The sequence below is a fragment of the Streptomyces sp. NPDC046977 genome (assembly GCF_040644455.1).
Taxonomy (GTDB): domain Bacteria; phylum Actinomycetota; class Actinomycetes; order Streptomycetales; family Streptomycetaceae; genus Actinacidiphila.
In genome coordinates, this window is sequence record NZ_JBEYWO010000002.1 from 447,260 (window position 1) to 498,571 (window position 51,312).

The following is a 51,312-nucleotide window of genomic DNA, read 5'->3' on the forward strand; positions in this document are numbered from 1 at the left end:
TGCACTGGGAGTTACAGACATGACCGGACCCGAGCACTACAGCGAGGCCGAACGCCTGGCAGGCCGTGCGCACCACTACACCTACGGCGACGGAGCCGACCCTGCTGTGGGCCTCGCCCTGGCGGCCGAGGCGCAGGTACACGCCACGCTCGCCGTCGCTGCCGCGGTTGCACTCACGCAGCCCGTCGTCGGCCAGCGGAGCGCCGGCCACGACAGCCCGGCGGCCCGCGAGGAGTGGGTCAAGGCCGCGGGCCGCGACAGCGGCTGATCAAGCCCCGGATCCTCCGGCCGGGCCGACTCCGCGGCCCCGCCCCCCTTCCAACTCCTGGAGCAGCGCATGACCCTCACCGACCGCCGCGTCTACCTCGACTGCGAGTTCGACCCGAAGAACCTCACGACCACAGGCCTGATCTCCATCGCCGTGACCGACCAGCACGGCGAGAGCTACTACGCCATCAACGCGGCCGCCGACCTGCAGGCGCTCCTGGAGCGGCCGTTCATCATCGCCCACGTCCTGCCGTGGCTCCCGATCCGCGTCACCTACGACGCCCAGGACAAACCCGTCGGCATCGCCTGGGACCTCGACCACCCCGACGCCTGCCGCATCCTCGACCCGGAGCGCATCGCGGACGACCTCGCGGACTTCTTCGCCGCGCCCGCCATCCCGACCGGCAACACCCAGCTGTACGCGTACTACGGCGCGCAGGACCTCAACCGGCTCCACCAGCTGTGGGGTGGCGACTGGAACCAGATGCCGGACGTGATCCCCAGGTGGTTCACCGACCTCAAGGCCATCGCGGTCTCCCTCGGCGACCCGGAGCTGCCCGAGCAGTCCCACCGCGAGCACGACGCCCTGGCCGACGCGCGCCACGACCGCGTGCTGCACGACTTCCTGCTCACGCTCGCCGGCACCGCCGCGGCCGGCCCGAACATCGTCAGCGACGAGGGCAGCTTCCTGGTCCGCTACTGGAAGCCCGGCGGCCGCCGCACGACGTGGCAGACCGTGCAGACCCCGTTCGACACCTCGACGGCCGCGGTCACCGCCGCGGAGCGCCTGGCCGGCATGGACGGCGTCCGCCGTGCCCAGGCCCTCCAGGCCCGCACCGTCACCACGATCATCCGCGACATCCCCGGAGTCACCCGATGACGACGACCGCCCCCACCGGCGAAGCCCAGCACGCCCCGCGGCCCGTTGACTGGACCGCCCACCCGTACGACCTGCTCCCGAAGGAGCAGCGCCACATCGTCGAGGCCTACGAGTTCGGCGTCGCCGGCCCCCGCGACGCCTGCGCCGTGACCGCTGATGACCTACGAGACGTCGCTGTCGCGGCGCTCGAGGACGGCCTGAGCGCCGCCGCTCACGTGGACGCGCGCGTCCAGCTACATCTCGCCGCCCTCGAACGCTGGTATGAGCGTCTCGACACTCTCGACCACGACCTCCGCGACAGCCGCGGCCAGCACACCGCCACGACCCGCGAGATCGTCTCCGTCGAGGCCAGCCAGATGCAGGACGCCGTCCAGGCGCTGCACCGCGCCGTCATCGCCTACCACCACGCTGCAACCGGCCCCGTTCCTGCCCGGGCCTACGGCGGCGCCTACGAGTTCTTCAGCGGCACCGTCCATCCCGCAGCGAGCTCAGGCGCCATCGCAGCGATCTCGCCTGCCGGCCGCGAGCGGCAGGCCCGCGTCGCCCACGTCCTCCGCGCCAAGGCCGCTGAGATCATGGCGCTCGGCGAAGCCAACGACTGGTCGATCTGGGCCGCCCAGTACCTCCACCCCGACGTCGAGTTCGTCAACACCGGGGAACAGAGCGGGGAGTCTCTGGCCGCCGCGGTGAAGCGCCAGCACCGCAGCGAGGCACTCCACGACGCAATCGAAGCCGTCGCCGCCCTGATCCGCTCCTCGCGTGCCGACGACCCCACTCGGGACAGCTGGTGCGCCGGCGTCGCTGCCGCCCTCGAGCTGCTCTGGGAGAAGGCGAACGGGGCCCCCAGCGCGTCCAGCCCAGACCCGGTAACGACGGCGCTGCACTGGGGCCAGGGCACGGACGCCGTCGTCACCGTCGACGAGCAGTCGGCCCGCGGCCACTACCTCGGCGTGCACGTCGAACCCGGCGGAGCCCCCGACGCCCGAATCCTCAACATCCGCGTCCTCGTCTGCCGCCCCGGCACCTGCCCCGACGACACCCCCGACGGCGGTGAGCAGCCGTGACCGCCAGCGAACCTCTCAGCCCCGAGCAGCGGCAGCAGATCACCGCACTGATCGGCGACGCCCAGCCCACGACGAACGCCCTCCTCGTCCGCATCGCCGAGTCCGTACGCGACCGCCGCGAGCACGACCACACCTCACAGCGCGAGGACTGGTACTGCCTCAACCTCGTCGGCTTCATGGGCGAACGGATGGCCCCGGTCCTCCGCCGCCTACTGGACGCGGAAGCCCGAATTGCCGAGCTGGAGACCGATGCCGTGCGCCTCCAGCAGATCGCCGACCGCGAGCACAAGGCGTTCCTCGACACGCACAACGCCCTCAACCTCGTGGTCCAAGACGCCCAGCGCCTCGTCGCGGAGAAGGGCGTCGAGGACCTGGTCGCCGAGCGGGACAAGCTGCGCGAGCAGGTCGCGAGGGAACAGCGCCGCGTGCGTCTGTGCCGCGACAAGCAGAAGGAACTACGGGCGCAGATCGCTGAACAGAAGACGTTGGCGGCCCCGGCCGCCGAACGCGACTGCCTGGCCATGGCCGTCCTCTTCGCGCTCCAGTGGACGCCGGACGCGCCCATGACGCTTCGCGAGGGCATCGAGGAGATCCTCAGCACGATGCCGCAGGCCCCGGCAGCGAGCAGCGCCGCGGCTCCCCGCCCGGCCGTCCCGCCGCTCGGCGCGACCTGCGCAGCGTGCGGCCACGCCGCGAACTGGCACAACGCAATTTGCACCGCCGGCAAAAAGCCCTGCGGCTGCCCACAGTTCGTCACGGCCGACGCCACCAGCGAAGGAGCGGGGCTGCCGCGGTTCTGCGGCGCCGACCTCGCCCGTACCCAATGGCCGTTCACGTGCTACCGCCCCATCGGCCACGGCGGCCTCTGCGCGCCACCGGACCCCGACAGCGACGTCACGTTCTACCGCGCCGCGTGCAACACCGAGATCGCCCCCCTCGGCTGGTACACCACCGAGGCTGAAGCCCGGAAGCACTGCGAGGACGAAGCCCGCGCGCACCACGGCCCCGACGCCCCGCTCACCTTCTCCTGGCCCGACCCCGACCCGGACGACCCCGACGCCCCCCAGGACCTCACCGTCCACCTCCGCGGCCGCGTCCAACCCGTCGAGTACACGGTCCACCCCGTCACCGCGGCGCGCCGCTTCGACCCGGACGCCGACCGATGAGCGCCCGCGCGGTCGCGCCACTCGTCGAGCTCCTACAGATCCACGCCAGTGCCGTCACCCGGGCACGCCCGTGCCTGCTGGTCCGGCACGCCCGCCGGGACGGCCTGATCGTCCCCACCGGCCGCAACGCCGGCCGATTCGTCGGCGGCTTCGGCCGCGCCACGGTCACCGAGGCAGAACTCGCCGACCTGGTCGTTGTCGGCACCACCCTGCGCGGCGTGCCCGAGTACGAGTGCGACGACTCCGAGTTCTGGCGATGGCGGCGCGGTACCCGCGGTTACGCCATCGCCCTCGGCCGCAAAGCCCTCAAGCCCGAACTCGAACCGGAGATCACGCCATGACGAAAGCCACGCCCAGCAGCGACCACAGCACGGCCATGACGGCCCGGAAAGCGTGGAACGGGGGCATGGTCGGCCCGACCCCGCTCGAGCGCCTCACCACCCCCAGCCCGTTCAAGCGGGAGTGCACCGTCGACGTCTGCGGCAGCACCGAAGGCGCCGCCCCCGCCACCGGCATGGTGTTCGTCCACGTCAAGGGCTCCCGCGAGCCCGGCCGCTGGTACTGCGCCGGCCCCTGCGCCGGATACGGCCAGGCCTACGCCGACGTCCGCAGCCTCCCCGAGACCATCCACGGCCCGAGGAAGCCGACCCGCACCAGCCCCGCGAGCAGCCGCTGATGCCCGGTCACGTCCCGCGCGAGCGGATCGAGCAGCTGCTCCGCGAGACCGGCGACACCCTCAGCAGCAGCGCCATCGCCCGCCACCTGGGCGCCGACAGGCACCGCGTCACGAGCATCCGGCGCGACCTCGGCATCCCGGACGTGCCCCATCAGCCGCTCACGCTCCAGCAGAAGTGGGAGCAGCGCACACGCCCGGTCGACGGCGGCCACCTGGACTGGACAGGGGAACGGAACAGCAAGACCGGCACCCCCCTCCTCCGGTACTGGCCAGACACGTACACCGCGGCCGCCGTCGCCTTCGAGATCAAGTACGGACGCAAGCCCGAAGGCCAGGTCATCGGCGAGTGCGACTTCCACCAGTGCGTTGCACCCGATCACGTCCAGGACCAGCCCGGCCGCCTGCGCCTGCGCGAGCAACTCCACTTCATCAGCGGCGGCGGGCCACTGCCGGCCACCTGCCGCCCCCGCCAGCACGACCAATCCGTGCACCGGGCCTTCTGGCCCGACGGCACCCCCTACTGCGCCGCCTGCCCCAAGGCGCGCCGCACCACCACATCGGAGACCACATGAAGCACAGCATCACGCCCACGCCCCGGGACATCGACCTCATCGCCGCCGCCATCAACGCAGCCCGCAACGCGGGCATCTACCTGCCCATCGGCCCCAACCCGCACGTCGCCTGGTCACCGCTCGAACAACTCACCGTCCCCGCCTACGACGTCCGCCCCTCCCCGGACGACGACGTCGAGCGTGCTAGCTGGGAAGGCGGCCACGCCCTGATCGTCGAACTCGGCGACTGCGAGCTCCACGGCCGCTGCCAATGCGGCACTCAGCTCGGCACGGTCCGCGTCGACAAGCCCCTCGACGACCTCGCCTGCAGCTGGGAGCGGCACGTCATGGTCGATGTCCCCGCCGAAGCGCGGAAGGCATCGCGCTCGTGACGCCTGGGTCAGCCGCGACACCCGGTTCTTTCGTTGATCAGGGTGAGGCCGGTCGCCGGGAGCTCCTTCTCCCGGCGACCACCGCCTCAGCCCCGAGTCGCTACGCCTCGCGCTGGTGGAACTGGGCCCTCGTCGTCGCTGGCATCGCCGCCGTAGGCCTCCTGGCCGCCGCCCTCACCTGACACGGAGCCACACCCCATGACCGACACCGCCTCCCTCGGGCAAGCCCCCGCGGCCATCAGCGCCGCCGAATGGCAGGCCGCAAGCCGCAAGTTCGCCATGGACGCCTGGGGGAGCGCCTACGGCCGCGCCAACACGACCCAGGCCACCGTCGACCGGATCGTCCGCGTCCTGGTTCGCTGGGGAACCCGCGACCTTCACCGCGACGCCGCGCAGCTCCTCAACGAGCTCCTGGCCGCCCTCGGTCCGGATGCCCAGGTCCCGGTGCCCGACCCCCGCGACACCACCGCGGGCGACCTCCGCGACGCCGTCCTCCGCGCCACCAGCTTCCTCACCGAGCCACAGCGCAGCGAGTGGCCGGCCGAGCAGGTCCACGGCTGGAACCTCGCCATGCAGTCTGTCCGCGACATGGTGGGCGAACTCGCACCAGGCGGCGCCGCGGTCGTCCAGCCGCCGGTTCCGCCGCAGGCCACCGCCCCGGCCCCGGTGGACGACAACGCTGAGCCGGACGTCACGCCCGCCCAGGACCTGCGCACCGAGCGCGCCGAACTCCTCGGCCTCCTCTGCGCCAGCCTCCCGCTCCGGGACTCCGTGATCTGCCAGCCCCCGTGGGCCACTGACTGGTACCTCCTGGTCGCCACGGTCCTCGGCGAGCGGCTGCACTTCTTCGTCACCGAGGACGACATGCCGTACCTGGTCGACGTCCGCTGGGTGCTGCCCGACGACCCGTCTGTCCACGTCGCCCCTCTCAGCGCGGAGCAGCGCCAGGATCGCGTGCGACGGCTGATCGGCGATCACGTGCTCGTACGGGATGCCCGCCCCGGCTGGGCGCAGGCGACCACGCCCCCCGTGACCGAAGCCGGGGCCACCGCCATCGGTAGCGGTGTCCTCACCCTCAACCCGCCCACCACCAGCACCACAGGACTCCACCGTGCGTAGCGCCCGCTTCCTCACCACCGCCCTCCTCGCCCTCACCGCCGCGTGCACCACTGTCCACGCCCACGACCCAGCACCGGTCGCGCACGGCCGCATCACCGCCCTGGACCACCTCCTCGAGCGGTCCCACACCGTCCGCGTCGACCGGCCGATGACGCTCTGCTCCACCGACCGCACGACCGGCAAGAGGAAGTGCAAGCCGGTCTCCACCGGCCAGTTCACGACCCGCAAGGTCATCGACCAGCGCGAGTGCTGGCAGGTCACGTTGTCCACCGGCCACCGGATCTGCACCACCTCGGCCCGCTGGTACGGCGCCCGCATCGGAGCCCGCTGGTGATCGACCCCACGCCCTCCGCAGCCACGGCCGCCGACCGCATCCACCAGGCCCTCGCCCCGAACCCCGCGGCGCCAGCCGTCACGGGATTCACCGAGGCCATGAAGCGCATGAGCGAGGCCTTCGCCGAACTCTCCCGCCGCCTCCGCAAGTCCCTCGCCGCGCTCCGCGCCTGCCCCTGCGAGCCCTCACCACGCCCCCGGGACCGCCCAGCGTGGCGTACCCCGTACGGACCTGCCCACCTGCAAAGGAGCATCACCCATGGCCAAGGCCCAGTTCACCGACCGTGCCGGCGCCCGGCAGCGCGCCGCCGGGCTGTACAACGCTGGCGCCTCCGTCCGTAGCGTCGCGGCCGAACTCGGCTGCTCGTACGGCGCCGCCCACCGCCTCCTGAGCGAGGCCCAGGTCAAGTTCCGCTCCCGCGGAGGCAACAACCATGGCTGACAACCCAGATGACCTGCCGCCGCGGGAACTGCTCAGGCAGGCCATCGAGAAGCTCCGCGGCCGCCTCGATGCACTCGACGACTGCCGCGGCCCCTGGCGCATCGTCAACGAGGACCAGCGCCCCTACCCGCAGACGATCAGCAACATCGGCGTGCCCTACGTCGTCGCCAACACGCACACAGACCCGAGCCACCCGCCGGACATCGCCCAGTACATCTGCCTGATGCACCCCGGCGTCGGCCGCGGCGTCCTGGCCTGGCTGGAGAGCTGGACCGGCATCGACCTCCGCGAGGACGCGGCGCTCCCCGAGGACGCCCGCCACGCGATCGCTGTCGCCGGCCTGCTCCTCAAGGCCCGCTGATGCCCTGCCGTCGACCGGGCACCCGGCTCACCGACCAGGACCTTGCTGCCGTCGCGGAGTTCAAGGCCTACCTCGCCGACCGCCAGGAGCAGCAGCAGGGGCCCTCGCTTGCTGGCGAGGGCCCCCAGGTGCTGTCCAGGCTCGGCGAAGGAGCCGACCCCACCGTACCGAAGGAGACCGACGCATGACCCGCACGGCCGCCGACGCCATGCGAGCAGCCGCCGCCGAGCTGCGCTCCTGTCCCGAAGGACACGACCCCGCAGTCCCCGGCGGCACCATCCCCTTCGCCATCGCGGAAACGATCGCGGAGTGGCTCGTCGTCTGTTCCCGCTACGCCGCGAAGTGGCACGAGCAGGCGCCGGTCTCCCCGTTCCAGGCCGCCGGCCTCGACGTGGCGCTCGCCATCCTCGGGGAACAGAGCGAGATCACCATCCGATTCGGCGGCGGCCCCACCGTCCGCCTCCGCAGCTGGTCGCTCGTCACCTCCGACGCCGAGCTGCGCGTCACCGGCACCGTCTCCCACAACGACTGGTTCTGCGTAGGCCCCCGTGTCCCGATCGCGGAGCTCCACATCCCCGGCCTTCAGGCCCTCACCGAGCTCACGGCCGATGCGACCACGCTGTCGCGCGATGACGAGTTCGTTCACCTGCAGCTGATCTGTACCGCGGGGGAGGGCAGTGACGATGCCTGACCAGCCTCCCGGCCAGGACCCTGAATTCCAGGCGTTTCGTCGATTCATGGCGCAGTACCTGCAGATCCCGCCCGTGCGTCGACCGCGCCCCCTGTCCCACTACCGCCGACTCACCGCACAGGAGCAGCGCGCACTCGCCTCCCGCGTCGACACCGATGGCGGTGACAGCCCCTTCGGCTGGACCGACCCAACCCCCAACCCCTGACCGGGAGACCCCGCCATGCAGAAAATCCCGACCCTGTTCGTCCGTGACCCCGACGATCGCCGTCACGTCACACGCGAGGTCACGCCCGGCTGTGAATGGGTCCTCGCAGGCGAGGGCACCCCGACCCACAAGTACGACGGCACCTGCGTCATGCACGACGACGAAGGCCGCTGGTGGGCACGCCGTGAGGTCAAACCCGACAAGAAGACCCCGCCCGACTACGTCTTGGTCCAGCACGACGAGGTGACCGGCAAGTCCGTCGGCTGGGAGCCGATCGGACAGTCCCCGTTCGCCGCGTTCCACGCCCAGGCACTGGCCAACGCGGCCAAGCCCGAGGTCCACGGCCGGGACGAACCCTGGGCCGCCGGCACGTACGAACTCATCGGCCCAAAGATCAACGGCAATCCGGAGCAGCAGGACCGGCACTGGCTCATCGCCCACGCCAGCGCAGTCCCCCTCGCCGCCGGCGACCGCACCTTCGAAGGCATCCGCACCGCAGTCCTCAACTGGCACCGCGCCGGCGTCGAGGGCCTCGTCTTCCACCACCCCGACGGCCGCATGGCCAAGATCAAGGGCAGGGACTTCGCCTGATGAACCGCACCCGGCGTACGGACGCCTTCCTCGTCGACGAGGCCGCGGTCGCGGCAGCCGAGCCCGCACACATCGGGCGCTCCTGGGCCGGCCACCAGGCCGAAGACCTGTGCCCTTGCCCGCAGGCGCCCTGCGGCCTGGTCCTCACCAGCGCCATCGACCCGACATGCCCCCAGCACGACTTCCGCGCCGGCAGGTCGATCCGCCAGTCCCACCCCGCCGCCGTCTGCCCGGCTGCCGTCGCTGCTGCGCCCGAGCCGCAGCCGAGCACCGCTGGCGTCGGCATGCCCGCGACCCTCCACCTCCACGCCTTCGGCCGCGAGATCAACGACTCCTTCGGCTACATGCCGTACCTCGTCGGCTCCGCCGCCCGCGGCAAGGAGTGGCGCGACGTCGACGTCCGCTTGATCCTCCCCGACAAGGAGTTCGACGCCCTCTTCCCCGGCCACCTCAAGCCCGACCACGCCGACGCCCGCTGGTCCCTGTTGTGCGCGGCGATCAGCGAACTCGGCCGGATGCGCACCGGCCTGCCGATCGACTTCCAGATCCAGCGCACCACCGAAGCGAACGTGGCGTACGGCGGCCCGCGCCACGCCCTCGGCCTGAACCTCGCCTGGCCCGCCTGACCTCCACCGCTCACCCCCCACTACGGAGCCGACATGTCCGACGACATCCCCCCGCCCATGACAGAGCTCGAAGGGGCCGCGGTCACCGCCCACGAGGCCTACACCGCCTACCTGCATGCGGGCTTCACCAAGCCCGAGGCCCTCGAACTCGTCAAAGCCATGCTCATCGCCGGCATCCAGAACGCCCAATGAGCAGCGACGGAGATGGCGTCTACGTCGTCCTGCAGCAGCCGACCCAGCTGTGGTTCGCCGGCTGCTGCGACAACCGCTGTCCGGACGCCATCTCCAACGGCGGCCACCACAACGTCGCCGAGCACGCCACCAAGACGATTGTCGACCGCGCGGCCACCCGGCACCGCCGTCTCCTGCGCACCCTCCCGCCCGAAGAACCGACCCGGCGCACCGACGTCTGCGAGACCTGCGGCCAATCCGCCCGCGCCACCGACGGACTCCGCCGCCTGGTCGCCGAACTCGAAGAACAACTCGCCCAGCACACCCGAACGGACCCCCATGCCTGAGCCCCTGTCCGGTGACGCCGACGAGATCGCCCGCCACCTCGCCGCCACCGACATCACCGACCCGACCGGGAAGACCCTCGTCCTCGGCCACCAGTGGGCCACCGCCGTCGTCAAACGCATCGACAACGTCATCCAGGAACGCGACGACGCCCTCGCCGCCATCGAACGCGCCCGCAGCCTCCACTACAGCGAAAGCGTCGAAGCCAACACCACGGCAATGCAGTGCGCCCACGACGGTGAACCCACGCCGTGCTCAACGATCCGCCTGCTCAGCGACCCCAGCGACTGGCCCCCCGTCGGGACCGTCACCGCCCCGCAGAGCAACACCTTCTTCGGCGTCAAAACCGGCCGGATCTCTCTTCCCCTGTACCCGGCCCACGGCGGATACGACCGCATCGACGCCGTCGTCGTGAGTCGCCCCCTCGACCCCTGGGTCCTCTCCGGAACCCCGGCCCTCGACCCCCGCCCGCCGGAAATCCCCGCCGACCATGAGGTCCTCGCCTGGGTCCGCGTCCACCGCCGCGCAACCGAAATCCAGCCCACAGACATCACCCCCACCGGGGCCGGCCAATGAACGACGTGCCCCCGAACCGGTACCGCGCCAAGCCCGGCGAGGTCGACGCCGTCCACTTCGACGGCAGCCCCGCCAGCGTGGTCGCCGTCATGCGCCTCGTCGACGCCAGCCGCGGCACCACCATCATCGGCATCGAAGCAGGCCCCGACCACGCCAAGCGCCGCATCGAGATCCCCACCCCCGACGCCCCCTGCTGGGCCGACGTCGGCGACTGGATCCTGCGCAACGCCCAAGGCGCCCTCTGGGTACTGGACGCCACCCTCTTCGCAGCGACCTACGAGGCCACCGCCCCCAGCTGACCCGCAGAACGGACCGACGCCATGCCGATCTTCATCGCCGGGCTCATCCTCGGCGCCCTCTCCGGAACCCTCACCGCGATCGCGACCGGCAGCGCAGCCCTCGGAGCCGGGATCGGAGCCATCGCCGCCGTCCTCACCTGGCTCGGCACCGCAACCGTGATCTTCCTCGACGACTGAACGGAGCAGCACCATGGGCCTCTACCGCCTCAAGCCCCGCCCTGTCGACGCCTGGCAGTGGATCCCCGGCGACCTCGCCGCCGCCGGCACCGTCGTCGGCACCCTCCTCGCCACAGACGTCGACTTCCACCACCCCTCCGGCAGCGGCCCGACCACCACGCTCCAGATCGGCACGCAAGTCGCCCAGCCCAACGACTGGATCGTCCGCAGCATGACCGGCGAATGGACCATCGTCCCGGCCGCCGAGTTCGCGCTGGACTACGAGCCCGTACGCCCCCGCCGCGGCACCCCGCTGCAAAGCACCGGCTACACCACAGCACAGCTCCTCGGCGCGAAGCAGGACCAGGCCGACGAGATCAACGAAGCCCTGCAGACCGCCATGGAGCCCCGATGACCGCCCCCGCCCCGAACCGCTACGACGCGCTCCCCCCGGCGGCCAAGCAGCTCCTGGCCGAGTTCGACGCGCTCGACCTCGCTGCCATCGCAGCCCAGAAACGAGCCGACCTCGCCCAGCTCCAGGCCCTCGTCGAGCGCATGCCCACGGTCCACATGCAGTTCTCCGTCCTCGAGCCCGACGGCTCCACGACGCTCCAGCCATGCGCCGACTGGTGCTACGCCTGCCGCATCGAGCAGGCCGAGGGCGCCATCGAGCGCGCTCACCACCTGGCCGACGTCTGGGACGACGCCCCCGACCCCCTCGTACGGACTAGCGCCCGAGACCTCCGCAGCACCCTCGTCGGCAGCCCAGCCCGCCCTCGCACCGCCCAGCCCGGCACATGCGACGCGTCCTGGGAAGGTACCGGCGGCATCGGCAGCGGCTACTTCGGGCCCTGCACCCTCCGCCACCAGCACGACGGCCCGGTCCACCGAGACCGGGCAGGCAGGGAATGGCTCGAGCGCAGCCCGGACCCCACCGTCATCCCGACCGCGGGAACTCCCCTCACCGCGGAACAGAGCGAGGCACTGGAGGCGGTCACGCCCCCGCCCGGCACGTTCGTCACCGCCGGCGTAGTCGACGCCGCGATTCGTTGGCACCAAGCCGCGCCCGACGAACTCTCCTGCGCCTGCGGTCAGCACCTGCGACAGGCCGCCGACGGCGCCTGGATTCACAAGCCGCCGTACACCTGCGCCTGGTCCCGGCCGCGCTGCCCCCACTGCGCCATGCCGCACGACCTCACCCCCGGCAGCCTCCCCATGGCCTTCTGCGAGAGCACCCGAACGCCGATCACCGCGGCGGACGACGAGCACCAGCCGGGCACGACCGCAGAGCAGGCCATGTCAGCTCAGGACATGGAACGCGCCATCGACCCTCTCGGCGCCCCCGCGGCGCTGGCAGCCAACGGCTGGGGCTTCGAAGCCGACTGCGAGAACCCGGCGCCGATCACCCTGCTGCGGCATCTCAACCGGCGCGACGTGAACTGCTACGACCGCAACCGGCTCACCGCAGACCAGGCGAGAACGTACGGCGCCGCGCTGCTCCAGGCCGCCGACCTCCTCGGCCCCTCGTCGCCCACGCCCGACGGGGAGCGGGACCGCCGCGCCGCGATCCTCGACGCCGCCCAGGCGCGCGCCGACCGCGCCACCGTGACCCGGGTCCGGGAGTTCCTCGAGCGCCACGGTCACCGCGTCGCCGTGGCGCCGACCGTCGTCCTCTCGCTCCTCGACGAGACAGCGCTGACCCCTGCCACCGAGGAGCAGCCCCGTGCTTAGAGCGATCCTCGCCGGCCTCATCACCGCCGCCCTCGGCCTCGCCGCCGTCCTGGCGCTCATGGCCCTCGCAGGCCTCGACGCCTACCGCGCCCACACCACCGCCGTACCGTCCCCGAGCCCCAACGCGGCGCCGCAGCCATGAGCGCCCGCATCACCCTGCACTGCAACCAGACCTCGACGTACAGCACCTGCGCCGCGCAGCACTTCACCGACGCCGTCACGATCGACGGCGCCCGAGCAGAGGCCGAGGCCGCCGGCTGGCGCTGCCACCCGGACGGCAACGACTACTGCCCCGGCTGCTCCGGCCACCGCGCCACCATCAACGCTGCCGCGCTCAAGCTGCTGCGCAACTACCCGACGCCGCGCCCACCCCTATACCTCGCCCCGCCGCCCATCACCGATCCCGGAGACCAGCCATGACCGCCCGGCTCGTTATCTACCGCTACGTCTGCCCCTGGTGCGAAGAGGGCGACATGGGCCCTGACCAAGGCCGCTGCCTCCACTGCGCGGGCGCCGGCCTCACCAACGACATCTCCGGCTGGGAGGCCGAGGAGGTCACCCCCGCGCCGCGGCCGCCGGGCGTCATGCCCCGGGCCTGCATCGACTGCGCATTCCGCCCCGGCTCACCCGAGCTCGAAGGCCTCGCCCCCGGCCCGGTCGACGACGGCCCGTTCTACTGCCACCAGGGCCTCCGCACCGGCTTCGACGGCGAATACCGGCCCGTCGCCACGTACCGGCCCGCCGGCGCCGAGAAGGACCTCCCGGTCGGCGCGATGGTCTGCGCCGGCTGGTGGGCCGCACAGACCGGCGCACCCGCACCGGCCGAACCCTTCCGAGAGGTCAAGGAGCGCCGATGCCAACCGGACTGCTGAACCCGATGCTGTGGACCGACACGGTGGAGGACATCGCAGGCTGGATCGTGGAGCAGGAGGGCGCCGAGTTCTTCGGTCTGCAGGCCGCCAAGGCGACCGGCTACGGGCACAGCACCACTTACCTCGTCCTGCGCCGCATGGCCCACGCCGGCTGGCTCACCTCCCGCCCCGAGGAGCGCGACGAACGCCAGGGATTCGGCCGCCTGCCCCGGATCTACTACCGCCTCACCCCCCAGGCCGCGGCCGAGGTGACGCGCCTCCTCGCCCAGATCGAGGCCCGCCGGCGGGGCACCGCGGTCAACGACGTCGAGGACTGCCGATGACCATGACCGAGCCCTACTTCGCCGACTGCTGGTTCGTGGTCGGCGACGAGTATTGCGGCCTCGAGCGCGACCACTCCGGCCCGCATGTGCCGTTCGTCCCCGGCTACTACCTCCGCCCGCCGGACCTCCACCCCCTCGCCCTCATCCGGCTCCGCTTCCACGGCCGCTGCCCCGTCTGCAGCGGCCCTGTCGCGCGCTGGACCGCGAACCACACCGGCCCGGAGCGGCACATCCACGTCGACCGGTACGGCGGCCAGGAGGTCAAGCTCTACGGCCCCGCCTGGGAGTGGCAGTTCGGCCCCTGTGGCTGCTCCGGCCGGCAGCCCATCCCTCGTACTGCGGACACTTACAGCGCCCCCGCTTGGCTGCTGTCTCAACGGCCGCAGCATCGGTGAGGTGGACCCCCGCGGAAGGGGCGGTTGGGCCGTTGTGCGAGAGTCCTGCGTCACTCTCTTGCTCGGCAATGAGACCTGATGGACATGCAAAAGTCCAGGTCAGAACGTTAGTTGCATGCTAACATCGATACATGATGCCTGATCAAATTCGTCCGCGATCACGATGGACGCGGGGTGAAAACAGGGGTATAAATTTTCCTCATGGGATCACCCCTCCTCCTGCGAAGGCTCGCCGACGTCTACAGGCGCGAGTTCACGTTGCTGCATGGGATGCTCGACGCCTCCGTGCAGAAGGTCTCCGCCATGACGGCCTCGGCGGTCAAGGCTCCGAACGGGCCGGCGATGTCGGCCCTTGCCCGGACGGAGCTTCTTGGCTTTGCTTCCAGCTCCCTGGCCGTCCGAAGGTCGCGCCTTCGCCTGATCGGGGCCGGAGACGAGTGGGTGCGGGTCGGGCTCACTGGCTCCGAAGTCAGGCCACGCCTGAGGATGAGGCCACCTACTGCGGAGCTGGTCGACCCCTTCCTCTTCGACGAGGCAACGCTGCGTGGTCCTGCCGGGTCGATCGTTGTCATGTGGGACTGGGACGAGAACCTCGGCACTCTGCGCTCGTTGTCCTTGACACGTGTGGAGTCAATGCAGCGATGGGGGATCAAGTGCCCCATGCTGGAGGAAATCCCCATCGCGGCACCCGCGGTCGGGTCTGTCGACGATCCCTTCCGCCATTCGGTGCCGATTGGGGCCGCCAACGACGACGACGACCTCGCTGGGGTCGTTGGAGTCTGGGACGAGGAAGAGGAAGCTCAGTCGGAGCAGCAGCTCTCCGGCGACCGCAGCGAGGACGGCCGTGATGACGACGAAGGCGATTCCGCTGTGGGGGGACTCCGCTGAAGTCGAGGTCTTCGGTGAGCGCTTGCGCGACGCACGCCTGATCCAACGTCTGAAGTCAGGCGACGTCGCGCAGCGTGCCGGGGTCTCGCAGTCCTGGTACTCCAAGCTGGAGCACGCTGACTCGACCGCTGTGGAACTAACACGCGGCCGGCAGCTGGCCTCCGCCTTGGAGTTCCCGCTCGAGTTTTTGACCTCGGCACCCGTCACTCCCGTCCAGCGCGGCAGTCTCCTGTTCAGAGCGAAGAAGAACCTTTCCAGGTCAGAAGAGGACCAGCTCGTGTCATGGGCTCGGCTCGTCGGGGACCTCGTGCACGCTGCGGAACCCAAGCTGCGGCTGCCATACATGCGAGTTCCGCGTATTCCGGCGGCGATGTCCCCACCGGAGGCCGCCCAAGAGACTCGCAGAGTGCTGGGCGTCGACGCCGAGGAGCCTGTTCCTCACCTGATCCGCACCCTCGAGCGCGGGGGCGTGTACGTCGCAACGCTGCATTTCGACACAGACCTGCATGCGCGTAACCATGATGCGTTCTCCACGTGGATTGGCCCCATGTTGGATCGTCCACTCGTAGGCGTGCGAGCGACGGACTCTTGGGAGAGGACACGCATGTCGGTGGCGCATGAGCTGGGACATCTGGCTATGCACCAGATGCGCCGCGAAGGAGACTTGGAACGAGAAGCCTACGAATTTGCCGCAGAATTCTTGCTGCCGCATGAAGTCCTCAAACGCGAGTGGCCGCACGCAGTTACTCTGATGGCTCTCATGCCGCTAAAGCGGATTTACGGAATGTCGTTGGCATCGCTAATTGAGCATGGATTCCGGAACGGCCTTCTAGGTGCCGCGCAACGGACCAGCCTGTATAAGCAGATGTCTAATCGGCGCGACCAGGCAACTGGTGAACGACTCAGAGTGCGTGAGCCGGGCTGGAGAGACCGTGAAGTGGAACGCCCCAAGCTTGTTGCGAAAGTCGCAGAGGCGGCTTTTGGTCGCTCGGCGACTCTAGAAGCCATTGAAGGCCAGGTCTTTTCCTGGCGCGGCGATTACCTGCAGAAACTGCTGGAAGGCCAAGTTACTGCTTGGGCTCGTGAAGTGACGGCCGCTGAAGAGCCTGAGGCCGCGGACCTTGCCCCGGTAGTGCGACTCTCTGACCGCTTCCGTGCGCGATGACCGATCGCGCTGAAGTGCCGCAGGCGTACACGATTCGGAAGAGCGGGACGGGCAGCGAACGGAAGACCGCTGCCCTTCTCAACGCATCAGCCAAGAAGGCAAAATCCGCTCGCCAGCGCGCAGAAACCGGCCTGCAAGAGATCGTGGATTCCGGGGATGCAGTTACGTTCGCATCGGTTGCTCGAGCCGCAGGTGTCTCTGCAAATTACCTGCGGCGACAGCAGGACCTCGCGCTCAAGATCGTAAAGCTTAGGGCTCAACAGCGTGGCCAGACGCATAGCGATGGCCGCCACTGTTTCTCATCTGCGCCTGTCGATGCATGCTCGTATCTACTGGAGCAGCAAGCAAATTTTGCTGTCGAACTGGAGGAGCTAAGGCGGTTGAATAATGACCTCAGAGGGCAGTTGGAATCCGCTAAGGCTGAAATAGAGGAACTGCGCCGCAGGAGCCGTCACGGCTAATCGTGCCGCGCTGCCCGGATGCTGGCCTCTAACGCGGCCATCAAGTCCACGGCTGGCACCGGCTCGGCCGGCTCCTCCACCCCGCCGCCGCTCATTTTCGCGACCACCAGCTGCTCCAGCGCCGCGGCGTACTCGTCGTGCAACTCCGCGATCTCGACGCCCGCCAGCGAGTCCATGAGGAGCTCGAGCTCGAGCTCCCGCTCCGTCACCGGGGCCGAGCTCGACAGGTCGTCCGGCTCCCGGATCTCCTCCGGCCAGAGCAGCGTGTGAAGCACGAGCATCCCGTGCCGCGGCCGCAGCACCGCCAGGCGCTCCCTGGTCCGCAGCGTCACCTTCGCCACGGCGACCGTGCCGTGCCGCGCGAGGGCCTCGACGAGCAGCGCGTACGGCCGCTGCCCCTGCTCACCGGCCGCCCCGACCCAGTACGGCTTCGCGTAGAGCACCGGGTCGACGTCCGTCTGGTCGACGAAACCGAGCACGTCGACGGTCCGCTTCGTCGGCAGCGGAAGGGCGGCCAGGTCCTCGTCGAGGATCACCACGGTCCGGCCGTCCGGCCGCTCCCACCCACGCGCGATCTCCGACTGCGACACCTCCACGTCCTCGCTCGCGCAGAACCGCCGATGCTTGATCCTGGACCCGTCGGCCGCGTGGACCTGGTGGAAGCCCGCCCCGTGCTCCTCGGTCGCGGCGAATAGCTGCACAGGCACCGTGACCAGGCCGAAGCTGATGTAGCCGCTCTAGATCGCGCGCATACGCACACCATGCAACCCGGGGCGCCCTGGCGCACGGCAGCTTGCTCCGGCCTAGTGATCACAACTCGACCTTCGGCTGGCGAAATCAGTTCCGCGATCGGGGACGGCTTGGAACACTTACCCGATGAACGAAGGCGATCACACCGATATGGAGTTGTACGCACTCCTTGGCCTGATGGTTCGCACCGCGGCCGAGCTGGAGCTACGACTCCAGATAGTCGCGCGCGACCTCTGCGAAAGCCCCTACACCGCGTTCTGGATCAACGGCGAGAACACCAGCAAGGTGAGGAACCTGATCGAGGGCGTGGCCCGGGTCCGAGCTGATGTGACCCCGCAAGAGCTCGATGTACTCAAAGACCTCATGAAACGCTGCTCAGCTGCCTTTGACCGGCGCAACGCTTATGTCCACGGCGCGTGGCTTATGGACGCGAGCGATCCCGACGCGTCGGCAAAGCAGACTCTGCGCTTCACGCGTGGCAACGAGGCACCGCGGTTCGCACCGCTCTCAATCAGCGATCTCAACGACCTGGTCCAAGATCTCTCTGCGGTAATGACAGACCTCATGGGCTGGTGGGAACCTCGCCTGACCCGGAGCCATGAGAAGTCAACGGCATCGCCATGAGCGGGGCCAGCCGTTAGACCGCGCGGACGTGCACCTTCGCCCCGGAGTGGAAGCGCAGCGTCAGCCCGTGATGCCCTGCTTTCGGCCGCTGTAGCTGGACCAGAGCGCGCATGCCGGCGGCGCACACCCCAGGCAGTCAGGACGGCGCAGGGGCGGTCGGGGGCCGGTGGCCGCCGTGCGCATGACGGTGCCCGCGGTTAGGCTCCGGGAAGCCCGGCGCGTGTCCAGCACCACAGGAGCACTGATCATGCCGAAGACCCGTCTCAAGTGCCGTACGGCCGCCTCAGCCGCAGCTGTTGTTGTCGCCGGCACCGGTCCTGGCGACGAGCGGCACTGGGTTCGGCAGGATGGCCGCCACGTCGTGATCGCCTACAAGGACACCGGCTGGCCCTTCGACGTCGCTGAGTGGGCCGCGCTCGAGGGCCACGCAAGTGACAAGGCCGCAGTCCGCTTGATGGCCAATCTGAGCACCTGAGTCCAGCGGTCCGCGTTGATCGGATCCAGATCCGGCGCCGAATCAGGATGCACGCGGCTGGGCGAGCACGCACCCTTGAGGAGCAGCCCCGCTCGTACACCGCGCACGCACCTCGGGCGGGGCTGCTCACGCCCAGGATTCGGGGCCGCCCTCGCGCCAGTCGACGAGCTCCGGGTCGGTGACGTCGACCGTGTCGGTGTCGAGACCGGCGCGGCGCAGGAACTCCAGCAGATCGGCCGAGTTGAAGGCGACGCCGAGGATCTTTTCATCCACGCGTACCTGCCGGCCGCCGCTCGGCGATACGGGCATCACGATCACGCGGGGGTCCATTCGCTCAGGATGACCCGGGGCGAATGGGGGCGCATCCTGGAAATGTGGTCCTGCCCACGTGTCGGCAGCCTCGGCGCTCTTGGGGCAGGGCCGTCCGGGAAGAGGTCCGGCGCGGCCCCTGATCCTCCACATGGGGGCCGCGCCGGATACCGTGCGTCACCCATTGAGCGCCCTTCGCGTGCGCCTGTAATCGAGACCGGGCAGACTCGGGGGTGCGAGCCCGAGGGCCACGGTCCGGAACCCGCCAGGCACTCGCGCCATTGGGAACGGCCCCCGCCACAACGATGTGGCGGGGGCCGTCGCGTGTCAGACCGCGCGGACGTACACCTTCGCTCCGGAGTGGAACCGCAGCGTCAGCCCGTGATGCCCCTCCTTGGCCTCCTCGCGCTTCGACCACTCCTTCACCGACGCCAGCTCCCTCGAGCCGGCCGCCGAGAGCAGCTGCGCGAGCCAGGCCTCCCCTGATGCCCTGTCCGGCCGCCCCGCCAGGTCGGCCCCGACGAGGGGCGCGATCGGCGCTTCGCCCTCGACCGGCACCTCGGCCTGGTCGTACTTGTCGCCCGGCGCCGACTCGCCGATGACCTGCCAGCGCAGCGCCGTGCCGGTCGTGAACGCGACCTCGAGGCCAAACGGCTGGTTGCCGCCGGCCTCCTTGAGCGTGAGGACCTTGCTGACCAGCGGGTGCCCGGCCTGCCGGACCGTGTCGATGGCGAACGTCTCGAACCGAGTGGGGCGCATGGGGGACCTCCTGGCGGCGCTGGTGGGGCGCCAGCCAGTCTACGAACGAGGGACTGACTCGCAGCGCGGCGACCAACGAAAGAGGGCCCTGCCTTCTCGACAGGGCCCTCCGTGCGTCCATGCGAAGCGACGCGGGTATGGCAAGCAGCCTACCCAGACTGCCTCTCCTACGAGCGACCGGCTCCCGGATCTCCTCCGGTCAGAGCGGCGCGAAGGCTTCGCCCAGATCCTGGGTCTTCTCGTTACTCAACATGACGGCCTCCGCCGGATACCACTTTGCTGCAGCGTTCACGACCCCAAGCACGCCTTCGACGACGATGGTGATAGGTCGCCCTGCTTCATCTCCAACGAAGGATCCGTCGGGGACGAAATCTATCTGAGCCTTTATCTTTTCTTCCCATGCCTTGGAGTCCGTTGGGGGGTCGATGGGAGAGATGATCCCTAGTGGCCGCTCCCAAACAAACCATCGGGTCCCACCATTTGGGTAGAGCGCCATTACCGTAAGGGGCTTTCCTGGGGGTGCTTCGGGCCACAGATTTTTATCGACCCACTCACACGCTTCGCGATATTCCGGCCATTTCGCAATCAAGGCGTTGAGTGCATCAACCAGTTCACGGGTGTCGATATCGCTTACAGCGTGGATTCTTCGACACAAATCCCTGAAGAAAGACAACCCTTCAAGAAATGAAAGTGCTGCCAGCTCAAGGGAGGGACCTATGCGGTGTACAGGCTTCCCGTCTACGGGGCGCTGGGTGCCAAGGGTCCCGCCGTAACTTCCGTGTGTGACTTGGGAAAGCAGTCGGTAGGCATCGTATCCGGCGTCAAACCCGCAAAGTTCGGCTCGACTCTTCAGTGTGGTTCCGGCCCAATCGCGCTGGAAGGCATCGCCGTACGCTTCACGTGCTGCGTTGTAGCGAGCGCGATTATCCCTACCCATTCGCCTGAGCCGATGAAGTTCCCTCTTTTGTGCGACCTTCTTGAGGAGCATTGCCCCTCGGCGCATTTTGGAAATCAGGTCAAGCGTTACTGCCTCGTGGGCCAAATAGCGGTCGCGTCCTTCGTCGTGCGCGGCCACCCAACAGTAATTGATGAGGTGCTCGTACAGTGATCGAGCGGCGCGGGCGGCGTTCCGCCCGTCTCCATTCCATAGGAGCGGCAGAAGGGAGTCGAAGTCGTTCACCGCGTGATTGAAGATGATGGAGCAAGCTTCGTTCTCGATGCTTGCCCAGAATCGCCGGGATGTGTAGAAGAGTAGTTTGCTCACTTCTTCGGTGAGCGGCCTCAGCGCTTCTAGTTTGAAGCGCAAGTTCTCTTCAAGCTCTCCCGCGATCGATATGCCAAATCGCTTGGACGGTGCGACGGAAAGGTCTACCCGGCTAAAGATCTCCATGTGCCCCCCTTGCTGTAATCCGAGCCGCGTTCAGTGCTCGCTCTTCTTTGGCCGGTCCTTCCCCGACCGTGAGTAGCCCGCGGCAATGTCCTGCACTGTGGTCGGCGAGACCCCGAGTTCCTTGGCGACCTTGCGGACAGAGGCATCGTCGGGTGCGAGTAGCTCCAACACGGCCTGGCGCCGCACTTCTCGCAGCGCCTTGCTGCGGTCGGGCCATTCCTTCAGCACCCTCGCGACAGCGAGCGCGCGCGTCTTTGGGTCGCTGATCTCGGAGAGACCTGCGAGAGCGTCAAACACGCGCTGCACCTCCTCCTCCATGCCCTGTCCCTTCTTTGGGCAGGCCGCGTTGCCAGTGTACGGGGTATCCCGTACGCTCGACACTGAGCAGCTTGCCCCTGCTCACCAACAAGTCGGCCCTCGTCCCGGCGCCGGCAAGCAATCGGGACGAGGGCCGGTCTCCGCAGACCGTCAAGCACACGGAGATCCAATGCACGAGCGTAATGGCGCCTGCCCCTGGCAGCCCAGCAGTCACGCGGACGACGACAACTGGCGTCCCGGCCCGGTCGTCCCCCGCATCCCCATCCCCGGTCCCCGCAAGCCCACTGGGCGCGCGTCGTGACCGCCGAGCAGCGGCCCGCAACCTCGGTCGCGGAGGACGCGCATGCCACCGCGGCGCAGCTCCTCGGCTCCGTCGCAGTCGACTACGCCGCCGCCCAGCACCCTGACGCCCGACGCGCCTGGGATGAGCTGAGCGTCGAGGCCCACGCGTCGCGAGAGGCCACCGAAGCGCGCGCCGAAATTCGAGGCGACCGCTGGTGAGCGGCACCGGCGCATCCGCCGTCGCCTGACTGCTGCCGCAGGCTGCACGCCCTCATGCCGGCCGTGCCCGCACCTCCGTCGCGGGCACGGCCATCCACCCTCACGCACGACCAGGAGGACCCGGTGCACAGCCCGCTCGGCTGGACCCACGAGCACCCGGTGCGTACAGCCGCCATCCTGCTCGCCGTCACGCTGCTCGTTGGCTTCGTGGACGGCTGGCGCCGGATGCGCCGGGTGCGCGCCCAGGCTGCGCAGTCCGTGCACCCGGATGCGCAGCCGACCGACTCCCGGGACCGCACTCCGGCCGCCATCCTGGTCGCCGCGATGGCGGCCGCCGGGTGCACCGCTTATAGCGGCGACACGAGCTGGCGCTTCGCCGAGGATCACCTCGGAATGCACAGCTTCCGCGAGCGCATCTTCCTGTTCGGCGCTGCCGAGCTCGCGCTGCTCGCCTGCGCACTCATGGCGCAGCGCAACCTGCGCACCCGGGCGACTCCTGGCGCGCCCGGGATCCTGGTCTGGGTCATCACCATGGTCCAGGTCATCCCCGCGTACACCGAGACTACGGACATCTGGGGCGGCACCGTTCGTGCATTCGTCGGCCCGGTCCTCGCCGCAGTGCTCTGCCACCTCGCCCTCGGCCTGGACCTCTGGCACGCCAAGCCCGGCGCCCTGTCGGCCAGCCTCCCCGCGGTCATCCTCCGCGAGCTCCGCGAGCGCCTGCTCTCCCGCCTCGGCCTCGCCGTCCGCGGCCGCGACGCAGAGCAGATCAGCCGCGACCGCGCCACCGCCGCGGCCGTACGGCTCGCCGCCCGCCTCGAGCACACCCGCCGTTTCGCCGGATTCACCCGCCGGCGCCTGGCGGCCGCGGTCGCCCGTGCACAGGTCGGCCAGGACCCGGAGCAGCGCCAGCAGCTGCTCGCGCAGCTCGCCGCCCGCCGCACTGCCGACGAGCTCGCGACCATGCCGGTCACCTCGCCCTGGGCACAGCCCGGCCCCGCCCGGCCCGCCACGGTGCGCGCACTCGCCCACCAGGCCCTGACCCGGATGCAGCCGATAGACGCCGTCCGTACGGTCGCGGCCGCGCACCCGCACGCAAGCCTGGGCGAGGTCGCATCCCTGTGCACCGCAGCCGGAGTCGTCGTGTCCGAGGCGCAGGTGCGCATCGCTCTCGGCCTCGGCAACCCGCCCGCACCCGACCCGGGGGATGCGAGGGAGACGCTCCTCCTCGACCTGGCACCGATGCCCGACCCGCATCCCGCCGTCGTCGCGGCCGCCGTCGCGGCGCCCAGCCGTGCTGCCGCTGTCCACGCCCGCATCCCCGCCACCACGACCGTCGAGGATGCGCAGCCGGATGCACTGGCGGCCGAGACAGGTGCGCAGCCGGATGCGGATGCGCCGGACCCAGATGCGGATGCGCCGGACCCAGATGCGGATGCGTGCCCGGCCAACGAGGACGCCGTCGACGAGACCGACGAGCTACTCGAGGAGGCGCTCCGCCTCGACGACGCCATCCGCGCCGGCGGCGGCCGCAACGCATCCCGCGGCGCGACGCTGCGCATCCTGCAGCGCGAACTCCGCATCGGCCAGGCCCGCGCGCAACGCCTCCAGCGCCTCATCACGAAGGCGAAGGAGCAGCAATGAGCGCGCCCGGCGAGGACGAGCTCGGCATCCGCCGGTGGCTGTGCCGCCGCGGCCTGGGGACGACGCCCACCGCCCCGGCGGAGCAGCCCACCGAGAAGCCGGAGCGGGAGCGGGACTGGTTCGACCGCCTCTACGAGGACGACCAAGCGCCACCGGCCAAGGAGACCGCGGCGCAGGGGGAGGGGCCGGTGCGTTGGTACTCCCTCAACCGCCGCAGCGAGCAGACCGAGGAGCAGCCTGCTGTGCCTACGACCGTGACGATCGACCAGGACGGCCGCGCCTCCCAGATCGTCATCTCCCAACCGGCTGCCCAGCAGCCGGCCGCCCGGCACGACCGGCGCCGAGTGAACCCCATGTGGGCCGCCTACCACGGCTCTTGTGCGTTCGTCGGCTGGTGGCTCGGCCTGGAAGAGGCCATGCGCCACGCGGCCGACGCCCCCGGCCGCGCCGGCCTGGGCACAGCTATCGGCCTCGTCATCGTCACGTTCGTCATCGCCGCGGTCATCCGCGGGATGCGCATCCCCGAGCCGCTGTACCCGGTCGTGAACTGGGTCGCCCGCATTCCCGTGTGCACCGCCGCCCTCGCGCTTGCGCTGCACGGACCCCGCTGAAAGGACCCCTCGTGTACATCGCATCCGGCAGCAATGCCGCCTTCGGCGCACTCGGCGCCGGCGGCCTCGCCCTGTGCATGGCGGTCTTCCTGATCCTCGCCGTCCGCGGGAAGGGCAGGGTCAAGCTCAAGGAAAACCCCGCTCTGATCTTCGGATTCCTGGCGGGGACGGCCTTCAACGCGGCTGGCCAGATGTGGGCCAACCCGCAACGCCTCACGGAGCAGGGCCTCGCAGGGATCGGCGTGGGCGGCGGCCACCACCCTTTCGGCAACGTCACCGTCGCCAGCGCCTCGCTTCTGCTCCTGATCATCATGCTCTGCGCCAAGATGACCCCGCTGTTCGGGGCGATCCTCGGCATCGCCTCCGCCTGCGTCTGGCCCCTCGCCGGGACCGACACCATCTGGAACATCCCCGTCGACCTCGCCGCAGGCGTCCTGATGATGTTCGGGAGCGGCTGATGCGCATCTGGATCGCGATCTGGCAGGGCTCCAGCCGGATGGCCGCGGCCTTCTGGGACTGGGCATTCACTGCGCCGCTGCCGCGCATCGGGGGAGTGGTCGTCCTCACCCTGGTCGTCAACGGCCTCCCGTTCACCGGCCACATCGTTGGCGCCAGCGCCGTTGCCTGGATCCTCACGGCGATCGTCCTCGGCCTGCGAGAGCCCCTGCCCGACCTGTCCAAGCTCCGCCGCGGCAAGGCCGCCCCCACCGGAGATCAGGCCAAGGGCCCGGGGGAGAGCAGCGGGGAGCAGCCCGAGCAGCCCGCGGGGGAGCAGCAGCCGGCCCCCCTGCCAGACCTCTCCCACGACGAACTGGGGGAGTACCTGCGGGCGCTCCTCGGCCCCTCCGGGGGAGTCCACCTCGCGGCCCTCGCCAAGGCCCTGTCCGGGGTCACGGGGAGGGCCTGGGAGACCCGCGACGTGCGGGCCCAACTGGCCCGCGTGGGTATCCGCGTACGGGCCGGCGTGAGGGCCCCCGGGGTGGGCGTGCGTGAGGGCGTCCACCGCCGGGACATCCCACCCGCCCCTCCCCCGGACCAGGAGACCGCCCCTGACGGTGATGTTGTCGCAGGTCAGCCCGGCAACAACAACACCGGCAACACCTCGCGGCTCGTCGGCGGGGAGTGGATGACCTTCGAGGAGGACCCCGACAACCCCCACCGGACGATCATCAGCCGCAAGTAGCCCCCGGGGCGGACGCGGTAGCTGCCAGGCGTGGCGGCCGCCCCGGGACACCCATCACCCTCAGGAGACAGGCACCACCATCATGGCCAAGAACAAGACCCCCGCTGCGACCGCCCTTCGCAAGTACGTCGACCAGCACGGCAGCGACCCCCGGGACTGGAGTCCGCAGCAGCGCTCCGAGTTCGTCGACCTGTCGAATGCCGCGACGCGCGAGCGGGTCGGCCTTCCCGCCGACCAGTCCGAGGGCCAGCGGTGACCGCCGGCCAGTCGGCCGCCGACCACGCCGCCGAGATCCGCGCGGCCGCGCCCTGGTGGCGACGTTTCCTGTCCAGCCTCGGCTGGCTCGAACTCGGCGACACCAGCTGGGACATCGGCGCCAGGGGCGAACGTCTCACGGCCGCCCTGCTCCAGCCGATGACCGCCCTAGGCTGGCACATCCACCACGACCGAGCCATCCCGCGCAGCGGCGCGAACATCGACCACCTGCTCATCACCCCGGACGGCCTGGGCGCCTACGTCATCGACACCAAGTGGTGGTCGGCCCAGAACGAGGTGTCCGTCACTCGACACGGCCGCCTGGTCCACGGGACCGCCGACCGGCACCGCTCCGTCACCACAGCGATCCGTACGGCCCACCGCGTCGAAGAGGCCCTGGGCGTCCCCGTCCGGCCCGTCATCGCGATCTACGGCGCTCCCGTGACCGGAGGCCGGCTCACGGTCGACGGCGTCCTGATCATCCCGGTCGGCGAACTGGTGCCGCTCCTGGAGGAGCGCGCCGCCAAGACGCGCCGCGCTCCTGGCCCCGCACGTTCGTTGTCCCTCCGAGCCGCTCGCGAGTTCCCCGCGTACACCCGCACCCACTGACCGCACAGGAGTGCACATGCCCGCACCCGAAACCGCCCACCTGCACAACGGGCCGCGCATCACCATCGACGAACTCGCCGTGCACCTCTCGGCCGTCGTCCTCCGGCTGCGCGAACTGGCCCTCGCCGCAGAGGACCCGGCAACGCCAGTCGAACTCGAGGCCACGATCGAGGCCCTCATGACCAGCGCCAAGGGCGTCAACGAGCACGCCCAGCGCATGGCGCACCTGGCGCGCATCGTCGACGGCGACGTCCCGTTGTCCCGCAGGTTCCGCAACAGCAACGACCCCTGGGGCGCAGCCGCGCTCAACACCGACCGCGAGGACTTCGGCGGCCCCGCCGTCATCCCCACCCAGTGGCAGCTGCTCACCCTGGCCAATGTCGAGTTCGACCCCGAGCCGAAGACCACGTACCCCGAAGCGATGGAAGGTGTCCCCCGATCCGTCCTCGCCTCATGGGAGTCCAAGTCCACCCGCGCGCGCCGCCAACGGGAGCGGGACGCCGCGGTCGCGACGGAGGTCCTGGCCATCCCCTGCGAACGCTGCGAGGCCCAGCCCGGCAGCCGCTGCAAGACCAAGACTGGCTGGGAGGCCGAACAGGCCCACGCAGGCCGCCAACGCGAGGCCGAGGCCCGCGTTGACACCCGCCTCGGCTACCTCGGCGACAACCCCGTCGCCGTGCCCGGAGCGTGAGGCCCCGTATGAGTGCGACAAGACTGCCAGCTCGCCGGTGGCAAATGCGTCCGACGGTGCGGCGCTACAGCTTCATCTGCCCGAAGGCGGAGTGGAATGGCCACCACGAGCAGACGCCTGGGCTCCGGCTCTACTGGACGATGCGTTCCCTGGCACAGGCGTATCTCGCAGCGGCGGCTGCTTGCCCCGGCGTCAAGTCGGGCCGAAGTGCCATGGGCCTCGCGATCGTCCCCGACATGCACACAGTGGACTACCGGCCCGTCGCGCAACGGGTCCTCATCTCAGCCTGCCGCTGCTGCCCACCTGACGACAGCCCCACCCTCGCGGCTCATGACCTCGACTTTGAGCGTCTGCCGGATACCCCCGACGGCGACCAGCGTTGGAGCTGGACATGCCATCGCCCCGGATGCGACATGACCGGGCTGCACGATGCGGAACGGTGGGCCATTGAGGCCGCGATGCTCCATGTCGCAGCCACCGATCACACGGCCCTTGAACGTTCCCTGAGCTAACACACAATTCCCCCAAGCTGTACCGAAGCGAGAGGATCCACCCATGACCGCGAACATCACTCCCGACGACGACCGCGTCCGAGTCCGCGTGCTGCTGCTCTTCGGCGACCAGGCCGAGATCGCGGCCGACGCCCCTGACGCCGACACCCCCGAGCGGTACCCGGCCGCCGAGGTTGCGGCCGCCGTCGGCCTCGATCCGAAGGAGCTCCCGGGCAAGCGGCTGACGGCCCGCGTGGGCGCCGGCCACCGGCTCGAGGACTTCCGCCTCGCCTGACCCGCACCACGGCGCAGCACAGCGGCCCGGAACCCCGCCGAGGGGGTCCCGGGCCGCTGGCGTTATGACTTCCGAGACCAGCCGGGCTTGTTCAGCGGGGGCCCGCCAGGAGCCCCTCTGATTCCGATATACGAAATCGGGGTTCCGTGAAGCGGGTTCTCAGTCTGAGAGACCTGCCATTCCCGGAGGGCCGCGTCGTAGGGGCGGTCGAACCATTCGACTTCGCTCCTGGTGACCTGGGGCCACCAATCCTTGCGTCGGTGCTCGTGAAGTCGGCGGTCGGGATCAATGGAGCAGCCGACATACAGCAAGGTGTCGGCGGCGTCGTAGCAGCGGTACACGCTGGTGCGCCGGAAAATGTGCTCGGACAACTCGCCATCCCTACACGTCTGTTGGCGGTTGCTTCGCGCTGACCACGGTGCGGTCGCGTAGTGGTGGAACGCCTGCGGCCTTGGCGATGCGGCCGACGTGCTGTCGCTCGTAGGGCACTAGGCGGGTCACCTCGGACGGCCCGAGAGTGCGTTCCGTGAGGACATCGACTATTCCGGCGTTGAGGGCGGCGCGGGCTGTCTCGAGGGCCTTCTCGGCCTCGACGTAGTCCGCGCTGAGCAGAGCGAGGCGTTCGCGGGCCGTTTCTTGCTGTGCCTGTGTTGCTGCCATGCCTCGATAGTGACACATGGCGTTGCAACTTTCAAATGCACCTTGAAGTTGCAACATGAGGTTGCTATGCTTTGAATGTCAGAAGGCGAGGGGCTGCGAACCCCGAACCAAGAACCCCACCGAAAGGACGGACCCCATGTCCGACGAGAACGACTTCTGGACCGAGCGCCTGATGGACCGCCTCGTCCGCTACTACCTCGGGATCCACAAGGCCTTCAAGGCCCTCCCTATCCCGATCGAGCTCCCGGTCCAGCAGGTTGGCCTCTATGCCGACCTCCTCCCCGCCGTCATCCAGGCGTACAAGATCCTCGACGAGGAGCCGATCAGCCAGCACGATATGGCGACGGCCACCACGGTCGCCCTCTACTGGATCGCGGGCTGCGAACTCACCGTCGCCTACGCCGCCAGCCACGAGGCGCACCGCGCAGACGCCGCGATGCTCCAGCTCATGGCCGGTGAGGGCCACCTCGGCGACCTCCTGATGGCCGCCCGCAACGGATACCAGGACCCCAACCCGGACGCCTGATCCGCCCACAAAGGAGGCCCCCCGGCAGCCAGCCGGGGGGCCTCCTCACGCCCAAGACAACAAAAGACCGGCGGGGCCGAGCCGAAGCTCTCGGCCCGAAGGCCGCTGCGAAACCCACGCCGGTCCAGAACCCGATCCCGAGGGACAGGAAGTTCCATCCTACTGCGTCGTCTCCGCCGAGCCGGACGGAACGTCGGACTCGACTGGCCATGAGGGCAACGAACCCCGATGAGGCTCGAGCCGGTGCAGCTCCCGCACTCCCCGGACCCGTGCCATGGCCTCGCTGTTCGCCTGTTCCGGGGACAGTATCTGGAAGCTGTGGAAGCGTTCTGCGATCTGTTCCGCCTTGTTCAGAAGCCGACGCTCACGGGTCACAAAACCGAACCCTCCGTAGCGGATCGCAGTGGACACGTGCATGACGTCGCGCAGGTGGTTGCCCCGAGCCGTCGCGCGATTCACGTTCGGGAACAAGATCGCAAAGGTGTCGTTCAGGCGGCTATGGTCCTCTTCACTGCCCCAGACCGATGAGCCCCAACGGGATTGGTTCCAGACCATCGGTCCGTAGGACTCCGGATAGCTCGCACTGGCCTCAGCTAGGTCAGCCCGCTTCTCGTCGGGCGCCCTCGCAAGTTCTGTGCCCATCACGTCGGTCCTGGACAAGCTGATCCAGCCCTCTTTCATGAGACGCCTCAAGAACACGGCCGCCTCATCAGGAGCGTCGATGATGTGCGTGTCTATGTAGAGGCTGAGTGCTGTGATGTTGTGGAACCTTGAGACCTCATCAGTCATGGGGGCACCGTATTCCTGCGCCGCGGGGAAGCGGGAGGGTCCGGCTTGAGGGATGGGCCTCAACTGCTACCCATCCTGCTACGCCGCTGCCCGCCGACCGGGTGACTGCCCGCAGCGTGTCGAACATTCCTCCAACACCGGAGCGTCTCGAGCACCCCATGCTCCAGCACGACGTGCACCGACCCGCTCGCCACCAGGCGCACGCGGCCGCACGCGAAGGGGGAAACACCATGCCCAGCTGGGAGCTCCACCACGGCGACGCCCTGACGATCCTGCCCACCCTCACCGCCCAGGTCGACGCCGTCATCTGCGACCCGCCCTACAACTCCGGTGGCCGCACGACCACGGAACGCACCACCCGCACCGCGCGCGGCAAGTACCTGTCCGAAGGCGGCCGCCACGCCGTACCCGACCTCGCGGACTTCGCCGGCGAAAACCGGGACCAGCGCGCCTACGCGTTCTGGCTCTCGCAGGTCCTCGCCCACACCCACCGCATCGTCCGCCCCGGCGGCGCCGCCCTCGTCTTCACCGACTGGCGGCAGCTCCCCACCACCACCGACGCCCTCCAGGCCGCGGGTTACACCTGGCGCGGCATCGCCGTGTGGAACAAGCCCCTCGCCCGCCCCCAGAAAGGCCGGCTGAAGCAGGACTGCGAGTTCATCGTTTGGGGCTCGAGCGGCGCCATGATCCCCGGCAACAACCCGGTCTACCTCCCCGGCCTCTACACCGGCAGCCAGCCCCGAGGGAACACCCGCCAGCACATCACGCAGAAACCCCTCGACGTCATGCGCCAGCTGGTGCGCATCGTCCCCGAGGGCGGCACAGTCCTCGACTGGTGCGCAGGGTCTGCCACCACCGGCCTGGCCGCCCTCCTCGAAGGCCGCAACTTCATCGGCATCGAGGAGTCCGCCCACTACGCCGCCATCGCCCGCGAGCGCCTGGCCGCCACCACCCCGCCGCTGCCCGAAGCGGCATAGGCCGCCGCACCGGCCCCTTTTTTCGTTGAGGCAATGAGGCGCCATCCCCCCCCCAGGCGCCGAACCGGTGGCGCGCCGCGTCGCAGCCCAGCTGCGCCGGTGCGCCACCCCTCGCCCGCCGGAGCCCGCGTTGACCCTCACCCTCGAGCAGCGAATGCGTCGCCATGAGGCCGCCACCCGCGCCGTCCTGCCCCGCCGTACCTACAGCCTCCTCCGCGTAGACGGAAGGGCCTTCCACACCTACCTGCGCGGCTGCAAACGCCCGTACGACGAAGCGTTCATGGCGGACATGGACGCCGCCGCCATCGCCCTGTGCGAGGAGATCGCCGGGGCGCGCCTGGCGTACGTCCAGTCCGACGAGATCTCGATCCTGTTCACCGACTTCGCCTCCCAGCTCACAGAGCCCTGGTTCGGAGGCGTCGTCGCGAAGCAAACATCGATCGCGGCCGCCGTCGCCACCGCCGCGCTGAACGAACGCCGCCCCGGCAAACGCGCCCTCTTCGACGCCCGCGTCTTCACCATCACGGACCCCACCGAGGTCGCCGCCTACTTCCAGCACCGGCAGCACGACGCGACCCGCAACAGCATCGCGATGTCCGCGCAGGCCGCTTTCTCCCCCAGGCGCCTGCGCGGACTCAACGGTCCCCAGATGGTGGAGCTCCTCGAGCAGGAGAAGGGCATCCGCTGGGCCGACTACCCGACAGGCTTCCGCCGCGGCCGCGTCGTTGCCCGTGCCTACGGCAACGAGCTCGTCACCTACGTCCACGGCCGCACCAGGGAGCAGCGCAGCACCACCGTCTTCCGGTCCTGGTGGAAGGCCGAGCCAGCACCCGAGTTCACCCCGGCCGCGCGTGGTAGCTGGCTCGCCGAACGCATCCCCGAGCTGCCCTCCTTCACCGCGGGCGGAGGCCGCTGATGCCCACCCGCATCGTGACCCGCCCGCTCCGCACGCCCCCCGGCGCCGTCGCCGTCTTCGAAGGCCCCTGGGCGAACCCGTACTACTGCCAGAGCGACAGTGCCGCAGGCCGTTACGCGACCGCCGACGCGCTCCGCACCTACCTCCGCGCCCGGCGCACCGAACCGCCCGGCTGGAGTGACCCCGACCTCGACTACCCCAGCGACGAGCAGATCCGCGCCGAGCTCGGCGGCCGCGACCTCGCCTGCACCTGCGCCGAAGACGAGCCCTGCCACGGCCTGGTCCTCCTCGAGGCCGCCAACCCGCGCCCCAACACCCCCGACGAGAAGCACCCCGAGGGCGGCACCCGCATCACGATGAAGCGATGCTGCAACGGATGCGGCGAACGCATCGGAGACGTCACCGACTGGGAAATGCTCCTCGCCGTCCACTACGCAGCCCCGCTGCCGGATGTCCGCGACGAATGCCCCACCTGCACCCCGACCCTTGCGGAGCTCACCCGATGAATGTGACCGTCGGCCAGATCTACGCCTCCTGCCGCCCCGGCGACGACCGCCGCCTTCGCATTGAGCGTTTCGAGCCCGGGTACGCCTCTGCGTTCGTCGTCGACGCCGAGACCGGCCACCGACCGCGCTGGATCCTCATCCACGCTCTTCACCCGACGCCACGCCTGCGCAACGGCCGCCCCCGCCGCACCGGCTACGCCCTCATCCCGCCCGAGAACATCCCCCTCACCGTCGAGCGGATCGAGGCCGCACTCCGCAGCGTGCGTATTGTGCTCGGCCCGAACGCCCTCAAGCTCCTCGACGAGGGAGGGGCCGTCGGGCTGTCCGGCGGCGAGTACACCGCGATGGCCCGCGCCGTCCTCGAGCTCGTCACGGCCCCCAGTGCGCAGCCGTAAGCCCCGCAAGAGCAGGGCCAAGCCGTGGGCCGGCCCAACCTGCGGGAAGTGCGACCGCCCGCTCAAGGACCCGGATTCCCTGCGCCGTGGCTACGGTCCCGAGTGCTGGCGCGCCATGGGCCACGGACGGTACGACGTCGACCAGGACGCCTTGCCCCTCGGCCAGGACGACGAGATGGGCGACGCGCCCCGCAGCCACACGGTCATCACGGACATCGTGGAACCGAGGACCCGGGCGACACCGAGAGAGTTCTACGCCGCCACGGTCTGGAACGAGGCGGCGTCAGGAGCAGCGCAACCGCCTCTGTGGCCTGCCCCGCCCGAACGGATAGAACGCACCGTCACAACCCCGTGACGCTCCGACGCGTCGCCCGGCCAAGGCGCCACCATCCGGCCATGAGACCACTCACCCGCTGCACCCTCGCGCTCGTGTCCCTCGCTCTCCTGGCCGGCTGCTCGTCTGCCCCCGCCAACACGCCGGCCTCCGCGTCTTCGAGCACTGCTGGCGACCCCGTGGGGTACTTGTACGACGTCGACGAGCACCGGCACCCTCAGGCCGACGTCCAGGCTCTCGTCGCCAAGCTCCGCGAGCGCTGCACCGATGACCCGCTCCTCGTGGCGTTCACGGCGACGAACACCGCCGCAGACCTGGTCGACGCCAACCACCCACGCCAGGACGTCTATCCGGTCGTCGCCGCGCTGGCCGCAGATCTCCCGGCGCGGGGCAAGGTCGGCTGCGCCTCGCGCCTCCCGGATGCCGGGAAGGCATTGCGCGCTGCCGCCGCAGATCGGTAGTTCCCGAGGGAGGTCAGCCGCGGAGGGCCGGTTGATCGTTTGAAAGGGTGACACCCGCCCCTTCCGCCCCGGGAGTCCCCCCATGCCTACTCCCGTCGTCTGCCCAGGCTCCTGCAACGCTGCCTGGCGCCGCGCCGAGCATGCCCTCGCCACTCACGGCACCCCTCACGACATCCCCGCCACCTGGGGCGTGCCTGTGCACTGCCTCGGGTGCGAGGACCGCACCCGCCGACATCTCACCGAGCTCCCCGAACTGCTCCAGGCCGTCACCGTGGAGCCGCTCGAGGGCAGCCGGTCCCCGTCAGCTGCGACCATGCACGCGGCGCCGACCGACACCACCCCGTGGCCCGGCCAGTCCGCCCGCCTCCTCGTCGACCAGGTCGCCGGCGGCCTCATCGAGACCGCCGCCGAGCTCCTGCGCATGAGGAACCTGAGCCCGGCCCGGCTCGAGGCCGCAGGCGTCAGGGAGGACGTCCGTATCGGCCGCGCGATCAAGACGCTCCTCGGCCACCTCGCGTGGCTCATGCAGGAACACCCGCTCGCCACCGAGTCCCACGAGCCGCTCCGCTACGGCGCGATCCTTGCCGTCTCCGGCAACCCGGCCGCGCAGATCGCCGCCTGGCACCGCGCCGCGACGCGCTTCACCCACCGCGACGAGGCCCCCGAAACGACCCGCTACGCCCCGTGCCGGCGATGCGGTGGCCCATGGCTCGCCGAGGCCCGGGACCTGCGCCTCATGCACGGCCTGCCCTACATCGAGTGCCGCGACCCCGACTGCGCCGCCCTCCTCACGCACGCCGAATACCGCGACTACGTGAAGGAATTGATCAAGGAGGGGCAAGCAGCACTGGAAGATCCCCTGCCCGACGGCGCGCCCGAAGAAAGCGCAGCTTGAATGCGTCGCCGAGTTTCGCGTAACTTTGGGGGCGTCTCCGGCGTGCCCGGAATCAGGAAGCCCCACCTCACCGTGGGGCTTTTGTGTTTTCACCACTCGGAGGTGACACATGGTCGATCTATCCGTTGATCTCCACAGCACGTACTGGAGCGTCGCGCAGGCGGCCGAGGCCGCCGAGGTGAAGCCCGGCGTGATCCGGCTCTGGAAGCACCGCGGACATCTCATGCCAGCAGCGAAGGACGACCATGGCCGTCCGCTCTTCCTGGCAGTGGACGTCATCAGGGCGGAAAAGGCCACGCGGCAGCGCGCCCGCAGAACCTACGCAATGAGGTAAGTCCCGGTAGAATTGGGGTAATTGGAACCCCGGTGAATGCGCTAACACTCCCGGGGCCTGGCCGACGCTATAGGGAGCGCCGAACAGATGAATAGTAGCTGGATTGCACCCACAGGCAGGATGCGCATCCACGCCGAGGACGAAGGCACACGCCCGAGCGGCGCAGCACTCCTCGCGCTCGTGGACACCACAGACCCCGCCTTCATGCACATCGCCGCAGACCTGCGGGAGGCCCGCGACAGCGGCATCAAGCTGACCGAGGAGACCGTCAGGGAAGCCGTAGAGACCGGCCGTCGACGTCAGGCCAGCGAGCAGCCGGCGCCGGTAGCGAGCGAGCCGGTGACTCCAGATTTCCCGTCGATCGTCTACTACGTGCTGCGTGGGCCACTGGTCAAGATCGGAACCACCATCAACCCGGCCAGCCGATTCGCCGGCCTCATGCCGGACGACATCCTGGCCGTCGAGCCAGGTGACCGTCTCGACGAACGTCAGCGCCACCTTCAGTTCAGGCACCTGCGCGTTGGGACCTCGGAATACTTCCAGCAGGCCGACGACCTCACCGCCCACGTCCGGTCCATTCGCTGCGAGTATGGCGCCCCGGACCCGGCCTGGCCCACGACGAAGAACCTCAACCGATCACGCGCCGACTTCTTCCCTCAGCCGCCGTCGGCGACGTCCCCAGACATGGTCACCCTGGGAGAAGCTGCCGACGCCGTAGGCGTGCGGCGCGGCACTGTTAGCGGCTGGATCTACCGCAACCTGCTCGCTCCCGTCGGGAAGAGCGGTCGGGGACGTCCTCTCTACCTCCTGGACGACGTGAAATTCCTGGCAGACCGCAGCGCCGATCTGACGCGCTCACGAGTCGTGCGGCCCCAGTAGGCCCGCCACTCCCACCTGCTCCGGCCCGCAGCCGTCCTCGCTCGGCTGCGGGCCGGGGGCCGTCCGCCGCTGGCGGCGCCGAGGGTCGCCACTGGCGGCGGACATCCAACATCTCCCGCTGCCCGGAACCGTTTTGCGGAGGCGGCAGGCCCCAGCGGGGACCTGGGACCGACCTGGGCGGCGGGCCCACGCGTGGCCTGTAGCTCAGTGGTAGAGATTGCCGCCCTCCGAGGGAGCGGATAGACCCCGGTTCGACTCCGAACCCGGGGTCACCCAAGAGGCGGCCTGTGGTTCGGAATGCGTCCTGGCCGGCGGCTCACCGTGGCGAGGGGCAACCGGAGGCTGCCGTCACTCTCGAACGGTCTGCTTCCACATGATTTGCCCCTGGTTGTAGGTTGAGATGAGGAGCCAGACGCGGGCCGCGTTATAGACGAGCCACGGGACTGTTCCGACAGGCGTTGCTGTCGACTCCTGTCCCCAGTTGGTGCCCGAGTAGGACACGCCATTGGGGTCGAGTTCCTGCTGCCAAACGCGCTGGTCGCCTCCCATCACGGCGGCAACCCAGTGGCCGTTGTTCAGAGGGGCGACTGCAGGTTGGCCGTATGCGTTTCCGCCGTGGCTGGTCCACGGTGTCCACCGCTGATTGTTGTAGTACGGGTAGTCCGAGATTGCCGTGTACATGTGGGTATCGGTGCCAACATGCGCGACCAAGTACGAATCGGTGGCTGTGTTGTAGGTGATCGCGGGGGCCGTGTATGTCGTGGCACCAGGAGCCTGCACGGGGGTGTTCCACGAGTTCGTCGTGCCATCTACCGACGTAATGTAGATGTTGTCGGTTGTAGCTCCACGCCAGGCGAGGACGCCTCGGCCGCCAAAACCGGTGGTTGCACCGACGGGCGTGTAGTCCCTGGTTCGCGCGTTCGGGACTGCTCGCCAGGTGCCGTCGTTGCTGCCGTTACTGTTGACCACGGCGTAGTAGATTTGGCCACCTTGGCCCGTATGGAACACCATGAAACCGTTTCCCCGCGAAATCACGGTTGGTGGGGCCGAGGTATTTTCGCTCGTGGTGATGCGGAACGCTGCACCGTTGTTCAGACTCAGCCAGATGCCGTGCTGCCAATCAGTCCAGGCCGTGAGGTGGATGCTGAGGTTGCCAGCCTGATAGGCCGACGACGGCCGATACGGACTGTAGACGCCCTGGTCTCCTTGGGTTTCGGCGTGAAATGTGCCTTCTTCGTTCGGCAGGGCGGCGTTGGCCGGAACTCCGGTGACTGCCACGATGGCGAATGCTGCGAGTAGGGCAGTGATGCCCAGTCCGACCCGTTTTTTCAAACGGTGTATCTGGGATATCAAAATGACTCCTTGACGTGGTTGTGCTGTGCCGAACCTTGATGGTTCGGCTTTCTGTGCCGGGAGTGATCAATGGTGTAGACGAGTTGCCTCGGCTGCCAGGGCACCGGCGTTCATAGGAGTGACAGGGCTACCCAACGACGAAGGAGCGACAGGATCATGGCGACCCGTCCCTCGCTGCCCGCCGTCCCGACGATCGGGCGTGTCGTGCGGTACCGGTTGTCGGCCGATGACGTCCGCGCCATCGCCCGCCAGTGGGACGAGACTGGCGCCCGCGGTAACCCGGTCAAGGCCGGTGAGCAGTACCCCGCGGTCATCGTCCGAGTGTGGGGCGACACGGCGCAGGCCGCCTGCAGTCTCCACGTCCACCTCGACGGTCCCGACCTGTACTGGGCGACCTCCCGGCACGTGGGCGACCAGAACGGCAACTGGTCCTGGCCGCCCCGGGCCGGCGCCTGATGGCCGAGGTCGGCGCCTACCTCGTCGCATGCCCGGTCTGCGAGACGGAGCTCCGCGCGCCTCTCACGGTCCGGGGGCCGGATGAACCGGGCGCACCGGCCGCCGCCGGCACGATCACGCTCCTCCTCGCCGTCGACCTGTCGCCCGTCCACGCTCACGTCGATGAGCACCTGGAGGTGAGCGATGGGCAGGACGCCGGTCCTGGGTGACACCGTCCACTACCAGGTGTACGGGTCGGCCGACGGCCGATTCGGCTCCGTCTGCCGGACTGCCCTGGTGAGCGAGGTCGGCCAGTGGGTCACCAGGAGGACTGACACCGACGATGAGGGCACGACCCGCACTCTCCACCAGGTGTGGGAGCCGGAGGCCGTCGCCTGCACCGTCCTCAACCCCGGGGGCGCGTTCTTCCACACCGTGTGCCAGCACAGCGAGGGCGTACGCCGTGGCGGCACCTGGCACTGGCCCGAGCAGCCGCCCCACGGCCTCCGCGACGTCGTCCGGGACGAGATCCGCCACGAGGTCCTGCGCCAGCGCCTCGACCGGCCAGGGGTTCGGGGATGAGCCGCGCCGACGGCCGGCGCAAGATGCGTGCCTTCGTGACCTACGCGCTCGACGGGCCGCCCAAGGAGCGGTTCTGCGGCCAGGCCGCGGCCGCCGCCCGCCTCCGCGCCCGCAGCGCCAACGAGGAGCAGCGCATGCCGAAGAACAGCCCAGTGGAGAAGCGCGCCGCCCGCGAACGCCAGGCCGCCACCGGCCGCCGCTACACCGAGTGCCTCGCCGAGATCCGGGCCGAGGAAGCCGAACGCCGCCGGCAACGGTCCGCCGCCGAGGCCCCCCAGTGAACGACGGCCGCGCGAACGTACCGGTGTCCACGGAGCTCCGCATGGTTATCACCCGGGCTGACGGCAGCGTCGAGGACCACGGGGTCGTCTCCGCGCAGTACCGCAGCCCGCTCCGCCGATGCTGGTGGCTTCTGGTCCGGCAGCCGCTCGCCAAGCGTCGTATCGCCCGATCCAACCGCACAAGGAGGACCACCTGATGGGCGCCGTTATCACCACCAAGGGCCGCGAAATCCTGGCCGGCCGTATGCGCGGATCTTCGCCGACCCAGGCGGAACCGCTCAACCTCGCCTGGGGCAACAACCCCGCTGGCTTGACCGCCGCGACGAGCGACGTGGCCCTCTTCAAGGAGGCCACCGAGGGCCGCGTCGCGGGTACGTCGTCGCTCGTCACCGGCACCACGCCGAACGACACCTACCAGGTCACTGGGACGTTCACCGCGGGCAGCGGACAGACGATCTCCGAGGTCGCCCTCTCCGACTCCGCGTCGAAGCCCACCGCGGTCGACAGCGTGCAGGCCGGCTCCGCCGTCATCGGCTCCAACTCGGCCACCACGCTCGTCGTCGCTAACGGCGCGAACTTCTCGGCCAACCAGTACATCCAGGTCCGCACCGAGGTCATGAAGATCACGAGTATCAGTACGAACACGCTGACGGTGACCCGCGCGCAGAACGGCTCCGCCGCCATCTCCACCATCGCGTCCGGCGACACCGTCACCGGCGGCAACATCCCCGGCGTCAGCAACGTGACGAACGGCAGCCTGTTCTTCCACGCCGACCACGGTGCCCAGACCCTCTCCTCCGGAGACCAGGTCTCCTACACCCTGACCACCAAGTTCTCCTGAGAGAGAGTCGATCATGAGTATCTGGGATGAGATCGACGTCCCGTCGTATCCCGTGTATCGCTTGCGCTTCAACAGGCCGACCAGTGGCAACGTCTACGTGATGTTGGTCCCGCATAACTCTGCCCCGGAGCGGGCCCTCACCGATGACGACGTGCAGGCCCTCGTCCAGGGGATGGAGAGCGCCGGTTACGTCCTCACCACAGAGCTTCCGCCCGTGAAGGTGGAACTGGGAGAGGTCGAAACTCCGGTGCCCGATCCCGCGGACTCGTAGCGAAGTGAAGGGCGGTCGTCGTGGCGCGCCTGTGGACGTGCGGCTTTGAACTGCAGTCGGCCACCGGCGGCATCGAGTTCTCCGAGGCCTCGACGAGCGCGCCGACGATCTCCACCACCATCAAGCGCGCCGGCGCCGCGTCGATGCGCTTCAACCCGTCGGCCACGGTGCAGTACATCTCGCACCAGTTCGGATCTGTCGCCGCCCGGCACGTCTACTACCGGATGTACCTGTACGTGGCGACGATGCCGACCGTCGACACGATCATCATGGCGAGCTGCGACGGCCTCGGCTCGCCCGGCCGCTCCCCGCGCCTGTTCCTCAAGACGAACGGGCAGCTACAGACGTCCACCGGCAACACCAATACCCACACCTACGTGGGCGGCTCCTCGGCCACCCTCAACACCGGCCAGTGGTACCGGGTCGAAATGGACTGGGACTCGGTCAACGACGTCCAACACTGCTACCTCGACGGCAGCGATTTCTCCGGGGCCGTGGCCGGAGCAGGCTTCACAGGCTTCGAGGCCCCGGTCATCCGCGTCGGCGCCTTCACGGACGTCCCCGCAGGGTCCACGACCTGTGACCTCTACATCGACGACATCGCCGTCAACGACAACACCGGCACCGCGCAGACCGGCTTGCCCGGTGCCGGCAACGTCGTCCACCTGCGCCCCGACTCCGCCGGCGACGCAAACGCCTGGGCCACGGTCGTGGGCGGCACCGCCGGCTCGGCTAACAACTACACGCGGGTCAACGAGGTCACGCCCAACGACGCCACGAGCTACAACGCCACCACCGCGTCCGGCACGACGACCACTGATGACGTCAACCTGGCCTCCGGCGCGGCGGCCGGCATCGGCGCGTCCGACACGATCTCCCTAGTCGCTGTCGGCGGCCGCGTCGGCAGCAACGCGACAAGCACCGCGAGCATCGTCTACCGCCTCAAGTCGCAGGCGAGCGGCACGGTCGTCGAGTCCGCGTCGGTCACCGTCGCCCTCAACGGCTGGGCCACGCACGTCAACAACGCGATCCGCCCGTACCAGCTGACCTCCTACACCGACCCGCAGGCCGGCGGCGCCTGGACCACGACCAAGCTCAACTCGGCGCAGATCGGGTACCGCACGAACGTCAGCCAGGTCACGACCCGCCGGGTCTCCACCCTCTGGCTCCTCGTCGAGTACAACCCCGCCCCGTCCGTCATCCCGGTCTCGGCGGCGGCGACCGCCAGCCTGACCGGCGGCACAGGGCGCGCCGCGCTCCTGCAGCGCCTCACCACCGCCACGACGGCGGCCGCGAACAACCGCCGCGGCGTCCTGGCCCGCTCCGCCCTCCTCACCGCGGTCGTCGTCGCCCAGCGTGCCACCGCCCTCGCCCGGTCCGCCACGACCGGCACGAGCACCGGCATCCAGCAGACCCCACTCCTCGCCCGCTCGGCCACAACCACGACGACCGGGACCGTACGCCGCGCGGCGGGCATGACCCGCACCGCCGCGGCGACCACCACCAGCGCGGTACGGCGCGCGACCGCACTGGCCGCCGCCCTGACCATCAGCACGGCGGCCGCGGCCGTGCGCGCCACCGTCCTCGGCGTCCTGGTCGTCCTTGCCACGGCGGCCCCGGCCGCCCGGCGCTCCACGTCGCTGCCGCGAGCCACTACCACGACCGCCGCCGCCGCGGTGCGCCGCGCCTTCGCCGTCATGGCGATCGCGACGGCCTCGAGCAGCACCACGACCAAGCGGAGCAGCCTCCTCGGCCGGTCCGCGACCGTCACCACGGCACCCGGCACCGTCCGCGTCACGAGCGTTGCCAGGCAGACGTCAACAACGGCCGGTGCCGGCGTCGTCCGGCAACTGGCCGTTCGCGCCGGCGCCACCGCCGGCACCGCGGCCGCGGTCGTCCTCGGCCGAGGAGCGGCCATCGTCCTCGCCGCCATCGCCACGGTCACCGGCAGCATGGCCCGCACGACGGCCCTGGGCCGCTCGAGCACCACCACCGCGGCCGTCGCCATGACCCGCCGCGCCCAGCTCACCCGCACGGCAACCAGCTCCGGCACCGCGGCCGCCGTCCGCGCTGTCGGCATGAGCCGGGCCGCGGCCGCCACGACCGTCGCGGGCATCCGCCGCGCCTTCGTCTTCACGGCCATCACTGCCGTGAACGCCACGGCCGGCATCCGCCGCGGCGCGGTCCTCGCCTACGTCACCACGACCACCACCACGGCGAGCAGGGCCCGCACCGCGGCCGCCGTCCTGGCCGCCACGGTCACCGTCACCGGCCGCACCGCCCGCTCCACGCTGCTCCGCTTCACCACCGCAGTCACTGCCACCGTCCGCGCCGCGCGCAGCACCGCCCTGACCCGGGCCACCGGCGTGACCCTCGAGGGCGCCGAGGCGTCCGGGCACTCGTTCCTCCGCGTTCTGGCCGCCACTGTCTCCGCGACGGCCACGGCTTCGGTCGGGCAGGTCATCCGCGGTGTGTTCCTCACCGCGACGGTCACCCTGTCCACAACCACCGCGCGCGCCACGGCTCTCGCCGTCGCCGCGACCGAAGCCGTGGCCGCCGCGGCGCGCCGCACAACGGCCCTGACCGCCAGCGCCGTCACCGCCAGCACCGGGGGCGTACGGCGCGCGGCCGCCGTCGCCCGCTCCGCGGCCACGACCGCGACCGGCGGAGCAGCCCGTGCCGCGGCCATGACCCGCGCCGCGGTCGTCGCCACCGCGGCGACCACGCGTCGTACCCTCGTTGCGGTCCTTGCCGCGGTGCTCGGCGCGACCGGGGCGCTCACCCGGGCGGCAGGGCTCCTGCAGTCCGCCGACGCTCTCACCGAGGGGACGACGGCCCGTGCTGCCGGCCTGACGGCCCGCGCGACGGTGACGCCGAGCGGCGGCGTCCGGCGCCTCATCACCCAGGCCGTGGCCGCCACCGTCACGACGGCGGCCGCCGCAGCGTTCACCGGCGCTGTGCGCCTGGTCCTCGCGGCCACCGCGGCCACAGCGGCAGGCCTGCGCCGCCGGGCCGCACTACTCCGCGCGGCCACCGCCACCACCATGGCCAGGCGCGCCCGGCGTACCGTCCTCGGCGCCTACCAGGCCACCGTCCTCGCCGCCGGTCACGTCCGCTCAGGCCGCCTCTACACCCGCGCCCTCGAAGCCGCCGCGACCACCGCGGCCGCCGTCGTCTACGAGTTCCGGCACGGCGTCCTCCGCGACATCGCGCTCCTCGTGAGCGGCCCCGTCCTCCGATGGGGCGCCGGCGCCCCGGAGCAGCCGCGCTGGAACGCCCAGCAGCGGCCGAGCAGGTGGCTAGCCACCCCCGCGGCCGTCGCCCGCTGGATGACGCGCCTGACCGGCGGCCGCTGGCGCGCCCGCCCCTGACCCCAGAGAGGGGGTGCGGCGTGGAAGCCGTCTCCGTCCTGTCGTTGCAGTACGTCCAGGCCGAGGTCAGCGCCACCGTCGCCGGCGAACCCTTCAACCCCACCGGTGACTTCGTCGAGTTCGCTTTCAGCCCGCTCGGTGGCCAGCCCGACACCTGGTACGCGGGCAGCTGGGACGGCACTGAGCCGGTCCCCGGCACGAACGCCTACCGGGCGCAGGTCCTCGTCGGCCCCGCCGGGGCGGTGACGCTGCCCAAGGGCAAGTACGTCATGTGGATCAAGATTCACGACAGTCCGGAGCAGCCCGTCCTGCAGGTTGGGCAGCTCACCGTCAACTGAGAGAGGAGGCAGGCGTGGACACCCTCATCACCCCGCCCAGCCCCGCCCCCGAACCCACCGGCCCGAGCGGCCCGGCATGCGCCCTGTGCGGCGCGCCGGCCCTCGTGCACTGGAACCGCCGCCTCACCGACGACGAGTACGCGGACTACGAGCGCGTCGAGCTGTCCCGACGCGCCGCGCGACGTTTCCTCGCCGACCCGGACCGGCCGGCACCGACGTTCCGGCCGCTGTGGGACCGCGGCGACACCCTCCACCCCGTTCACGCCTGCGGCAAGCACGCCATCACCATGGAGGCCGCAGCCCTCATCCACGCGAGCAGCTGCACCGCACCGAACGAGGCCGACCTCCCCGGCTGCGACTGCGTCCCGGAGCAGCCCCCGGGCGAACCGGAGCTGCACAAGACCGTGCTGCCCGCGCACTGGCTGCCCGGAGCGGAGTGATGGCCAACCGCACCGGGAACCTGCAACAGCCCACGGAGAAGCGCCGATGCACTGCGAAGCGGAAGGGCTCAGGAGGGGAGCAGTGCCGGGCCTGGGCGCTCAAGGGCCAGACCGTCTGCCGCGTCCACGGGGGCAAGGCGCCGCAGAACATGGCCGCCGGCGAACGCCGCCAGGCCGAAGACCGCGCCCGTGTCCTGGTGGAGATGTACGGCCGCAGGGTCGAGACCACCGCATCCGAGGCCCTGCTCGCCGAAGTGCAGTGGACCGCCGGCCACGTCGCGTGGCTCCGCGACCGCGTCCAGGACATCGAGGCGCAGGGCGTCGACACGGAAGGCGACGAACGACACCCGCTCGTGTGGGGTGTCACCCGCCGCAAGATCGGCGGCGAGGACCGCGGCATCACCGAGGAAGCCGCTCCGAACATCTGGCTCAAGCTCTACCAGCAGGAGCGCACGCACTTGGTGAAGGTGTGCGCCGAAGCGATCAAGGCCGGGATCGAGGAGCGCAAGGTCCGCATGGCGGAGCAGCACGGCGCCCTGGTCGCCCAGGTCATCCGGGCGATCCTCGTCGATCTCCAGCTCAGCGAGGAGCAGCAGGCCCGAGTCCCGGACGTGGTCCCCCGCCACCTGCGCGCGCTGGCGTCCTGAGCTGAGGGAGGCGGCTGCCGATGGCCGCTCCCATCGACTGGGCCGAGTACGCGGCCCGAATTTTCGAGCCCCGCCCCGACGCCGACCGGTGGCCGACCCCCGGCGCCCTCGCCAAGGTCGTCGAACCCTCGAGCATGCAGACACCGGCACTGGACCTCGTCGACGAGGCCGTCCGGTGGGCCTACAGCACCCCGCACGCCCGGCTGCTGATCTCCATGCCCCCGCAGGAGGGCAAGAGCCAGCGCGTCACCAAGACCGGCTCGCTGTGGGCGCTGCACCGCAACCCGGACCTGCGGATCGGCATCGTCTCCTACAACAAGCCGCTGGCGGAGACCTTCGGCCGGGACGTCCGGAACTGGATCACCACCCACAACGGGGACGACGGCACCCTCGACATCGGGCTGAAGATCGCCCGCGACAACGGTGCCGCCTCCCGCTGGCAACTCGCCGGCCACCGCGGTGGCATCATCTGCGTCGGCCTCAAGGGCTCTCTCACCGGCCGTCCCCTGGACGCGCTCGTCATCGACGACCCGTTCGCGGACAAGGAGCAGGCCGAATCCCCTTACTACCGCAACCGCGTCTGGGGCTGGTGGCAGAGCGTCGGCACCACCCGACTCGCCCCCGGCGCACCCGTCATCGTCATCCTCACCCGCTGGCACGAGGACGACATCGCCGGCCGCCTCCTGGCCGCCGAGGACGGCCACCGCTGGCGCGTCATCAACATCCCCGCGCTCGCCGACCACAATCCCGAGAAAGGCCAGAGCGACCCGCTGGGCCGCGAGCCCGGCGAGTGGCTCATCTCCGCCCGCGGCCGCACGGTCGAAGAGTGGGAAGCCATCCGGATCCAGGCCGGGACGAGGGTCTTCAACGCCCTGTACCAGGGGCGGCCTTCCCCGGACTCCGGCGACGTCTGGCAACGCCCCTGGTGGCGCCGCTACTCCACCCCGCTGTGGTCGCAGCACCCGACCGTCCCGGACGCCTACTGGGTCAACGAGGCCGACCAGGTCGTCATGTCCTGGGACATGACGTTCAAGGACACCAAATCCAGCGACTACGTCGTGGGCCAGGTCTGGGCGCGCCGCGGCGCGAACGTCTACCTCCTCGACCAGATCCGCAAGCGACTCACCTTCACCGAGACCCTGACGGCTTTCCAGGCACTGGTCCGTCGCTGGCCGCAGGCCACCGGCAAATACGTCGAGGACAAGGCCAACGGCACCGCGGTCATCAACACGCTCAAGTCGAAGATCCCCGGCATCGTCGAGATCACCCCGACCGAGAGCAAGTACGCGCGCGCCAACGCCGTCGCGCCGGTCATCCAGGCTGGCAACGTGCACCTGCCGACGGGGGAGATCGCTCTGTTCGATCCCGAAGAGCTCATCACCGAGGCCGCCGAGTTCCCCAACGGCACCCATGACGACCAGGTCGACGCCACGAGCCAGGCCCTCGCGCAGCTGCTGCTCGACGGCTCCGGCGCGCAGGCCTGGATCGACTACGTCAAGCGGATGGCCGCCAAGGCCGCCGCAGCCAGGGCCGCCGCGACCGTGACCGACGACGTCCCGGACGAGCCCGAAGAGCCCGCGACCGACGGCACCACGCCGCCGGTCCCGGCCCCCGAACCGGAAGACCCGGTCGAGGCCCGCAAGCGGATACGCGATCAGGCATTCCGCAACCAGCATCGATAACCGAGACCCGAGGGGGTGACCATGGGCTGGCGCTCCCGATTGGCCAAGGTCCTCGGCGGCGGCACCGAGCCGGCCGCCATGCAGCAGGCCGAGGCCGCGGCACAGATGACGCCCGCGACCCCGTTCTCCCCAGGCACGCCGATCAGCCCGTTCGACGGGTACTCGCGCCAGCCCCGCACGCACGACTTCGTCACCGGCTACAACATCTCCGCCCGGCCGAAGAGCAACGAGCGCGTCTCCTTCGAGACCATCCGGGGCCTCGTCGACGCCTACGACGTCGCGCAGATGTGCATCTGGCACCGCATCGACTCCATCCGTGCCCTGGCCTGGTCGCTGGTCCCGGCCTCGGGATTCACCGGTGATGCGGAAGAGGCCATCAAGGTCGGCATGGCCGTTCTGCGGAAACCGGACCGGCAGACCCCTTTCGCGGCGTGGCTGGCCAAGTGGCTGTACGACATCCTCGCTTTCGACGCCGGCACCCTGTACAGGCTGCGGAACCGCGGCGGCCGCGCGATCGGCCTGCGCGTCGTCGACGGCACGACCATCGCCCCGCTCCTGGATTACTGGGGCAACAGCCCCGAGGACCCGGCCGAGGCGTACGTCCAGTACGTCAACGGCCTGCCCTGGAACTGGCTCACCCGCAGCGACCTGATCTACGAGCCGTTCCGGCCCCGCTCCAACAGCCCCTACGGGCAGGCGCCGCTCGAGACGATCCTCCTCAACTCCAACACCGACCTCCGGTTCCAGCAGTACTTCCTGCAGCGCTTCACCGAGGGCAACATCCCCCGCGCGTTCGCGTCCGCGCCGGAGACCTGGACACCGGACCAGATCGAGCAGTTCCAGCTCCAGTGGGACGCTCTCATGCTCGGCAATCAGGACGTCAAGTCGCAGATCCGGTGGCTGCCGGGCGGCGGGAAGATCGCGTGGTCGAACGAGAAAGACTTCGACGACGGCTTCAGCCTCTTCCTGATGCGGAAGACCTGCGCGGCGTACCACATCGTCCCCTCCGACCTCGGCTTCACCGAGTCCGTCAACAAGAGTTCGGGAGAGACACAGGCCGACGTGCAGCACCGCGTCGGCGACCTCCCACTCGTCGCCCACATCGAGGGCGTCATCACCGCGTTCCTCCGCGATGACCTCGGCCTCCCGGTCGAGTTCGCCTTCGACACCGGCCAGGAGAAGGAAGACCGCCTCGCCCTCGCTCAGGCCTGGCAGATCTACATCGAGTCGGGCATGGCCAGCGCCGACGAGGGCCGCGAGGAGCTCCTCGGTCTGCCCACCGACCCCCGCCGCCCCACTCCCCGGTTCTTCGTCGCCCGCTCCGGCCCCGTGCCGCTGCTGGCGATCGAAGGGATCGCCGGGAAGATCGACCCCGAGACCCACGCACCGGCCGAGGACCAGCCCGTCCTCCCGATGCCCTATGTCCCGGCCCCAGGCGTCATCCCCAAGCCGGGCACGCCGGACGCCGTAGCCTCCTGCGCGGCCGAGGACGCCTACCAGCAGCAGCTGCACCAGGCGCTCCCCGCGCCCGGCGTGGCCAAGGAGGGAGCGCCGGCCGCGGCGCCTGCGGTGACGCAGGGCATCACCGCGGAGACCGGGATCCACGGCGTCGACCTCATCGGCCGCACCCGGGACGACGATGAGGACGAGGGCCGTGAGGACCTCGTCAAGCGGGAGATGGCCGCGTTCCGCCGCTTCCGGCAGACCCGTCGCCGCTCCGGCGTCTGGCGGGACTTCGAGTTCCGCACCGTCGACCCCGTCGCGGCGCACCGCCTCAACGACGCCGGCCGCCTGGCCGTACGCAAGGCCGCCGGGGAGATCGGCGTCGCCGGCCTCGCCGTGCGTGCCGCGGACACCGGACGCGTACTGATGCTGCAGCGCGCCCTCGACCCCGAGGACCCGGCCGCCGGGACCTGGGAGTTCCCCGGCGGCCACCTGGAAGCCGGCGAGAGCCCGCTGCAGGGAGCGTGGCGGGAATGGGCCGAGGAGACCGGCTGCATCCCGCCCCCGGGTGCCCATACCGGCACCTGGACCAGCGCCAACGGCGTCTACCGCGGCCTGGTGTGGACCGTCGACAACGAGGCCCACGTCCCGGTCAGCGGCGACCGCGACCAGGTGAGCAACCCCGACGACCCCGACGGCGACCAGGTCGAGGCCATCGCCTGGTGGGACCCGGCCCAGCTGGAAGGGAACCCGGCCGTACGGCCGGAGCTCCTCGACAGCCTCCCCGCGGTCCTGGCGGCCCTGGACCAGCCTCAGCCGGGTCAGGAGGGCGTCTGCCCGTGCGGGACGCCCGTGGCGTACGACCAGATCGACGGCTGGCAGCACCACGACGGCTCGATCGGCCACGAGGACGGGGAGTCCGTCAGCGACAAGATGGCCGGCATCGCCAAGGCCGCCGACGACGACCAGGAGGAGGACGGCGACGTCGGGCCCAGCGGTGACGATTCCGAGCCCGGCCCCGCGTGGCCCGGCTGGGACAAGGACCGCGAAGCCGCTGGCCACTGGGCACCGCTGATCGCCGGAGCGTTCCAGTCCGGCGTCGACTCCACCGCCGTCGCCACCAACTGGACCGCGGCCAACGCCGGCGCGACCGAGCCCCCGACCGAGGAGGCCGCCCAGAACTGGCTGGACAACCAGCCGATCGACCTGCCCGGCGCCATCACCCCCACGATGCAGGGCGTCTACCGCGACGGGTACGTCATCGGCTCGGCCTCCGCCCAGGCCACCGTCGACAGTCGCCCCGCCGACTGGAGCAACTGGCGCCCCGGCGACGTCGACGCCGGCCGCCTCCTCATGGGCCGCAACGCCGACGGCGGCGGCCTGTCCGCGTTCCTGACGGACAGCAACATCACCATCCGGTCCGTCGCCGCGACCCGCATGAACGAACTCGGACGCGCCCTGGCCGCAGGCGCAGCCCGCGGCGACAGCACCGACACCATCGCCCGCGACATCACCGGCATCCTGTCCGACCCGGCGCGCGCCGAGATGATCGCCATCACCGAGCTCAACCGCGCGATCTCCGCCGCCAGCCTCGGGACCTACCGCGTCAACGGCATCGAGTATGTCGAGTGGATCACCGCCGTCGACGAGCGGGTCTGCCCGCTGTGCTTCACCAACACCGAAGCCGGCGCCCGCCGCCTGGAGACCCAGTTCCCCTCCGGCGTCTACATGCCACCCGCGCACCCGTTCTGCCGCTGCGCCCTCAGCCCCGTCACCGCAGGGATGTGACCACATGCCCACACCAGAGCAGCGCTACGTCCTCGGCGTGGCCTACCAGGCAGGCCCCGACCCGCGAATCCAGCGCGGACTCGACGGGGCCCGCGACTACTTCACCGCCGAGGAGCTCGAGAAAGCGGCCTGGTCCTTCCTCCCCGGAGGTGCCCAAGTCGGTCTCTTCCACGGCCCGGACGACACCGTCGGCCACGCCACCGTCGTCGAGTCCTACATCTGGCGCGCCGACCCCTGGGACCTCGGGGACGGCGTCGTCGTCCGCAAGGGCGACTGGCTGATCGGCGCGATTCTCGACGAGACCGCCTGGGGCCTGTTCAAGTCCGGCCGGGTCACCGGCTGGTCCCCGCAGGGCACTGCCCGCCGACGCCCGGCCACCGCGGCGTCGTCAACCTCCGAGGAGTGAGCGTGACACCGACCGACGGCGAGGAGTTCACCGAGCTCGTCGACGCCTCCATCCCGCGGGTGGACCTCGTCGACAAGGCGGCGAACGGCATGCGCTTCCTGATCGCCAAGCAGCAGGACGGGGGACAGGGCCTGTTCGACCCCGCCTACGTCCGCGAGCTGCTGGCCAAGTCCGATCCCAGCCCGAGACACGAGGAGACGGTGACGATGACGGGCAGCCCCGCCGCGATCGCCAAGATCATCCACGGTGCGGCTGTCCGCGCCGCCGACCAGACCACAGACCCGGTGGCCAAGGACACCCCGGCCGCCACCCCGCCCGGCGACCTCGACCCCAGCATCGTCCTGGCCGAGCCCAGCGACGAAGCCCCCGGCGACCCCAACGTGCCGGGCTCCCCGGCCTGGGAGGCCATCGACGCGGCCACCGCCATGAAGTGGACCGCGATCCTCGCCCGCGCGCAGCGCGCCCTGGGCGTCCTCGCCGAGCGCGAGCTCCTCGAGCCCGCCTGCGGCAACCCCGACGACTACGACAGTGTCATGGACCTCGGCGACGCCGCCTGCGCCGTCGAATACGCCATCAGCCTCCTCGCGCCGTTCGCGGTCGCCGAGCAGGCCGAGGCGCTGACCAGCGACGACGCCTCGGCTGCAGTCGGTAAGGCGCTCGCCGGATGGGACCCGGCCCCGCTCGAGACGATCGAGGCCCTCACCGGTGTCGTCAAGGCCGGCCGCGTGCTGTCCACAGCCAATGAGGCGGCGATCCGTGGCGCTGTCGACAGCCTGCAGAAGGTCCTCGCCTCGCTCCCGCAGGCGCCCCCCGCCCTCGACGACGGCCAGCCGGTCACGAAGGAGAACCCCATGCCGGACACCACCGCCGCGGCCGTCGAGGCCGCATCCACCACTGTCGCCCCCGAGCTCGCCGCCGGCCTGGCCAAGGAGGCCGAGACCCCGGCCCAGCCGTCCCCGGCCGTCACGCCGGACGAGCCGGTGGAGAAGGCCAAGACGCCGCAGGTCGCCATCTACGACAAGAACGGCAACCTCGTCGGCATCGTCGACCCCGGCGACATCATCACCATCGCCGACGCCGATCCGGCCCCGGCCGCCGAGGAGCCCTCGGAAGCCGCTCCCGAGGAGCCGGCCGCCCCCGAGGACCCCGACCTGACCCCGGCCCCGCCCGAGGAGGTCGGTACCCCGGCCGACGCCGTCGACGACGACGGCGTCGCCAAGAGCGACACCCCGGACACCACACCGACGGACCCGATGCTCAAGCGCAGCGACGTCATGACCGTGGTCAAGGCAGCCATCGACGAGCACAGCGCCGGACAGAGCGAGGCACTGGCCCAGCAGGGCCAGCAGATCGCTGACCTGGCGAAGAGCGTCGAGACGCTGGCCGGACTGGTCAAGGCGCTGGAGGAGCAGCCGGCCGCCCCGAAGGTGTTCACCCAGGGAGCCGTCCCGCCCGTCCACGCCCTGCGTGGGCAGGACCGCGGCGCCCCGGTGTCCGCCGCCGTCGCTCAGGGCCAGGAGCTGAAGAAGTCGCTGTACACCGCACCCGACGCGGCCGCGCAGAACAAGATCGCCCAGGACATGCAGAGCCTGGCGATCGCGCAGCTCGCGGCGATCCACAGCGGCACCACCGGCTGACCCTCAGTCACCTCGCCCAACCCCCAATCCAGCAGCCCCGTCGCACTCCGTGCCGCGGGGCTTTTGCATGCGCAGAAATGAGAAGCCATGAACACCATGCAGGGCGTCACGGAAGAGACGCTCGCCGGACTCGACGCCATCCAGAAGGCACAGACGACCGGCATCCTCACCTCCACCGGCATCTACAGCCACGACCTGTCGGGCCTGGTCTCCCTCATTCCGGTGGTCACACCGTTCCGTGACAAGGTCGCGCGTCGCCTGTCGCCCGACGGAAACCCGTACGCGGTGTGGCGCTCGATCATGAACGTCACGAACAGCCAGCCGGACCCCGCCATGGGCTTCGACTACGCGGCCAACGAGACCGTCTTCAGCGAGCAGGACTTCCAGGCCCGCTACAAGCCGACCGGGTACGCCGGCCTGGTCACGCAGGACGCCTACGACCTCGCGAAGGGCTACGGCGACCCGTACGCCATC

79 protein-coding genes (1 of these 79 running past the window's edge) are annotated in these 51,312 nt (G+C 70.2%); 70 read left to right on the forward strand and 9 right to left on the reverse strand.

The window, feature by feature from the left end; genetic code table 11:
- The first annotated feature begins 19 nt into the window (after positions 1 to 19).
- The 32 genes from ABZ883_RS04640 to ABZ883_RS04795 all read left to right on the forward strand — a co-directional run bounded on the left by ABZ883_RS04640 (position 20) and on the right by ABZ883_RS04795 (position 16,746).
- The gene (locus tag ABZ883_RS04640) at positions 20 to 268 is read left to right on the forward strand and encodes a hypothetical protein (RefSeq protein ID WP_360901366.1); all 249 of its coding nucleotides are present in this window, start codon (positions 20 to 22) and stop codon (positions 266 to 268) included.
- A gap of 69 nt (positions 269 to 337) precedes the next feature.
- Entirely contained in the window at positions 338 to 1,147 is an 810-nt protein-coding gene (locus tag ABZ883_RS04645) for a hypothetical protein (RefSeq protein WP_360901369.1), read from the forward strand.
- Positions 1,144 to 2,211 carry a hypothetical protein gene (locus ABZ883_RS04650; protein ID WP_360901371.1) on the forward strand — a complete coding sequence of 356 codons (1,068 nt, stop codon included), beginning with the start codon at positions 1,144 to 1,146 and terminating at the stop codon, positions 2,209 to 2,211. The genes ABZ883_RS04645 and ABZ883_RS04650 overlap by 4 nt, the downstream gene beginning before the upstream one ends.
- A complete protein-coding gene (locus ABZ883_RS04655) occupies positions 2,208 to 3,377 on the forward strand; it encodes a hypothetical protein (RefSeq protein ID WP_360901374.1) in 1,170 nt (389 codons plus the stop codon). Before ABZ883_RS04650 ends, ABZ883_RS04655 begins: the two co-directional genes overlap by 4 nt.
- Positions 3,374 to 3,718, forward strand: a complete 345-nt coding sequence (locus ABZ883_RS04660; RefSeq protein ID WP_360901377.1) for a hypothetical protein — start codon at positions 3,374 to 3,376, stop codon at positions 3,716 to 3,718. Before ABZ883_RS04655 ends, ABZ883_RS04660 begins: the two co-directional genes overlap by 4 nt.
- On the forward strand, positions 3,715 to 4,053 hold the full coding sequence (locus ABZ883_RS04665; RefSeq protein WP_360901380.1) for a hypothetical protein: 339 nt from the start codon (positions 3,715 to 3,717) through the stop codon (positions 4,051 to 4,053). Before ABZ883_RS04660 ends, ABZ883_RS04665 begins: the two co-directional genes overlap by 4 nt.
- A complete protein-coding gene (locus ABZ883_RS04670) occupies positions 4,053 to 4,625 on the forward strand; it encodes a hypothetical protein (protein WP_360901383.1) in 573 nt (190 codons plus the stop codon). The genes ABZ883_RS04665 and ABZ883_RS04670 overlap by 1 nt, the downstream gene beginning before the upstream one ends.
- Positions 4,622 to 4,996, forward strand: coding sequence for a hypothetical protein (locus tag ABZ883_RS04675; RefSeq protein WP_360901386.1), 375 nt, complete (start codon positions 4,622 to 4,624; stop codon positions 4,994 to 4,996). The genes ABZ883_RS04670 and ABZ883_RS04675 overlap by 4 nt, the downstream gene beginning before the upstream one ends.
- 198 nt (positions 4,997 to 5,194) lie before the next feature.
- Complete coding sequence (locus tag ABZ883_RS04680) at positions 5,195 to 6,115, forward strand: hypothetical protein (RefSeq protein ID WP_360901389.1); 921 nt, start codon at positions 5,195 to 5,197, stop codon at positions 6,113 to 6,115.
- Entirely contained in the window at positions 6,108 to 6,449 is a 342-nt protein-coding gene (locus ABZ883_RS04685; protein WP_360901392.1) for a hypothetical protein, read from the forward strand. Before ABZ883_RS04680 ends, ABZ883_RS04685 begins: the two co-directional genes overlap by 8 nt.
- Positions 6,450 to 6,707: 258 nt before the next feature.
- Positions 6,708 to 6,890 carry a helix-turn-helix domain-containing protein gene (locus tag ABZ883_RS04690; protein ID WP_360901395.1) on the forward strand — a complete coding sequence of 61 codons (183 nt, stop codon included), beginning with the start codon at positions 6,708 to 6,710 and terminating at the stop codon, positions 6,888 to 6,890.
- Complete coding sequence (locus ABZ883_RS04695) at positions 6,883 to 7,251, forward strand: hypothetical protein (protein ID WP_360901398.1); 369 nt, start codon at positions 6,883 to 6,885, stop codon at positions 7,249 to 7,251. Before ABZ883_RS04690 ends, ABZ883_RS04695 begins: the two co-directional genes overlap by 8 nt.
- Positions 7,251 to 7,439, forward strand: coding sequence for a hypothetical protein (locus ABZ883_RS04700; protein ID WP_360901401.1), 189 nt, complete (start codon positions 7,251 to 7,253; stop codon positions 7,437 to 7,439). The genes ABZ883_RS04695 and ABZ883_RS04700 overlap by 1 nt, the downstream gene beginning before the upstream one ends.
- On the forward strand, positions 7,436 to 7,942 hold the full coding sequence (locus ABZ883_RS04705; RefSeq protein WP_360901404.1) for a hypothetical protein: 507 nt from the start codon (positions 7,436 to 7,438) through the stop codon (positions 7,940 to 7,942). Before ABZ883_RS04700 ends, ABZ883_RS04705 begins: the two co-directional genes overlap by 4 nt.
- Positions 7,943 to 7,988: 46 nt before the next feature.
- Positions 7,989 to 8,147: a hypothetical protein gene (locus tag ABZ883_RS04710; RefSeq protein WP_360901407.1), complete on the forward strand. Its 159-nt coding sequence runs from the start codon at positions 7,989 to 7,991 to the stop codon at positions 8,145 to 8,147.
- A 15-nt stretch (positions 8,148 to 8,162) separates the two neighbouring features.
- Positions 8,163 to 8,738, forward strand: coding sequence for a hypothetical protein (locus tag ABZ883_RS04715; RefSeq protein WP_360901410.1), 576 nt, complete (start codon positions 8,163 to 8,165; stop codon positions 8,736 to 8,738).
- Positions 8,738 to 9,364 carry a hypothetical protein gene (locus ABZ883_RS04720; protein ID WP_360901413.1) on the forward strand — a complete coding sequence of 209 codons (627 nt, stop codon included), beginning with the start codon at positions 8,738 to 8,740 and terminating at the stop codon, positions 9,362 to 9,364. The genes ABZ883_RS04715 and ABZ883_RS04720 overlap by 1 nt, the downstream gene beginning before the upstream one ends.
- A gap of 33 nt (positions 9,365 to 9,397) precedes the next feature.
- Positions 9,398 to 9,556 (forward strand): hypothetical protein, encoded by a 159-nt coding sequence (locus ABZ883_RS04725; RefSeq protein ID WP_360901416.1) that lies wholly within the window; start codon positions 9,398 to 9,400, stop codon positions 9,554 to 9,556.
- On the forward strand, positions 9,553 to 9,882 hold the full coding sequence (locus tag ABZ883_RS04730) for a hypothetical protein (protein WP_360901419.1): 330 nt from the start codon (positions 9,553 to 9,555) through the stop codon (positions 9,880 to 9,882). The genes ABZ883_RS04725 and ABZ883_RS04730 overlap by 4 nt, the downstream gene beginning before the upstream one ends.
- A complete protein-coding gene (locus ABZ883_RS04735; protein ID WP_360901422.1) occupies positions 9,875 to 10,456 on the forward strand; it encodes a hypothetical protein in 582 nt (193 codons plus the stop codon). The genes ABZ883_RS04730 and ABZ883_RS04735 overlap by 8 nt, the downstream gene beginning before the upstream one ends.
- A 5-nt stretch (positions 10,457 to 10,461) precedes the next feature.
- Complete coding sequence (locus tag ABZ883_RS04740; RefSeq protein WP_360901425.1) at positions 10,462 to 10,755, forward strand: hypothetical protein; 294 nt, start codon at positions 10,462 to 10,464, stop codon at positions 10,753 to 10,755.
- Between the two features lie 21 nt (positions 10,756 to 10,776).
- Positions 10,777 to 10,932: a hypothetical protein gene (locus ABZ883_RS04745; protein ID WP_360901428.1), complete on the forward strand. Its 156-nt coding sequence runs from the start codon at positions 10,777 to 10,779 to the stop codon at positions 10,930 to 10,932.
- Positions 10,933 to 10,945: 13 nt separating this feature from the next.
- Complete coding sequence (locus ABZ883_RS04750) at positions 10,946 to 11,326, forward strand: hypothetical protein (RefSeq protein WP_360901431.1); 381 nt, start codon at positions 10,946 to 10,948, stop codon at positions 11,324 to 11,326.
- Positions 11,323 to 12,642, forward strand: coding sequence for a hypothetical protein (locus tag ABZ883_RS04755; RefSeq protein ID WP_360901434.1), 1,320 nt, complete (start codon positions 11,323 to 11,325; stop codon positions 12,640 to 12,642). The genes ABZ883_RS04750 and ABZ883_RS04755 overlap by 4 nt, the downstream gene beginning before the upstream one ends.
- On the forward strand, positions 12,635 to 12,784 hold the full coding sequence (locus tag ABZ883_RS04760) for a hypothetical protein (protein ID WP_360901437.1): 150 nt from the start codon (positions 12,635 to 12,637) through the stop codon (positions 12,782 to 12,784). Before ABZ883_RS04755 ends, ABZ883_RS04760 begins: the two co-directional genes overlap by 8 nt.
- On the forward strand, positions 12,781 to 13,062 hold the full coding sequence (locus tag ABZ883_RS04765) for a hypothetical protein (RefSeq protein ID WP_360901440.1): 282 nt from the start codon (positions 12,781 to 12,783) through the stop codon (positions 13,060 to 13,062). Before ABZ883_RS04760 ends, ABZ883_RS04765 begins: the two co-directional genes overlap by 4 nt.
- The gene (locus tag ABZ883_RS04770; RefSeq protein WP_360901442.1) at positions 13,059 to 13,514 is read left to right on the forward strand and encodes a hypothetical protein; all 456 of its coding nucleotides are present in this window, start codon (positions 13,059 to 13,061) and stop codon (positions 13,512 to 13,514) included. Before ABZ883_RS04765 ends, ABZ883_RS04770 begins: the two co-directional genes overlap by 4 nt.
- Complete coding sequence (locus ABZ883_RS04775) at positions 13,496 to 13,837, forward strand: PadR family transcriptional regulator (RefSeq protein ID WP_360901445.1); 342 nt, start codon at positions 13,496 to 13,498, stop codon at positions 13,835 to 13,837. The genes ABZ883_RS04770 and ABZ883_RS04775 overlap by 19 nt, the downstream gene beginning before the upstream one ends.
- On the forward strand, positions 13,834 to 14,232 hold the full coding sequence (locus ABZ883_RS04780) for a hypothetical protein (protein ID WP_360901448.1): 399 nt from the start codon (positions 13,834 to 13,836) through the stop codon (positions 14,230 to 14,232). Before ABZ883_RS04775 ends, ABZ883_RS04780 begins: the two co-directional genes overlap by 4 nt.
- Before the next feature lie 201 nt (positions 14,233 to 14,433).
- On the forward strand, positions 14,434 to 15,120 hold the full coding sequence (locus tag ABZ883_RS04785; protein ID WP_360901451.1) for a hypothetical protein: 687 nt from the start codon (positions 14,434 to 14,436) through the stop codon (positions 15,118 to 15,120).
- The gene (locus ABZ883_RS04790) at positions 15,080 to 16,285 is read left to right on the forward strand and encodes an XRE family transcriptional regulator (RefSeq protein WP_360901454.1); all 1,206 of its coding nucleotides are present in this window, start codon (positions 15,080 to 15,082) and stop codon (positions 16,283 to 16,285) included. The genes ABZ883_RS04785 and ABZ883_RS04790 overlap by 41 nt, the downstream gene beginning before the upstream one ends.
- Positions 16,282 to 16,746 carry a hypothetical protein gene (locus tag ABZ883_RS04795; RefSeq protein ID WP_360901457.1) on the forward strand — a complete coding sequence of 155 codons (465 nt, stop codon included), beginning with the start codon at positions 16,282 to 16,284 and terminating at the stop codon, positions 16,744 to 16,746. Before ABZ883_RS04790 ends, ABZ883_RS04795 begins: the two co-directional genes overlap by 4 nt.
- Here the strand turns inward: ABZ883_RS04795 and ABZ883_RS04800 are convergent.
- Complete coding sequence (locus tag ABZ883_RS04800; RefSeq protein WP_360901669.1) at positions 16,743 to 17,474, reverse strand: Ku protein; 732 nt, start codon at positions 17,472 to 17,474, stop codon at positions 16,743 to 16,745. The two genes, ABZ883_RS04795 and ABZ883_RS04800, sit on opposite strands and share 4 nt — an antisense overlap.
- A 148-nt stretch (positions 17,475 to 17,622) precedes the next feature.
- Here ABZ883_RS04800 and ABZ883_RS04805 point away from each other — a divergent pair, with 148 nt between their 5' ends.
- Positions 17,623 to 18,120: a hypothetical protein gene (locus ABZ883_RS04805; protein ID WP_360901460.1), complete on the forward strand. Its 498-nt coding sequence runs from the start codon at positions 17,623 to 17,625 to the stop codon at positions 18,118 to 18,120.
- A 247-nt stretch (positions 18,121 to 18,367) separates the two neighbouring features.
- The gene (locus ABZ883_RS04810; RefSeq protein ID WP_360901463.1) at positions 18,368 to 18,595 is read left to right on the forward strand and encodes a hypothetical protein; all 228 of its coding nucleotides are present in this window, start codon (positions 18,368 to 18,370) and stop codon (positions 18,593 to 18,595) included.
- A 126-nt stretch (positions 18,596 to 18,721) separates the two neighbouring features.
- Here the strand turns inward: ABZ883_RS04810 and ABZ883_RS04815 are convergent, their stop codons facing one another.
- The 4 genes from ABZ883_RS04815 to ABZ883_RS04830 form a co-directional block, all read right to left on the reverse strand.
- Entirely contained in the window at positions 18,722 to 18,925 is a 204-nt protein-coding gene (locus tag ABZ883_RS04815; protein ID WP_360901466.1) for a hypothetical protein, read from the reverse strand.
- A gap of 306 nt (positions 18,926 to 19,231) precedes the next feature.
- A complete protein-coding gene (locus ABZ883_RS04820) occupies positions 19,232 to 19,663 on the reverse strand; it encodes a hypothetical protein (protein WP_360901469.1) in 432 nt (143 codons plus the stop codon).
- Between the two features lie 199 nt (positions 19,664 to 19,862).
- Positions 19,863 to 21,053, reverse strand: coding sequence for a DUF5677 domain-containing protein (locus tag ABZ883_RS04825; protein WP_360901472.1), 1,191 nt, complete (start codon positions 21,051 to 21,053; stop codon positions 19,863 to 19,865).
- Positions 21,054 to 21,083: 30 nt separating this feature from the next.
- Positions 21,084 to 21,371 carry a helix-turn-helix domain-containing protein gene (locus tag ABZ883_RS04830; RefSeq protein WP_360901475.1) on the reverse strand — a complete coding sequence of 96 codons (288 nt, stop codon included), beginning with the start codon at positions 21,369 to 21,371 and terminating at the stop codon, positions 21,084 to 21,086.
- A gap of 169 nt (positions 21,372 to 21,540) precedes the next feature.
- Between ABZ883_RS04830 and ABZ883_RS04835 the strand changes: the two genes are divergently transcribed.
- The 11 genes from ABZ883_RS04835 to ABZ883_RS04885 all read left to right on the forward strand — a co-directional run bounded on the left by ABZ883_RS04835 (position 21,541) and on the right by ABZ883_RS04885 (position 27,651).
- Positions 21,541 to 21,672: a hypothetical protein gene (locus tag ABZ883_RS04835; protein WP_360901478.1), complete on the forward strand. Its 132-nt coding sequence runs from the start codon at positions 21,541 to 21,543 to the stop codon at positions 21,670 to 21,672.
- Positions 21,669 to 21,872, forward strand: coding sequence for a hypothetical protein (locus ABZ883_RS04840; RefSeq protein ID WP_360901481.1), 204 nt, complete (start codon positions 21,669 to 21,671; stop codon positions 21,870 to 21,872). The genes ABZ883_RS04835 and ABZ883_RS04840 overlap by 4 nt, the downstream gene beginning before the upstream one ends.
- Positions 21,873 to 21,995: 123 nt before the next feature.
- Positions 21,996 to 23,516: a hypothetical protein gene (locus ABZ883_RS04845; RefSeq protein ID WP_360901484.1), complete on the forward strand. Its 1,521-nt coding sequence runs from the start codon at positions 21,996 to 21,998 to the stop codon at positions 23,514 to 23,516.
- The gene (locus ABZ883_RS04850; protein WP_360901487.1) at positions 23,513 to 24,127 is read left to right on the forward strand and encodes a hypothetical protein; all 615 of its coding nucleotides are present in this window, start codon (positions 23,513 to 23,515) and stop codon (positions 24,125 to 24,127) included. Before ABZ883_RS04845 ends, ABZ883_RS04850 begins: the two co-directional genes overlap by 4 nt.
- 11 nt (positions 24,128 to 24,138) lie before the next feature.
- On the forward strand, positions 24,139 to 24,585 hold the full coding sequence (locus ABZ883_RS04855; protein ID WP_360901490.1) for a hypothetical protein: 447 nt from the start codon (positions 24,139 to 24,141) through the stop codon (positions 24,583 to 24,585).
- Complete coding sequence (locus tag ABZ883_RS04860) at positions 24,585 to 25,310, forward strand: hypothetical protein (protein ID WP_360901493.1); 726 nt, start codon at positions 24,585 to 24,587, stop codon at positions 25,308 to 25,310. The genes ABZ883_RS04855 and ABZ883_RS04860 overlap by 1 nt, the downstream gene beginning before the upstream one ends.
- An 82-nt stretch (positions 25,311 to 25,392) precedes the next feature.
- Entirely contained in the window at positions 25,393 to 25,566 is a 174-nt protein-coding gene (locus ABZ883_RS04865; RefSeq protein ID WP_360901496.1) for a hypothetical protein, read from the forward strand.
- Positions 25,563 to 26,174, forward strand: a complete 612-nt coding sequence (locus ABZ883_RS04870) for a nuclease-related domain-containing protein (RefSeq protein WP_360901499.1) — start codon at positions 25,563 to 25,565, stop codon at positions 26,172 to 26,174. Before ABZ883_RS04865 ends, ABZ883_RS04870 begins: the two co-directional genes overlap by 4 nt.
- Before the next feature lie 16 nt (positions 26,175 to 26,190).
- Complete coding sequence (locus tag ABZ883_RS04875) at positions 26,191 to 26,865, forward strand: hypothetical protein (protein ID WP_360901502.1); 675 nt, start codon at positions 26,191 to 26,193, stop codon at positions 26,863 to 26,865.
- A gap of 56 nt (positions 26,866 to 26,921) precedes the next feature.
- Positions 26,922 to 27,377: a hypothetical protein gene (locus ABZ883_RS04880; RefSeq protein WP_360901505.1), complete on the forward strand. Its 456-nt coding sequence runs from the start codon at positions 26,922 to 26,924 to the stop codon at positions 27,375 to 27,377.
- Positions 27,378 to 27,420: 43 nt separating this feature from the next.
- Entirely contained in the window at positions 27,421 to 27,651 is a 231-nt protein-coding gene (locus tag ABZ883_RS04885) for a hypothetical protein (protein ID WP_360901508.1), read from the forward strand.
- 62 nt (positions 27,652 to 27,713) lie between these two features.
- Here ABZ883_RS04885 and ABZ883_RS04890 read toward each other — a convergent pair whose 3' ends face one another.
- The gene (locus tag ABZ883_RS04890; RefSeq protein ID WP_360901672.1) at positions 27,714 to 27,992 is read right to left on the reverse strand and encodes a GIY-YIG nuclease family protein; all 279 of its coding nucleotides are present in this window, start codon (positions 27,990 to 27,992) and stop codon (positions 27,714 to 27,716) included.
- 40 nt (positions 27,993 to 28,032) lie between these two features.
- Positions 28,033 to 28,311, reverse strand: a complete 279-nt coding sequence (locus ABZ883_RS04895; protein ID WP_360901511.1) for a hypothetical protein — start codon at positions 28,309 to 28,311, stop codon at positions 28,033 to 28,035.
- A gap of 136 nt (positions 28,312 to 28,447) precedes the next feature.
- Here ABZ883_RS04895 and ABZ883_RS04900 point away from each other — a divergent pair, with 136 nt between their 5' ends.
- On the forward strand, positions 28,448 to 28,837 hold the full coding sequence (locus ABZ883_RS04900) for a hypothetical protein (RefSeq protein ID WP_360901514.1): 390 nt from the start codon (positions 28,448 to 28,450) through the stop codon (positions 28,835 to 28,837).
- Between the two features lie 159 nt (positions 28,838 to 28,996).
- Here ABZ883_RS04900 and ABZ883_RS04905 read toward each other — a convergent pair whose 3' ends face one another.
- Positions 28,997 to 29,626: a hypothetical protein gene (locus tag ABZ883_RS04905; RefSeq protein WP_360901517.1), complete on the reverse strand. Its 630-nt coding sequence runs from the start codon at positions 29,624 to 29,626 to the stop codon at positions 28,997 to 28,999.
- A 230-nt stretch (positions 29,627 to 29,856) separates the two neighbouring features.
- On the opposite strand from ABZ883_RS04905, the gene ABZ883_RS04910 reads away from it, so the two are divergent.
- The 9 genes from ABZ883_RS04910 to ABZ883_RS04950 all read left to right on the forward strand — a co-directional run bounded on the left by ABZ883_RS04910 (position 29,857) and on the right by ABZ883_RS04950 (position 35,323).
- Positions 29,857 to 30,603: a DNA methyltransferase gene (locus ABZ883_RS04910; RefSeq protein ID WP_360901520.1), complete on the forward strand. Its 747-nt coding sequence runs from the start codon at positions 29,857 to 29,859 to the stop codon at positions 30,601 to 30,603.
- Between the two features lie 130 nt (positions 30,604 to 30,733).
- Positions 30,734 to 31,519, forward strand: coding sequence for a tRNA(His) guanylyltransferase Thg1 family protein (locus tag ABZ883_RS04915; protein WP_360901523.1), 786 nt, complete (start codon positions 30,734 to 30,736; stop codon positions 31,517 to 31,519).
- On the forward strand, positions 31,519 to 32,025 hold the full coding sequence (locus ABZ883_RS04920) for a DUF4326 domain-containing protein (RefSeq protein ID WP_360901527.1): 507 nt from the start codon (positions 31,519 to 31,521) through the stop codon (positions 32,023 to 32,025). The genes ABZ883_RS04915 and ABZ883_RS04920 overlap by 1 nt, the downstream gene beginning before the upstream one ends.
- Positions 32,022 to 32,420 (forward strand): hypothetical protein, encoded by a 399-nt coding sequence (locus tag ABZ883_RS04925; protein ID WP_360901530.1) that lies wholly within the window; start codon positions 32,022 to 32,024, stop codon positions 32,418 to 32,420. The genes ABZ883_RS04920 and ABZ883_RS04925 overlap by 4 nt, the downstream gene beginning before the upstream one ends.
- Positions 32,407 to 32,775, forward strand: a complete 369-nt coding sequence (locus tag ABZ883_RS04930) for a DUF6011 domain-containing protein (protein ID WP_360901533.1) — start codon at positions 32,407 to 32,409, stop codon at positions 32,773 to 32,775. The genes ABZ883_RS04925 and ABZ883_RS04930 overlap by 14 nt, the downstream gene beginning before the upstream one ends.
- A gap of 41 nt (positions 32,776 to 32,816) precedes the next feature.
- Positions 32,817 to 33,215, forward strand: a complete 399-nt coding sequence (locus ABZ883_RS04935) for a hypothetical protein (protein WP_360901536.1) — start codon at positions 32,817 to 32,819, stop codon at positions 33,213 to 33,215.
- 82 nt (positions 33,216 to 33,297) lie between these two features.
- Positions 33,298 to 34,110, forward strand: a complete 813-nt coding sequence (locus ABZ883_RS04940; protein WP_360901539.1) for a hypothetical protein — start codon at positions 33,298 to 33,300, stop codon at positions 34,108 to 34,110.
- Positions 34,111 to 34,219: 109 nt separating this feature from the next.
- Positions 34,220 to 34,444 (forward strand): MerR family transcriptional regulator, encoded by a 225-nt coding sequence (locus tag ABZ883_RS04945; RefSeq protein WP_360901542.1) that lies wholly within the window; start codon positions 34,220 to 34,222, stop codon positions 34,442 to 34,444.
- A gap of 120 nt (positions 34,445 to 34,564) precedes the next feature.
- Positions 34,565 to 35,323, forward strand: a complete 759-nt coding sequence (locus ABZ883_RS04950; protein WP_360901545.1) for a GIY-YIG nuclease family protein — start codon at positions 34,565 to 34,567, stop codon at positions 35,321 to 35,323.
- Positions 35,324 to 35,671: 348 nt separating this feature from the next.
- Here ABZ883_RS04950 and ABZ883_RS04955 read toward each other — a convergent pair whose 3' ends face one another.
- Complete coding sequence (locus ABZ883_RS04955) at positions 35,672 to 36,601, reverse strand: hypothetical protein (RefSeq protein WP_360901548.1); 930 nt, start codon at positions 36,599 to 36,601, stop codon at positions 35,672 to 35,674.
- A gap of 231 nt (positions 36,602 to 36,832) precedes the next feature.
- On the opposite strand from ABZ883_RS04955, the gene ABZ883_RS04960 reads away from it, so the two are divergent.
- From ABZ883_RS04960 to ABZ883_RS05030, 15 genes are all read left to right on the forward strand, one after another.
- Complete coding sequence (locus tag ABZ883_RS04960) at positions 36,833 to 37,132, forward strand: hypothetical protein (protein WP_360901552.1); 300 nt, start codon at positions 36,833 to 36,835, stop codon at positions 37,130 to 37,132.
- A gap of 183 nt (positions 37,133 to 37,315) precedes the next feature.
- On the forward strand, positions 37,316 to 37,693 hold the full coding sequence (locus ABZ883_RS04965; protein WP_360901555.1) for a hypothetical protein: 378 nt from the start codon (positions 37,316 to 37,318) through the stop codon (positions 37,691 to 37,693).
- Complete coding sequence (locus ABZ883_RS04970) at positions 37,690 to 37,974, forward strand: hypothetical protein (RefSeq protein ID WP_360901558.1); 285 nt, start codon at positions 37,690 to 37,692, stop codon at positions 37,972 to 37,974. The genes ABZ883_RS04965 and ABZ883_RS04970 overlap by 4 nt, the downstream gene beginning before the upstream one ends.
- Before the next feature lie 41 nt (positions 37,975 to 38,015).
- Positions 38,016 to 38,171 carry a hypothetical protein gene (locus tag ABZ883_RS04975; protein WP_360901561.1) on the forward strand — a complete coding sequence of 52 codons (156 nt, stop codon included), beginning with the start codon at positions 38,016 to 38,018 and terminating at the stop codon, positions 38,169 to 38,171.
- The gene (locus tag ABZ883_RS04980; RefSeq protein WP_360901564.1) at positions 38,171 to 38,815 is read left to right on the forward strand and encodes a hypothetical protein; all 645 of its coding nucleotides are present in this window, start codon (positions 38,171 to 38,173) and stop codon (positions 38,813 to 38,815) included. The genes ABZ883_RS04975 and ABZ883_RS04980 overlap by 1 nt, the downstream gene beginning before the upstream one ends.
- 13 nt (positions 38,816 to 38,828) lie before the next feature.
- Complete coding sequence (locus tag ABZ883_RS04985) at positions 38,829 to 39,086, forward strand: hypothetical protein (protein ID WP_360901567.1); 258 nt, start codon at positions 38,829 to 38,831, stop codon at positions 39,084 to 39,086.
- Positions 39,087 to 39,106: 20 nt separating this feature from the next.
- Positions 39,107 to 42,457, forward strand: coding sequence for a hypothetical protein (locus ABZ883_RS04990; protein WP_360901570.1), 3,351 nt, complete (start codon positions 39,107 to 39,109; stop codon positions 42,455 to 42,457).
- A 20-nt stretch (positions 42,458 to 42,477) separates the two neighbouring features.
- Positions 42,478 to 42,795, forward strand: a complete 318-nt coding sequence (locus ABZ883_RS04995) for a hypothetical protein (protein ID WP_360901573.1) — start codon at positions 42,478 to 42,480, stop codon at positions 42,793 to 42,795.
- Positions 42,796 to 42,809: 14 nt separating this feature from the next.
- Positions 42,810 to 43,235 (forward strand): hypothetical protein, encoded by a 426-nt coding sequence (locus tag ABZ883_RS05000; RefSeq protein ID WP_360901576.1) that lies wholly within the window; start codon positions 42,810 to 42,812, stop codon positions 43,233 to 43,235.
- Complete coding sequence (locus tag ABZ883_RS05005) at positions 43,235 to 43,882, forward strand: hypothetical protein (protein ID WP_360901579.1); 648 nt, start codon at positions 43,235 to 43,237, stop codon at positions 43,880 to 43,882. Before ABZ883_RS05000 ends, ABZ883_RS05005 begins: the two co-directional genes overlap by 1 nt.
- Before the next feature lie 20 nt (positions 43,883 to 43,902).
- A complete protein-coding gene (terL, locus tag ABZ883_RS05010) occupies positions 43,903 to 45,564 on the forward strand; it encodes a phage terminase large subunit (RefSeq protein ID WP_360901581.1) in 1,662 nt (553 codons plus the stop codon).
- Positions 45,565 to 45,585: 21 nt separating this feature from the next.
- Complete coding sequence (locus ABZ883_RS05015) at positions 45,586 to 48,795, forward strand: phage portal protein (protein ID WP_360901584.1); 3,210 nt, start codon at positions 45,586 to 45,588, stop codon at positions 48,793 to 48,795.
- A gap of 4 nt (positions 48,796 to 48,799) precedes the next feature.
- On the forward strand, positions 48,800 to 49,201 hold the full coding sequence (locus tag ABZ883_RS05020; protein WP_360901587.1) for an XkdF-like putative serine protease domain-containing protein: 402 nt from the start codon (positions 48,800 to 48,802) through the stop codon (positions 49,199 to 49,201).
- Positions 49,202 to 49,203: 2 nt separating this feature from the next.
- On the forward strand, positions 49,204 to 50,838 hold the full coding sequence (locus ABZ883_RS05025) for a hypothetical protein (protein WP_360901590.1): 1,635 nt from the start codon (positions 49,204 to 49,206) through the stop codon (positions 50,836 to 50,838).
- Positions 50,839 to 50,925: 87 nt separating this feature from the next.
- On the forward strand, positions 50,926 to 51,312 hold the beginning of the coding sequence (locus tag ABZ883_RS05030) for a hypothetical protein (RefSeq protein ID WP_360901593.1). It continues 1,095 nt past the right edge of the window; only the first 387 of its 1,482 coding nucleotides appear in the window; its start codon is at positions 50,926 to 50,928; its stop codon lies off the right edge, out of view.

Coding starts and splice junctions, on each gene's coding strand:
- ABZ883_RS04975 (WP_360901561.1), top strand. CDS start 38,016: ATGGTTATCACCCGGGCTGACGGCAGCGTCGAGGACCACGGGGTCGTC.
- ABZ883_RS04940 (WP_360901539.1), top strand. CDS start 33,298: ATGCCTACTCCCGTCGTCTGCCCAGGCTCCTGCAACGCTGCCTGGCGC.
- ABZ883_RS04690 (WP_360901395.1), top strand. CDS start 6,708: ATGGCCAAGGCCCAGTTCACCGACCGTGCCGGCGCCCGGCAGCGCGCC.
- ABZ883_RS04705 (WP_360901404.1), top strand. CDS start 7,436: ATGACCCGCACGGCCGCCGACGCCATGCGAGCAGCCGCCGCCGAGCTG.
- ABZ883_RS04850 (WP_360901487.1), top strand. CDS start 23,513: ATGAGCGCGCCCGGCGAGGACGAGCTCGGCATCCGCCGGTGGCTGTGC.
- ABZ883_RS04795 (WP_360901457.1), top strand. CDS start 16,282: ATGACCGATCGCGCTGAAGTGCCGCAGGCGTACACGATTCGGAAGAGC.
- ABZ883_RS04750 (WP_360901431.1), top strand. CDS start 10,946: ATGGGCCTCTACCGCCTCAAGCCCCGCCCTGTCGACGCCTGGCAGTGG.
- ABZ883_RS04755 (WP_360901434.1), top strand. CDS start 11,323: ATGACCGCCCCCGCCCCGAACCGCTACGACGCGCTCCCCCCGGCGGCC.
- ABZ883_RS04675 (WP_360901386.1), top strand. CDS start 4,622: ATGAAGCACAGCATCACGCCCACGCCCCGGGACATCGACCTCATCGCC.
- ABZ883_RS04650 (WP_360901371.1), top strand. CDS start 1,144: ATGACGACGACCGCCCCCACCGGCGAAGCCCAGCACGCCCCGCGGCCC.
- ABZ883_RS04780 (WP_360901448.1), top strand. CDS start 13,834: ATGACCATGACCGAGCCCTACTTCGCCGACTGCTGGTTCGTGGTCGGC.
- ABZ883_RS04810 (WP_360901463.1), top strand. CDS start 18,368: ATGCCGAAGACCCGTCTCAAGTGCCGTACGGCCGCCTCAGCCGCAGCT.
- ABZ883_RS04910 (WP_360901520.1), top strand. CDS start 29,857: ATGCCCAGCTGGGAGCTCCACCACGGCGACGCCCTGACGATCCTGCCC.
- ABZ883_RS04935 (WP_360901536.1), top strand. CDS start 32,817: ATGAGACCACTCACCCGCTGCACCCTCGCGCTCGTGTCCCTCGCTCTC.
- ABZ883_RS04970 (WP_360901558.1), top strand. CDS start 37,690: ATGAGCCGCGCCGACGGCCGGCGCAAGATGCGTGCCTTCGTGACCTAC.
- ABZ883_RS04715 (WP_360901410.1), top strand. CDS start 8,163: ATGCAGAAAATCCCGACCCTGTTCGTCCGTGACCCCGACGATCGCCGT.
- ABZ883_RS04735 (WP_360901422.1), top strand. CDS start 9,875: ATGCCTGAGCCCCTGTCCGGTGACGCCGACGAGATCGCCCGCCACCTC.
- ABZ883_RS05005 (WP_360901579.1), top strand. CDS start 43,235: ATGGCCAACCGCACCGGGAACCTGCAACAGCCCACGGAGAAGCGCCGA.
- ABZ883_RS04905 (WP_360901517.1), bottom strand. CDS start 29,626: ATGACTGATGAGGTCTCAAGGTTCCACAACATCACAGCACTCAGCCTC.
- ABZ883_RS04900 (WP_360901514.1), top strand. CDS start 28,448: ATGTCCGACGAGAACGACTTCTGGACCGAGCGCCTGATGGACCGCCTC.
- ABZ883_RS04895 (WP_360901511.1), bottom strand. CDS start 28,311: ATGGCAGCAACACAGGCACAGCAAGAAACGGCCCGCGAACGCCTCGCT.
- ABZ883_RS04885 (WP_360901508.1), top strand. CDS start 27,421: ATGACCGCGAACATCACTCCCGACGACGACCGCGTCCGAGTCCGCGTG.
- ABZ883_RS04945 (WP_360901542.1), top strand. CDS start 34,220: ATGGTCGATCTATCCGTTGATCTCCACAGCACGTACTGGAGCGTCGCG.
- ABZ883_RS04950 (WP_360901545.1), top strand. CDS start 34,565: ATGCGCATCCACGCCGAGGACGAAGGCACACGCCCGAGCGGCGCAGCA.
- ABZ883_RS04790 (WP_360901454.1), top strand. CDS start 15,080: ATGACGACGAAGGCGATTCCGCTGTGGGGGGACTCCGCTGAAGTCGAG.
- ABZ883_RS04985 (WP_360901567.1), top strand. CDS start 38,829: ATGAGTATCTGGGATGAGATCGACGTCCCGTCGTATCCCGTGTATCGC.
- ABZ883_RS04980 (WP_360901564.1), top strand. CDS start 38,171: ATGGGCGCCGTTATCACCACCAAGGGCCGCGAAATCCTGGCCGGCCGT.
- ABZ883_RS04700 (WP_360901401.1), top strand. CDS start 7,251: ATGCCCTGCCGTCGACCGGGCACCCGGCTCACCGACCAGGACCTTGCT.
- ABZ883_RS05015 (WP_360901584.1), top strand. CDS start 45,586: ATGGGCTGGCGCTCCCGATTGGCCAAGGTCCTCGGCGGCGGCACCGAG.
- ABZ883_RS04960 (WP_360901552.1), top strand. CDS start 36,833: ATGGCGACCCGTCCCTCGCTGCCCGCCGTCCCGACGATCGGGCGTGTC.
- ABZ883_RS04775 (WP_360901445.1), top strand. CDS start 13,496: ATGCCAACCGGACTGCTGAACCCGATGCTGTGGACCGACACGGTGGAG.
- ABZ883_RS04710 (WP_360901407.1), top strand. CDS start 7,989: ATGGCGCAGTACCTGCAGATCCCGCCCGTGCGTCGACCGCGCCCCCTG.
- ABZ883_RS04875 (WP_360901502.1), top strand. CDS start 26,191: ATGCCCGCACCCGAAACCGCCCACCTGCACAACGGGCCGCGCATCACC.
- ABZ883_RS04825 (WP_360901472.1), bottom strand. CDS start 21,053: ATGGAGATCTTTAGCCGGGTAGACCTTTCCGTCGCACCGTCCAAGCGA.
- ABZ883_RS04785 (WP_360901451.1), top strand. CDS start 14,434: ATGGGATCACCCCTCCTCCTGCGAAGGCTCGCCGACGTCTACAGGCGC.
- ABZ883_RS04665 (WP_360901380.1), top strand. CDS start 3,715: ATGACGAAAGCCACGCCCAGCAGCGACCACAGCACGGCCATGACGGCC.
- ABZ883_RS04680 (WP_360901389.1), top strand. CDS start 5,195: ATGACCGACACCGCCTCCCTCGGGCAAGCCCCCGCGGCCATCAGCGCC.
- ABZ883_RS04725 (WP_360901416.1), top strand. CDS start 9,398: ATGTCCGACGACATCCCCCCGCCCATGACAGAGCTCGAAGGGGCCGCG.
- ABZ883_RS04920 (WP_360901527.1), top strand. CDS start 31,519: ATGCCCACCCGCATCGTGACCCGCCCGCTCCGCACGCCCCCCGGCGCC.
- ABZ883_RS04820 (WP_360901469.1), bottom strand. CDS start 19,663: ATGCGCCCCACTCGGTTCGAGACGTTCGCCATCGACACGGTCCGGCAG.
- ABZ883_RS04770 (WP_360901442.1), top strand. CDS start 13,059: ATGACCGCCCGGCTCGTTATCTACCGCTACGTCTGCCCCTGGTGCGAA.
- ABZ883_RS04815 (WP_360901466.1), bottom strand. CDS start 18,925: ATGGACCCCCGCGTGATCGTGATGCCCGTATCGCCGAGCGGCGGCCGG.
- ABZ883_RS04745 (WP_360901428.1), top strand. CDS start 10,777: ATGCCGATCTTCATCGCCGGGCTCATCCTCGGCGCCCTCTCCGGAACC.
- ABZ883_RS04925 (WP_360901530.1), top strand. CDS start 32,022: ATGAATGTGACCGTCGGCCAGATCTACGCCTCCTGCCGCCCCGGCGAC.
- ABZ883_RS04645 (WP_360901369.1), top strand. CDS start 338: ATGACCCTCACCGACCGCCGCGTCTACCTCGACTGCGAGTTCGACCCG.
- ABZ883_RS04695 (WP_360901398.1), top strand. CDS start 6,883: ATGGCTGACAACCCAGATGACCTGCCGCCGCGGGAACTGCTCAGGCAG.
- ABZ883_RS04805 (WP_360901460.1), top strand. CDS start 17,623: ATGAACGAAGGCGATCACACCGATATGGAGTTGTACGCACTCCTTGGC.
- ABZ883_RS04860 (WP_360901493.1), top strand. CDS start 24,585: ATGCGCATCTGGATCGCGATCTGGCAGGGCTCCAGCCGGATGGCCGCG.
- ABZ883_RS04765 (WP_360901440.1), top strand. CDS start 12,781: ATGAGCGCCCGCATCACCCTGCACTGCAACCAGACCTCGACGTACAGC.
- ABZ883_RS04865 (WP_360901496.1), top strand. CDS start 25,393: ATGGCCAAGAACAAGACCCCCGCTGCGACCGCCCTTCGCAAGTACGTC.
- ABZ883_RS04730 (WP_360901419.1), top strand. CDS start 9,553: ATGAGCAGCGACGGAGATGGCGTCTACGTCGTCCTGCAGCAGCCGACC.
- ABZ883_RS04835 (WP_360901478.1), top strand. CDS start 21,541: ATGCACGAGCGTAATGGCGCCTGCCCCTGGCAGCCCAGCAGTCACGCG.
- terL (WP_360901581.1), top strand. CDS start 43,903: ATGGCCGCTCCCATCGACTGGGCCGAGTACGCGGCCCGAATTTTCGAG.
- ABZ883_RS04720 (WP_360901413.1), top strand. CDS start 8,738: ATGAACCGCACCCGGCGTACGGACGCCTTCCTCGTCGACGAGGCCGCG.
- ABZ883_RS05020 (WP_360901587.1), top strand. CDS start 48,800: ATGCCCACACCAGAGCAGCGCTACGTCCTCGGCGTGGCCTACCAGGCA.
- ABZ883_RS04670 (WP_360901383.1), top strand. CDS start 4,053: ATGCCCGGTCACGTCCCGCGCGAGCGGATCGAGCAGCTGCTCCGCGAG.
- ABZ883_RS04830 (WP_360901475.1), bottom strand. CDS start 21,371: ATGGAGGAGGAGGTGCAGCGCGTGTTTGACGCTCTCGCAGGTCTCTCC.
- ABZ883_RS04640 (WP_360901366.1), top strand. CDS start 20: ATGACCGGACCCGAGCACTACAGCGAGGCCGAACGCCTGGCAGGCCGT.
- ABZ883_RS04660 (WP_360901377.1), top strand. CDS start 3,374: ATGAGCGCCCGCGCGGTCGCGCCACTCGTCGAGCTCCTACAGATCCAC.
- ABZ883_RS04965 (WP_360901555.1), top strand. CDS start 37,316: ATGGGCAGGACGCCGGTCCTGGGTGACACCGTCCACTACCAGGTGTAC.